Raw genomic sequence first — 57,671 nt, 5'->3', positions numbered from 1 at the left:
CGTAAGGCTGGCCGATGACGCGGCGCTGACGGCGCTGATCGGGGCCGATGGGGTTCGCGATCACCTGCAGCCACGATCGCACCGGCCGTGCGTTTTCATTGAAGGGATCGACAGCCGCGACGCATCGACGGCGAGCGAGGCGGGGGAGGAGCATCTGGTCACGCTGGAAGTACGCACGGGCGAAGGCGGAAGCCGGGTAGCGCAGGAGATTGCCGCGCGGGTGCGGGCACTGTTGGATGATGTGCCTCTTGTCCTGACCGGGTTTGTATTGGTCAGCATTTTCCATCGGCGCACAAGGATAGGCCGTGATGCCAAGGCCAAGGGGCATGTGGCGGAAATGGAGTTTCGGGTCGTGACGGAGTGAGGTTTCGCGTACGAGAAATGTGAGTTTGCCGGCGCCCCCTCGGGCGCCTTTTTCGTTTCTGAGAAGGACAAAGACATGGTGGCGCAGAAGGGGAAGGATCTTCTTTTGAAGATCGACAATGGCGGCTCTTACCTGACGGTGGCGGGGTTGCGCTCAAAGCGGCTGGCGTTCAATGCCGAGACGGTGGACGCCACGGATGCGGAATCAGTCGGACGGTGGCGGGAGTTGCTGGGCGGGGCGGGCGTGCAGCGCGCCTCGGTATCGGGCGCCGGCATCTTCAAGGACCAAAGCTCGGATGCGCTGGTGCGCGCGGCGTTCTTCAACGGCGCCATTTTGAACTGGCAGATCGTCATTCCGGATTTCGGCACGCTGACCGGGCCGTTCCAGGTGACGGCGCTGGAATATTCGGGCCAGTACAATGGCGAGATCCTGTTTGAAACGGCGCTGGAATCGGCCGGTGCCCTGACCTTTGCGGTGCTGTGATGAGCGGGCGAAGCGCCGGAATGGCGGGCCGGGCGAACCGGCATCGCGGCGAGGTGGAGGCCATGATCGGCGGCGAGCGACGCATCCTCTGCCTGACGCTCGGCAGCCTGGCCGAGCTGGAGACCGCTTTTGCGGCTGATAATCTGATCGAGCTTGCGGCGCGATTTTCGGCCGGGCGGCTGAAGGCTGATGACATGATCCGGATTTTAAGCGCCGGCCTTCGCGGCGGCGGCAATCTGGTGTCGGACGAGGATGTTGCTGTGATGAGCATCGACGGCGGCATTGCCGGCCTGGCGCGGCTGACCAGCGAACTGCTGGCAGCGACGTTTGGTGGCGCGGAGGACGGCGCAAACCCTTGACGGCCGCAGCAGGCCGAGTGGATGCCTTGCCGCCCCCGTTTCCGTGGGGGCCGGTAATGCATGCCGGGCTGTGCCTGCTGCGGCTTCCAGCACAGGATTTCTGGTCGATGACCCCAAGGGAGATGCAGGCCGCATTCGGCGGGCTGCGTCCTTACGGCGCGGTTCCGGATCGCTCCGGCATGGATGCGCTGATGGCGGCGTTTCCCGACTGAGACGGCGGGTATTTTTCCAAGGAGACAATGATGGACCACGACGAGATCGGGTTTTCCGCCGCAGCCGATGATGCGGATGCCTTGAAGGATGTGCTCGACGATCTGGAGCGGCGTTCGCGCTCGTTCGGCTCGGCGCTGACCGGGGCTTTGGCCTCGGCGACGCGGGGCGGCAAGGGACTGGAGGATATGCTGCGTGGCGCCGGATTGCGGCTGACGGAGATTGCGCTTTCGGCGGGGTTAAAGCCGCTGGAGGGGCTGCTCGGTTCGGCGATCTCCGGGCTTGCCGGGAGTTTTAGCGGGGCAACCGCCTTTGCCGATGGCGGCGTGCCGGGCAGGGTGACGCCATTCGCCGCCGGTGGGGTCGTGTCGGCGCCGACCTATTTTCCGATGGACGGACAGATGGGGCTGATGGGCGAGGCCGGATCGGAAGCGATCCTGCCGCTGAAGCGCGGTTCCGACGGATCGCTCGGCGTGGCGTCTTCCGGTGGCGGAGCGGCGATGAATGTCGTCTTCAATGTGACGGCAACCGATGTGCACAGTTTTCGCAAGTCGGAAGGGCAGATCGCGGCGATGCTGACGCGCACGGTGGGGCGGGGGCGAAGGGGGATTTGAAACTCCGAATAACCATTGCCCACAATCAGGGTGCTAAGGGAGAGTGGTTTGTCATCTGGATGTAGATCAACGAGCCGCAGGGAAGCGTATTGAGGTGATCAGAGGGGATGTCGATTCGAGATCCCGGCCGGAAATATTGAGTGAAATCTCGTCGACAATCCTTATCCGCGGCATTTTGTGGAATGGCTGGCTCAAGGTTTGTCCAGTAAAAAAAATTTAATGTTTGATAACCGACGCACGTTAAGATGCTGACAATGTTGCAGTAAGGGCAACAAAACGGTGCGAACCACCGTTGGCCGGGAACAACTGTAACGCAGTGCACGTTGACTAATGCGGTTCCGGTGCGTAGTTTATCGGAAAACAAGAAGAAGATTGTTGTATTTCATGGACTTATCCGTGGGGCGCGAAACAATCACAGGAGCCAGATCATGACCGATCTCAAAACCAAAGAATCTTTGCTAACCAATCTTCGGGTGGCAGCATCGCGCAAGCTCACTGCTGAGGAACTGTATAAGCAGCGGGTGTCTTTTATAATGGGTTCGCTTTCTGATTCCAGTACGCTCACGCGCGCTCAGGTCACGAAGGCATTAGCTGACCTTGAAGGCCGTAAGAGCGCTTAAGTGATCCTATTCGAGCTGACCAGAAGCGAAGAACATCCTGCGTATCAACGAATGGCGATTGCAAATGGCAATCGCCATTATGATTTTCTAAGGTCGATCGTGTTGGCGTCGCTCGAGGTCGGCCGTCCTTTTTTATCCCAACACATTATGAAGGCTCTGAATTTCCACGCGATCGCGTGCCTGCACACAAATGCCGGTGAGTATCGTCCCTGCCCAGTGCATGTCGGTACCTACCAGCCGCCAGAACATTATCAGGTCGTTCCGTTGATGGACGACTTCGTAAACTTTGTAAACCGAAGTTGGGACGACAAAGTCGATCCAGTCGTTCTTGCTAGCTATGTTTTGTGGCGGTTGAATTATATCCACCCGTTCATCAACGGGAACGGCCGAACCGCACGCGCGGCATGCTATTTTGTTCTATGTGTAGCAGCGGGGAATTGGCTTCCGGGTGAGACAATTCTGCCCGAACTTCTTCGACAAAATCGCCCCGAGCATGTTGATGCACTGAAAGTCGCCGACGCTTCCTTCGAAGAAAATGGCAATCCGGATCTAGGCCCGCTTCACCTCATTGTATCTCGTTTGCTTGACCAGCAACTGGCGAGCGCTCCCGACTATAATCTGGATCCGGACACCGGGAACCAGGGTGAAGCACAAGAGCCAACACCTCAAGCTGAAGTTTGAGACCTCTGCCTATCGTTGTGGAATTTGGGGCCGTCAAGTCGCCGTCTAAGCACTGGCGATGATATGGCCGGCGTGGGTTGCGACCGGTCTCCTCCATCCATTGCTGGGCAAAAGGCCGCTGATCCGTGAATGAGAACGAGCGCCCTCGCTCGCGCAGTGATTTGCAAAAAATTCCCATCGACCCGATCTAGATAACGGAAAAACATCATGCCAACAGGCTTCCATGAAGTCCGGTTTCCTCTGCGCTTGGCTTTAGGGACGAGTGGGGGGCCGGTCAGGCGGACGGATATTGTCAGTCTTTCGAACGGGCGGGAGAACCGCAACCGGCGTTGGCGCGATGCGCGCCGGCACTATGATGCGGGCTCGGGGATCAAGTCGATTGGCGATCTCTATGCGGTGCTGGAATTTTTCGAGGCGCGGGCGGGGCAGCTTTACGGGTTCCGGTTTCGCGATCCCGTCGATTTCAAATCCGGTGCGCCGGGTGGAGCGGTCAGCGCCAATGATCAGCTCATTGGAACGGGTGATGGCGCAACAGTCGTGTTCCAGTTGGCGAAGACCTATGGCGATGCGGGTGGCGTGAGCGTGCGCGAGATCGCCAAGCCGGTTTTGGGCAGTGTGGTGATTTCGGTTGGCGGGATCTTAGTAGCGCCCGCCGATTTTGCGCTCGATGCCGGGACCGGGCGGGTGACGTTTCCGCCTTCGAAAATTCCGGCGACCGGCGCGGCCGTGAAGGCAGGCTTCGAATTCGATGTACCGGTGCGTTTTGATACCGACCGGATCGATGTGGATCTTGGGCAGTTTCAAGCCGGCCGCATTCCGTCCATTCCTCTGGTGGAGATCAAGCCATGAGAACGCTTTCGCCTGCACTCGCTGAACACCTGGATGGTGACGCGACGACGATGTGCCATTGCTGGCGCGTGACGCGGCGCGATGGAGTGGTACTCGGCTTTACCGAGCATGATCACGATATGCGCTTCGACGGCACCGATTTCTGGGCGGCGAGCGGTTTCCAGGCGGCCGACAGCGAGGCGGCGAGCGGGCTTTCGGTCGAGGCGGGCGAGGTTTCAGGCGGGTTTTCCAGCGCCGCGGTCAGCGAGGCGGATGTGATTATTGGGCGTTATGACGGCGCCAGGGTCGAGGTGTTCCAGGTGAACTGGCAGGCGCCGGACCAGCGCATTTTGCTGCGGGTGCAGGAGATCGGCGATGTCGTGCGCACGGGCGGCGCCTTTCGCGCCGAGCTGCGGCGGCTGACGCACCGGCTGGATCAGGTACAGGGGCGGATTTACGGGCGGCGCTGCGATGCGGTGCTGGGCGATGGACGGTGCAAGGTGAGTTTGAGCAATCCGGCCTACCGGGGCAGTGGCACGATCGCGGCTGTTCTGGGGGAAACGCGGATACGGGTAAGCGGGCTCGATGCCGCGGTGGCGGGGTTTTACCGCTATGGCTTGTTCCGGTTCGTTGGTGGGGCCAATGCCGGGCATGCCTGCGATATCGACGATCATCGCAAGGACGCTGACGCGGTGACGCTGTCTCTGTGGCTGCCGCCGCCTTTGCCGCCGGCGGTGGGCGATGCGTTCACGGTGACGGCGGGCTGCGACAAGAGCTTTGGCACCTGTGGCGCGACATTTGCAAACCAGCTGAATTTCCAGGGGTTTCCGCATATGCCGGGGACGGATTTTGCCTTTGGTTATGCGGATGGCGATGCGGTGCATGATGGGCGGGCATTGTATGAGTGAGGGATGCGCCGAGCAGAGTTTTTCTAGCTCCGAGCCTGCCGTCCCCCTCATCCGGCCCTGCGGGCCACCTTCTCCCCGCTGGGGAGAAGAGGGAGATCGGGGCGTCGGCTTCGCAGAGCGGGTCGTTGCTGCAGGCCGAAGCTGGATCGGGACGCCGTACCGGCATCAGGCAAGCTTGAAGGGGGTCGGTTGCGATTGTCTCGGGCTGGTGCGGGGCGTCTGGCGCGAGATTTATGGTGTGGAGCCGGAATTGCCGCCGGCCTATCAGCCGGATTGGGCCGAGCGCAGCGGCGAGGACCGGTTGCGCCAGGCGGCGTTGCGGTATTTTGGGGCTGAGCTTTCGGCGGCGCAGATGTGGCCGGGGGATCTGCTGTTGTTTTGCTGGCGGCCGGATCTGCCGGCCAAACATGCCGGAATTCTCAGCAGCGAAGACCGGTTCATCCATGCCTATGAGCAGGCGGCGGTGATCGAGTCGGCGCTGGTGCCGTCCTGGCGGCGGCGGATTGCCGGTGTGTTTCGTTTTCCCGAGAAGGTCTGAGGATCATGGCAACCATTCTTCTGCAGGCGGCCGGTGCAGCGCTCGGCAGCGTGTTCGGGCCGGTTGGCGCGGTGCTTGGCCGCGCAGTTGGAGCGCTGGCCGGATCGGTCATCGATCGGTCGATCATCAACGGCATGACGACGGTCTCCGGCGCCAGGCTGGGCGATGCGCGCATTCCCGGCGCCGAGGACGGGACGGCGATCACGCGGGCCTATGGCACCGTGCGCATCGGCGGCACGCTGATCTGGGCGACGCGGTTCGAGGAGGAGGTGCGGGTCGAGCGGCGGGGCGGCAAGGCGAGCGGGCCGCGGGTCGAGACGTTTCGCTACTATGCCAATTTCGCCCTGGGGATCTGCGAGGGTGAGATTGCCTGCGTGCGCCGTGTCTGGGCGGATGGGCGGGAACTGGAGCTGACCGGGATCGAGATGCGGATGTATCGCGGCACCGGCGATCAATTGCCCGATCCGCTGATCGAGGCAAAGCAAGGCGCCGGGAAATCACCAGCCTATCGGGGGCTCGCCTATGCCGTGTTCGAGCGCTTGCCGCTGGATGGTTATGGCAACCGGATTCCGGTCATTCAGTTCGAGGTCTTGCGGCCGGTCGGTACGCTGGAAAAGCAGATCCGGGCCATCACCATCATTCCGGGTTCGAGCGAGCATGGCTATGATCCGGGCGTGGTGAAGGAAGAGACAGGGGCCGGTGCGAGCCGGTTGATCAACCGCAACATTTTCCACGCCGGTTCCGACTGGCATGCGTCGATCGACGAGTTGCAGGCATTGTGCCCGAACCTCGAGCGCGTGGCGCTGGTGGTATCGTGGTTCGGGACGGATTTAAGGGCAGGCCAGTGCCGGATCGTCCCTGGCGTCGAGACGCCGTTCCGGCAGGGGGAAAGCCGTCGCTGGTCGGTGTCGGGAATTTCGCGCGGAGGTGCGCGGCTGATCAGCAGGAATGGCGGCGGTCCTGCCTATGGCGGTACGCCTGATGACGCCAGCGTTATGGCGGCGATTGCTGATCTGAAAGCGCGTGGGCTGAAAGTCTATCTCTATCCCTTCGTGATGATGGACATTGCGGCCGGGAATGCGCTGCCCAACCCTTATGGCGGAACCGGGCAGCCCGCCTATCCCTGGCGGGGGCGGGTGACCGCACATCCTGCACCCGGGCTTGCTGGCAGTGCCGACAAGACGATGGCGGCGCGCACGCAGATCGGCGCATTTTGCGGGGCTGCCACGGCGGCGGATTTTTCCGTATCCGGCACGTCGGTGACATCTCTGGCTGCGGACGAGGGCTATCGCCGGCTGGTGCTGCATTACGCGCTGCTGGGCAAGGTGGCGGGTGGGATCGACGGGTTCATCATCGGATCCGAGTTGCGCGGGCTGACGCAATTGCGCGATGGGGCGGGCGCGTTTCCGTTTGTCGAGAGGCTGATCGGACTTGCGGCGGATGTCCGGGCCATTCTCGGGGCCGGCACCAAGCTGACCTACGCGGCGGACTGGAGCGAATATTTCGGCTACCATCCGCAGGATGGGTCGGGCGAGGTGCTCTACAATCTCGATCCGCTCTGGGCCTCGGCCGATATCGATGCCGTCGGGATCGACAATTACATGCCGCTGTCCGACTGGCGCGACGGCGACCTGTCGTTTGGCAATCCCGATGGTTTCCGTCTGGCGGAAGATGCCGAGGCGATGCGGGCGATGGTCGCGGCCGGCGAGGGCTATGACTGGTACTATGCCAGCGGCGACGACCGCCGCGACCGTATCCGCACGCCAATTTCCGACGGGCTGGCGGGAAAGCCATGGGTTTACCGCTACAAGGATATTGCGAGCTGGTGGGGGCAGACGCATCACAACCGGATCGGCGGGGTGGAACAGGCGCTGCCGACGGAGTGGGTGGCGGGTTCGAAACCCGTGTGGTTTACCGAACTCGGTTGCCCGGCGATCGACAAGGGGGCGAACCAGCCGAATGTCTTTACCGATCCGAAATCGTCGGAGACGGCGGTTCCGCATTTTTCGAGCGGCGCACGTCGCGATGCGATGCAGCGCCGGTTCCTGCAGGCGCAGCACCGGTTCTGGCAAGGCGCGGGTGCACCCTCATGCGTTGATCCGGATCATATGTTCGCCTGGACCTGGGATGCGCGGCCGATGCCGGCGTTTCCAGAGAATACAGCACTTTGGTCGGACGGCGCCAATTGTTTTGTCACGCGCCAATTTGTAGAAATTTCGGTAGGTATATAGGAAAATTGATTGCAATCAGAGGCATGGACCTAAAACCATAACCCTTCATCGTATCCTCGGGGGTATGGGGGCAGAAAGCCCCCATTCAGAAAAATCCGCGCGGCGGATTTTTCTCTCGCTAGCAGAGCGAGAAAAGGGGTGCCGACTTAAAGCGGCAAACGCCGCGCATCCTTTGTTGTAAACCTTAACCCTTCACGGTCATTGCATCCCTGCTGTACCGTAAAAAGATTATCCTCTGTATGCCTTATTAAGTCAATACAATCGCTCAATAAATAGCGCGAAGAAAACCCTAATAGCACAAGCCGTTCGAGCCAAGTTTCTATCGTTTTCTCTTTCTCGACAGACACATTTAGCATCCCAGCCGGCGCTACTTGCATTTTCCGCCGGTTAGGCAACTGACCTTGTGTTGCCTTGAGTCAGCCGGTTCTAGTCGGTACGCCGAGGCCGCCATGCCCTGCTGCTTTGTGGAAAGGCTCAAGCGTAAAACTAAGGATGGCGACTACGGTCGGATGGGGTGGTTCAGTCGATCCATCGCACTCCTACACCATAAAATCGCCTGGTGCGCGCATCACTCCACCCTAAAAACTCCACACGTTTTCGCTCGTAATAATCTTGCATGATCTTGGATGAGGCCGACCAGTCATTGCCCATCTCCAAGCCCTTCACCGCTGCGATTGATAGTCCGGTGTCGTTAGCCACCTCATTCTGTGTTTGATTTAACAAGGCACGGGCCGCCCGAAACGATATTCCGAGACGCTCAACGTGAAATTGATCGCTGTCATCACGTAAAAGGGTGGGTGAATGGGGTGCCAGCCATCGCGCGCCGGCACGAGACGTCTTGGTGCCAATTGACGCCTGCCCAAGGAATTCGATCCCCTGTGACGCGTAAAAGTCGACCAGCTGAAGATTGAGTTCGAACATCGATTCAGATGTCTCAGCATTTGAGATGTACCGACGAGTTACCCCAGCAAGCTCGGCGACTTGTTGCTGAGTGAATGCTGTGAGCGCGCGCGCGACCCTCAAGGTCTCAGGTGGAGCAGGTAACCTCATTCTGCTGAGAAGCCGGGCGGCGAAAAAATTGTCAACGTTTTCGATTTAGGGTCTTTTAATATCCAAAACTGAGTCTATAAGAAGCCTATTGGGATAAATAAACATCCAGAGCGATTCGAGCAATTCATGTGGAAAAGTGATTCGGGTGGTTGGAGCATTGACAGTCTGCTCCCAGGGCGACTGCGAGACCTTGCAGAAGACCTTGAGGATATTGATCGCTGCGTCGCGGCGATGTCTGCTGGGGTCTTGCTTGAAGACTGGTTTGTGACGAAGCGAGCGGTGCCCTGCTTGGTAGGCCGCCCGATTGGTCATCCTCTCATCTTGAATAGTCGCGCCGCTTGCACGAGCGAGCTCTATTACTTGGACTTAGATCGAGGCATCGCTCGAACCCTGTCTCGGTGGTATCGGCTGGAGCGGCCTGACGAGTTCAATCTTCAGCGGCAGTAAGCGGTTCGATGGGCCGGTGCTTTTCCGCGGCCAACTTTATTACTTGGTTCGATGAGTTCAGTAGAATGGGGGTTTCAATGCCGAAGACCCGGTCCGGCAAGCAATCGCGCGTGCCATGGCGTATGGTCAGAAAGGGTCAGGGCGAGACTCTGACGCTGCCGGCCTTCATGGCCTACTGCGCAGTCGCTAATGCTTTGCGATCCTGGAACAGGCTCGATGCGAAGGCCATTTTAACACTGGTAGCGAACGAAGACTTCTATTTCCCCATTTATGCGGAAGCTGCTCGCCACTTTGCTGCGCAAGTCTGGAAGACAGCGGTGTTCGAGTCTAATGTCTTCGAATGGAGCGATAAATCGTTCCGAAATGAAGCGGAAGCCCTGCGCGATGGGCGGGCGATATTCTTTGCGTCGACCGAATACGAAATTAAAGACGACGACCGTCTCCTCTGCGATGCAGTTTTGCCACTTAGCTCTCGAACACCAAGGCATGCCGAGGCCGCGCTCTGGCGGGCCGGCCTTCCTGCATCCCGCGAGAACGTCGAGCTGCTGCTAACCGAACCGTGGTCGCGTCTCTCCAAGGCCTTCCAAGATCGACGCGATCCTCTTCAGGCTTTTCAGCGGCTACGAAGTCTTCCGAAAGGAACGCCGACTGCCGAAGAGCTAGTTGAGCCTAAGCCCGTCGGCCCGACACTATCTGACATACATGGTTATGGGCCACTTTTGGATTGGGGCTATGACCTCGCCGAGGACCTAGCCGGCTACAAGGCTGGTCTCCTTCCTTGGAATGATATCGACGCCGGGGTCTTGATTTCGGGTCCGCCCGGAGTTGGAAAAACGATGTTTGCGAGTGCGCTGGCAAATACCTGCGACGTCCCAATCGTATTCGGTTCAATATCGAGATGGCAGGAGGCCGGTTCGCTCGATGATCACTTGAAAGCGATGCGAGCGTCGTTCACGGAAGCAAAGGCAAAAGCGCCCTCGATACTATTCATCGACGAAGTCGACGCGTTTGGCTCACGAGGCGGAACGGACCGGAACAATGGTTATTTCAGGGTTGTCATGGCAGCCTTCTTGGAACTGCTGGACGGCTTCGAGCGCCGAGTAGGTGTCGTCGTCGTAGGCGCTTGCAATTATCCTGAGAGACTTGACAGCGCGATAAGGAGGGCGGGGCGGCTCGACCGACACATTGAGGTGGGATTTCCCGACGCGGTAGCCCGTCAATCGATCCTGAAGTTCTACAGCGGAATCATGCTCGATGGTCTTGAAGCCGAGCAATTTGATCTAGCGACAGAGGGTTTGTCGGGAGCCGACATAGAGAAACTGGTCCGGGATGCGAAACGTTGCGCGCGGCGGCAATCGGAAGAAGTCAGCGGTCGACATGTTATCAGCCAGCTTCAGCTCATGTCGGCGTTGCCGGAGGAATATCTCCGCGCTCTGGCTGTTCACGAAGCAGGTCACGCAATTGTTGCCTTCGAGTTAGGCCACGGCAACGTTTCCGGCATCAAAATCTCGAACTTCCGCGTAGACGACGAATATCGCCCGCTCGGTTACGTTGAATATGAGCTCGAGGCGGTACAACGAAAGACGCGAACGCACTACGAGAGTGCTATCGCGGTCTGCCTCGGCGGTATTGCCGCAGAGATCGAAGTCTTCGGATCGTTTGCCGATGGTGCAGCGGGCGTAAGCGCCGCTGACCTCAACCGTGCGACAGATATGGCCACCGCATTGGAAGGTGCGTTGGGAATGGGGCAAACGCTGGTTGTGGGACGGCTTGACGAGGCCGAGCTCGCCGCTATGCGCAGATACCAACCCGAACTCCGTAGAGAGGTCCACAATATTCTGGAGACGGAACTGGGGAGAGCGACATCAATAATCCAAGCTCAGCGACGTGCGCTCGAGGAGCTCGTAGACCGCCTCGTGGAAACCAAGACGATGACGGGCGAGGAAGTTGTCGAAATTATCCGCCGATATCGGCGAACCACCGTCAGCCTTGCGAAAACGCAACCAAGGACTGGTACGTGATGGCGAAACTTCCAAGATCATCCAGACGCAAGTCAATTGGACCACTAATGCCCGGTTCCTTGGGGGCAGGACTAGACGAAATTGGTTTCGAGCCGCTCGGTCATCGGATCGTCGTTGGCAAAGCTGTTGTCGCAAAACCAGTTCCTCTCCCAAATTGGGTAGGCCCGGTCGTCGAGTTTTTAGCGCAATGCCTTCCAGACGCTTCGGATGGAGGCTGGGACCATCTATCCATCAGCGCCTACGAGGTGGCCGGTGAGGCTTTGATTGCTCTCGGCCACGCGGTTGAGGCAACTGGCGGAGTGAGGCCTGTCGCCCAACCAAAATTGCCGGCGATCCTGCCGCGCTGGGATGACATCGCGACGGCCGTCGTTTGGCTTTCCAGTCAATCGGGTGTTTTAGGCTACCGGCACTTCGCTGGGACGCGCAGCGGACCAACTCCGGCCGGCCTCCTACGGCCTAACATACGCGCCGCCTATGGAAGCGGTCCAGCTTACCTAGAACCATGGGCGTTTCCGGTTTTTCAGAGTCTGGGATTAATACTCGGCGGTCGGTGGACAGAACAGGCGGAAACCATTCTCTGGCGTGATTACGTGGATGAGTGGGGCATAGATTTCACCGAAAACCGCCGGTTCGTTGAGGCGTGCGAAGCAGCCTTGGCCGATGTCCCAAAGGATATAGCCGCGGAAATCAGGAAAATGGCGACCTTTTCGGACAAGACATCAAAGAGTGGCTTGAAATTCCCAGACCCCACGCGTCCATACCGAAGACGCGCGACGATGCCCTCCGGTCATTGCGGTTTTGGAGTTGTTTTGGTGTTGATCGCGTCTTTTCCAAGCGATGGCGGTTGGGCGAGGGGTGGCTTTCCGTCGAGGAATCCAAGCGCACCTTGTACTTCCACTTTGACCCGGTCACCCTCCACATGAGACGGGTGTTTGCGCGGCGGAATATGCCAGAGTTCCCATTTTTATCTAAATAGCGCATTGGCTAGGGTATGAAAATCTGGATCGTTTCTGACCTCCACCTCGAATTCGGTGAATCTTTTGACGTTGAGCCACCATCAGACGCGGATGTCATGGTCTGCGCAGGCGACGTACTGATAAAGGGTGTACTTCCAAGCATGGCGTGGCTGACCAAGAAAATGGCACCCAAGATTCCGGTCATCTTCGTTGCCGGAAACCACGAGTTTTATGGCGGTTCGGTTCAGGAAAACCTACGCGACGCCAAGATGGCTGGTTATCCCAATCTTCATTTTTTGGAGAATGATGTCGTGGAAATCGATGGCGTGCTTTTTGTAGGCGCGACGCTGTGGTCGGATTTCCGGATATTTGGACGCGATCCACAGGTCGCAATGTCCTATGCGCAAAGCGGAATGAACGACTTCAAAAAGATCAAGCTATCCAAGAACCCGTATTTCAAATTCAGACCTACGCATGCCTACAGAAAGCATGTCGAGACCAGGGATTTCATCGCTGACGAACTCCGCAAACGCAGTGGCCAGAAGACTGTCGTTATCACTCATCATGCGCCGTCTCCGCGTTCGATTGCTGCCGAGTTTCGGCACGACCCGCTCTCGGCATGCTATGCTTCTGATCTCGAAGACCTGATTCGCGAGACCGCTCCCGCGCTGTGGGTGCATGGCCACGTGCATCACCGCAACGACTACACGATCGGCGAAACGCGTATCCTGTCCAATCCGCGTGGGTATCCCGGAGAAAATATCGGTTTCGAGCCGGCGGTCGTTGTGGAAATTTAGGGTTCACACGAATCTGCCAAACTTGTCGCATAGCTACCTAACACCGGAAAATCGTAATCGTGTGGCAGCCTCAGCCGTCTATGTTGAGGGAGCAGTTGGCCGCACGCATGACCTGCCCGCTGCACTTGAGCAACAGAGCCGTGCATCACGGATGAATGAAGAAGGAGGCGACATGCGGGGCATTCATGATTGGGCTGAATGGAAGTCTGCTAACGCGCGCAGGATGAAACATCCAGCCGATTTCGAAGAGCGGTTCGTGGACCTAATTCTTGCCAAGGTTCCTGGGTTAAGTCCCGACGATGTCACTGCGCAGTACGAGTTCGTCGACGATACTGGACGAAAACGACGGATCGACTTCGCGATCGAGAACATGGCCAAGGGCTACCATCTGATGATCGAGCTGGATGGAGCATCGAAAGACACAGACACTTCGAGATGGAGGGATTTCCTTGAGCGCCAAAACTACATTGTCCTTCAGTACGGCAATATCCTTAGGTTCTCGAATAGGTGTATGTTCGAGCGTCCAACCAAGGTCATCAACACCATTTCGAACGGATTGAAGCGCGCGTACAACGACGTGTCCGAATACGATAACGAATTGGGCCGTGACATTACGACCGTCTATCTAGGGAGGCGATACATCGAGAGTGGCCTATGCTGCGCGAACTGCGGTAGTCTGTTAGGAGATTATTGGGGCAACCCCGATGGCAATGTCTCGTTCAGTTGTGCGCTGTGCGGATGTTAGACCGCGATATCCAGCGGCATTCTGGCCGGAAATTTGAGGGGTGTAAGCCGTCTGTATCCAAGACACTACCATTTGCGCCAGTGAAGGCCCCTCTGTGAGGCGCTTGCGGGTCGACTAATCCTGCGCCCAGATACGTGCCCTATGCCAGGCCAAGTTCACCCGGTGCTCCGGCGTCAGCATCAGCGGCATCTTCGCGGAAAGCCCGAGTTTTTTCGCTGCCACATCTGACAGGCGGGGGGAGGCGATGGCGTGGCCGTCGTCGGAGAAGCTGATTAGGCCAGTGTCGAAGGCGGCGTCCCAGAGGGAGGAGAGCAGCAGGCCGTTGTGGACGTCGAGGCGTTGGGCGTCGGAGGTGCAATGGGTCCAAGGGACGATGTGGGAGGCGCGCAGAAGTTCGAGGTCGGTGATGCCGCTCAGAGGGCAGGCACCGTTCCAGTAATCGATAAGGGCCTGGCGGAAGATCGGCTGGCCGATGCGGATTCGGATTTCGGCGCGGCCTTCGGTTGTGCCGAGCGTGTCGTCGATGCCCTGGCGCTCAAGCTCGGCCTGGAATAGTTCGAGCGGCAGGGTCGGCAGGCTGAGCGACAGGCGGTAAGCCTGGCTGACACCCGCATGCAGGGCCTCGAGGTCGGCAAAGGCGAAGGCGGCGATATGGCCCTTCGCGGGGGGCGCGGCAGGCTCGACGCCGCGCGTCGTCAATTCCCGGGCGGTCCCGGCATGCGAAACGGAGAGAAAGAAAGGCCCTTGCGAAGCCTGCGCCGAAAACGCGATCTCGCCGGGCGCGGAAGCCGAGCGGAAGAACAGCCAGCCGGCCGCCAGTTCCGGTCCGATGCGATAGCCCTGATCGAAGGCTGCATCCTTGAGATTGGATTCCGTCGTGGCGGGTAAATCCCTGAGGCGTTGGCTGGTGTCGATCATATTGTGGCCAACAGACTGTCATAGGCTTCCAAGACCAGACGCCGGGTGCGATATTCGCCGAATTCCTTGATTTCGTTCTTTTTGAGTCCGCGGAAAGTTTCTGAAGGATAGTCGTCGCCCATTACATCGCAGGGATCGAGAATATACCGCAGTTCCTCACGAGTTAAGCCGTAGGCGACCGCGTAAAATGCGTCGAGTTGAGCACGCAATTCAGCTCGACGGCCATCGAACCAATTGAACGGTGGCCCGTCGTGTCCGATATCCCTAGCGAAGCCAGTTAGCGAGCCTGTCGTATATGTTAATTCCACGATCCTTGGAATGAGAAAGGAAAGATTCTCTTCGGTGTAGAATGTCGGAGGCAGAACCGGAAACTGTGCGATGTAAAAGAAATTCAAATTCGTTCCACCAACTTTTTGGCGGACTATATAGTCAAAGACCATAGAAGACATGTTGGAAATGAGCGCCGAAAATAGTCTGGCTTCACCATTCTTTGGCAGAAATACGTGTAGACTGTTACCAGCACCGCCTACAGGCCAGATGCTGGGGATAAAAGTGCGTTCGTCCGTAGCCCTGGCAATTTTACGGCATCCAATCATCCAATTTTGGTGCCAAGACTGCCTTGCAAGGCGTTCCTCTAAGGTTTTTTTAGGAACCCAAAAACGTGGTTGAGATTCAAACGAAGTACTGCATTTTTCTGAGTGTGAAAGCTCCCTTCCGTCCGCATTCTGTGCGTCGCAAGTTATCCAACGGTGATCATAAAAGTTTACGAATTTTGCTTCCCAAAGTGGGACATAGGTATCTCCCTGCGGTTTTTGGCTGATCCAGTTATTCCCGACGAGAGAGTAGCCTTTTGATTCCAAATCTTTCGCGGAGCGAAAAATACCGGAATCATAGGTCATATCAAAAAGCTTACTCGCATAATCCATATCCCAAGGATTGCCAGCCGGTCCCTTGGCCTCTTCGATGAGCACCGGCACTCGGTCATAGATTTTCGCCGTGAGTTCGGCATCACGTTGCGAGCGGAACCCCGGTGCTGTCTTGGTGTTCGGATTAATCTTAGCGATCTGCTGCGGCGAGAGCCGGAACCGCCGCCTTTGATCCTCCATTTGGCTCGGATCAGTCAGGAAGAAGGAGAACTCAGCCGATTTCACGCTGCTACCAATGGTCAAGAGGCAGAATTTGAAACTGCGATGTACGTCCTCGAAAAGAGCTTCTCTGTTCTCGAAATCGATCAAACTTGCCAATCGCTCGGCTTCAACCAGATGACCGAAAAACGGCGCGGTGGTAGCGTCTGTGGCTATTCCGGTAGGGACGATGATGCCGGCCTGTCCGTTCTTTCGGGCCAGAGACAAGAAGTTTTCCGCAAACAGCGCGTACGTATTAACGTCACCTCGGCCGGTCAACGCGAAGCGGCCCCCATCCCCGCCGGGAACCCTGGCGAAGATCGATGAAGCCTCCGCAACCCGCTTTGCGGTTTCGAATTCATCGAACAGAGCGCGGCGCGGCGAACCGGGTTCTGCTGTCTCCAAGTCCTTGATTAGTTTGGTGCGTTCTGAGGCCTTCGCAGCGGTGGCGATATCAGCGTCGCGTGTCGCGAAGAACTCCTGTTCCTGCAGCTTGATGCGTTCCCATGGCGGATTGCCGATGACGATATCAAAACCGCCTGCCGCCATCACATCGGCAAATTCCAGCGGCCAATGAAAGGCATAAGCAAGCCCGGCAAGATCGATCGCCAGCGCCGTTAATTGCGGATTTCCCTGGTTGCCAGCCAGCGCGTTGCGCACATCCAACGTGGTCGGCACCAGATCGAGCGCCTTGGAGGTTTTCATCTCCGATTTGCGGATGTGTTTGGGGCGCAGGAAGGCCGCGATATAGAGATCGCAGCCGGTCTTTTTTGCCCACCAACTTTTGCCCTTGCGCAAGGATGCGAAGGCGTCGGCCTTGGCCCGCAACTGCGCCGGGCTGTCCTCCGCCATGTCATGCAGCTTCTTGGCGGCGGCGGCGAGATCGGCGGCATCAGCAGTGGCGAAAAGATCATGATTCTTGGTTTCGCGCTGCTGCTTATTGACCTTGCCGGCCAACTTGGCCGCTTCCTTGTCGTCGCCCGTCAGCGCTTTGTAGGCTCCGTCCGGAATGCCCTTTTCCAGCACCTTGAGATCGAACACGCCGAGTAGGCTGTCGCCACAGCGGATATTGGCATCGAGAAAGCCGAGCGGTTTGCCGGGATCGACTGTTTCGATCCACAGTGCCACCTTGGTCAGTTCCACCGCCATCGGATTGCGATCGACCCCATGGATGCAATTGCGCACCACGTCCCGCATGGCGGCATTGTAATCTGGGGCATCGGGGTCACGAAGCTGGGCGACTCGCGTGGCCATGCGGCGGGCTGCCCCGAGCAAGAAGTGGCCGGAGCCGCAGGCCGGATCGATGACGCTGAGATTGAGAATGGCCTCTGCGCCACCTTCGGCTTCGGCCCTCTCGAGCACCGGATTGAGCGTAGTGTCGAGCAGCGCCTGTACGAGACTGTCGGGCGTGTAATAGGAGCCGGAAACTTTTCGCGAATTGCCCTTGGTTTCCACCCCACCAGCAAAGGCGAATTTGCGGCCCTGGTCCTCGCGGATCGGCACCAGTTCGAGCAGGCTTTCGTAGACAGAACCAAGCTCCTCGGTCGCCATATCGCGCCAATTGATACGGACCCGCTGGCCATTGTCAATCAGGAAACTCAGGCGGAAGACGGCAGTGAGGAGCGCCTTGTTTGGTAGCGTCAGATCGTTGATGTCGGCAGTTAGATCGGAGGAAAACAGGCCGCCGAGGGCAGGCAGCGCGAGCTGGCGCTCGCCATTTTCCATCGCGGCAAAGGTGATCTTCATGCCTTCCCAGGCATCGTGGTGATGGTCGTGGGCAGCCCGCCGGCCGGCGCGTTCGCGCAGATAGTCGAAACCATAGGCTTCACTATAAAGCGCGCGGGCCTGCGGCGAGACGTTACGGCCATGCAAAAGGTCGCGATCCTCCGCCACCGCCATGAAGATCATACGGTAGACGATGCGAAGTAATTGCTCGAACCAGATATTCATCGCGAGCGAATTGCTATCCAACCGTGCCCTGAACTCAGGATTGGCGTCGAGAAATCCCTGGCCAAGCGCCATGAGCGCATCTTCGACATTGACGCGCAATCTATCGCGGGCGGCGGTGCCGGCCTGCTGCCCCGCTGCGCGCCAACGCTCAAGTGGGCAATCACTATCGGCGGCGCTCTCCGAACCAAACCGCGATGCGTGAATCATCAGCCAGAGTGCGGTGAAATCAGCGAACATCTCATCGCGGAAAATCGCGCCAAGATCGGCCTCGATAAAGGCCTGGCGGGTGATCGAGGCATTGTCCCGCATCAGCCGCAACCGGTCGCCGGCAAAGCACAGACCCCATCGCGCCTTGTCATTGGCATTCAGCCAGTCCTGCAACAGGACCACCGGTGAACGCCGGGCGATGGTACCACCATCATTGTCGCCCAGTTCCGGAAGCGATCTGGTGAAGGCATCGACATCGGCCAGCGGCGCTGCCACGACGATGGGTACGCGGCCACCGCGGCCTTCGAAGGTGATGCGATAGTCGTGGTCTTCGAGATGATGGCGATGGGGTCCGGTCAAGGCTCCAAAGCCAAAAGCGTCCTCCAGCATCGCCTTGACGAACAGAGAGGTCTGCACGCTGTTCGGCCGCTCGATGCGGGCATAACCTTGCCAATGCGCCTGGGCGATGCGGAAATAGCGGGTGATCTCGTCACGCAGATTGGTGCCCTTGGGGCAACCGTAATCCTGGGCGGCCTTGAAATCGGGCGTGGTTGCGGCGATCAGCGTAATCTGTGCCGGTGCAATCAGGCCGCCCTCAATGGTGATTGCGGACAGGCCGATATCGGCGCTCCGACGATTATGGCGCGACATTACGCATTCTCCGGCAATAGTATGTAGAGACCGATGACGTCGGCGGGCATGACGGCCTGAACCTCGACCGTGGCACCGCCGCGTGCCGCTTCCGTCAGCCGGAGATGGTCTTCCGACAAAACGGCAGCACGTGCCTCGGCAAAGGCGGCAATGGCATCGTGGTAATTCGTGTAGCGTTCCAGGGCGCGGGTGACCTGGCGGGTGATTGCCATGGTTTCGAGATTGCCGGAGGCTTCTTGTTCCAACAGCGCTAGCGCCTCTGCGCCAGTCATTGTCGCCCCAGCGCCGGTTCCGGTAAACGCGATCCCCGTGGCCTCTTCCGCCAGCATCAGCTTGTTGATCTTGCCGCTGGTGATGAGCTTAAAGCGCAGGCGCAGCACTAGCAGGGTGGTCATCTCTTTGACGGCGTTCGTGCGCCACGCGCCCGTTCGGCCCAGGGGATCGAAGGATGATGCGCGCGGATCGAGCGCGCCCTCGGTCATGCCCTCGGCAAGACCCGCGATTAGCGGGTGGGCGCGACCGACATACATGGTGTTTGGCGCGGGATCATCGTCAAAGGCCACCCGTCGCGTTCCCTTGATTCCGCGCAGTTCGAGCCGCTCCTTCAGCCGCTCGGGCAAGGCGTGGAAGTGAACGGTCGGAACCTTGCCGGTGCGATCGAGCGGGGCGTTGAGGCGCTTGAGCGCACGGTCGGCAAAGCGGGCGACCTCTTGCGGCCCGCCATTCAAGGCCCGCATTTTCGACCATTCCGGAATGACCTCTTCCGGCTTTAAGGCACCCTGGGCATATCGGGCACGGCTGGTCTTGGCGTTCTCCTCGGCATCGCGCCACTTGGCCTCAAAACGGGCGGACGACGCGCCAAAGTCAAACGCGAGCTGGGCGCGTTTTGTTGTCGAGCGCAACAACAACGCCTGCATCAGGGCTGAGGTGACGCCATCATTGTCTTCGGGCATCGGAACGGCAATTCCGGTGGCCTTCTGGATGGCCTCGGCTTTGCGGATGATGACCTGGAGAACCGCGCCGTCGATAGCGCTGTTTTCGCCGAACATGGTGATCGACATGACCTGCTTGGCGCGTTGGCCATAGCGATCCACCCTCCCTTCGCGCTGTTGGTGGCGGGTCGGGTTCCAGGACAGATCGTAATGGACGACCGCGCTGAACAGGGATTGCAGGTTGATGCCTTCGGACAGGCAGTCCGTGGCAACAAGGATGCGCTTGTCCTTTTCATCCATCCGATCGATGCGGGCGCGTCGCTCTTCTGGCGGCAGCACGCCAGTGATGACTTCGACATTGTGAGTAGGGAATGCTTTGCGTAGTTCCTCGCCTACAGCTTCGGCCGTGGCAATGAAGCGGCAGAAAACGACCGGCTTGGCATCGCTCTCAAGGATCGTCTTCATCACCTTCTTGAGATGGCCGATCTTGGGGTCGCGATCCCGCTTGCTGTCAAGGATTTCGGCAAGAGTGATCAGTTCCTTGAGTGCCCTGACTTCTTCATCCTCGCTGTTGGGCGTGCCGGGTTCTACATCGCTGTCATCTGCCAGGCCGTCGATCTCATCGAAAATCACAGGCGCAATGGCCTCAGCGTCGGACATACCTGACAGGCGATTGCGCAGCGCGCTTCTAGCCGCAGCTGGTGACGATCCCACGCAACGCATCAGTGCGAGGGTGCCCCAGAAGGCGAGGCGGCGTCGGCTCTGGTCTTCGCCTGCGCGGTTGGTGACAGCCAAGCAGTAATCCAGGACCTTTTCCTGGAAGTCGGCAAAATCACCGACCAGCATATAGGCCACATCGGTCTTCATGTGTTGGGCGAAAGCGCGCTTCTCGTTCCATCCACCATCCACAATGTCTGGGCGGCGGCGCTGAACATAATGCTGGACGAGGCGGCGGCGGAAGCGCTCCTGAGCATTTGCATCATGGGCAGGCGGACGATGGGCGAAATCCCTGTCGAGCAGGCTCAGCAGACGGTCAAACGCATCCTCATCGCCGCTATGCGGCGTCGCTGTCAGGAGCAGCATCTGCCTTGTTTCATCGCCCGCAAGGCGTTGAAGGAGCTCATAGCGCTGGTGCCGGCCTTTTTCGCCGCCGACGCAGGTATGCGCTTCGTCAACGATGATCATGTTGGGGCAGGCGCGCGCGAAGTCGTCACGGCGGCCGTCGGCCTTGATGTAGTCCAGACTGACCACCGTGAAGGGATACGCCTCGAACAGACTTTGGGACGCGGGAAGGCCACGTTCCAGGCTGCGCGCGCGCGCAGATGTCACGGCGACCGCGTCGATATCGAACTTTTCGGCAAGTTCGGAGACCCACTGATCCACCAGATGAGGCGGGCAAATAACAGAAAAGCGATCGATCGTACCTCGGTCGAGCATTTCACGGACAATGAGCCCGGCTTCGATCGTCTTGCCAATGCCGACGTCATCAGCAATCAGCATCCGGATGACGGACAGCTTCAGCGCCATCATCAGCGGCACCAACTGGTATGCGCGTGGCTCGACGCCCAGATGAGCAGCGCTGCGGAAGGGGCCGGCCCCGCGGCGTAATGACAGGCGCAGAGCGTCCGCCAACAACCGAGCCCCGTCCTGTGTGTCGATGCGATCCACCTCGGGCAATGCGAAGGTTGCCGGCTTTACAGGCGCGCGTTCCAATGCAAGGATCAGTCGCTGGGTGTCCTCTTCCGAACCGAGAAGCGGCCGGACATTGAGGATACCGTCGTCTGGTGAGGGTAGAACAACCCATTCCCGGCCACGAGCTTCGACAAGATCGCCTGGTGCGTAGCGGACATTCATGGTTTGCTCCCAAAGTATCTGGCGAGGTCGTCTGGCATCGTTGGCGGAGGGTTTGCCGGCAGTTCCACCAGATCGTAGCCGTGAGCATCGCAGACGGCCCGCAGTTCGGCACTCGCGCTGCCTTCGGTCGCCACCACCATATCCGATGGCCAGACCAGATTGCAGACAAAGCCGCCGATCTTGCGGGACTGAGGAGCGGGCAAGCCCCAAGCTTGAATAGAAGCCAACCAGGTGTCATTGGCGCTTGATAAAGGCTTCGCGTAAGCGTCTTCGACGCTGGATTGGGCTAGTTCACACAGGAAGGAGACGACTGCAGGGTCACGACGATCGATGAGTTCGTGATCCATTTGATTGAAATAAGAGAGCAGGCAACGATAACATCCCGCCACGCAGGCGTTATCCTTCGCCTTGGCGGTACCTGTCGCTTCGTCAAACTCGTAGTGCATGATATCCAAGGCTTCGCGGGCAACCTTAGCGACTTTTGATCTGTCGGCGACCAAACGATTCAATACGCCAGCACCTCCTTCAGTCGCTTCATAGAGAAGGATGACATTGCGATGTTCCCGCGACGGAAGTGGCTCCCCCAACAGCTCACCCTCTTCCAGTTCCGAGGAAACCTGGATGCCACGCGCAAGGGCGTGTTGAAGAGTTGCCATTTGTTCGTCATTGAAGGATGCGTGAGGCCTCAGCAAAAGAGCATTCTTGTAGTCTTCAACGATAGGAACAATACGCTGCGGCCGTGCGCTAGCGGCATCGCAAGTGACATCGCCATTGTCGTCGTCACTCTCATCCGCCACCCATCGGCCGTTTGAAGGATCGATCATGAAGCCAAGGATCGATTTTTCCTTACGGCGACGCAAACCCTTGTTGACGCGGGACAGCTTGGCACGGTTGCCGAAATCGAGGGTCACAATGAGCTCGCCATTGTTTCGAGCAACGGCTTGCCGAACATCGATGCTGCCGTTGTCCCCTGTCCACTCGAAAACAGTCTGGATGTCGAAGCCGCGGCGTTGTCTGTCTTCGTCATTGGCTGTGATGCGCAACGAGGGCGTGGTTTCGACGTTGTCGATCCGATAGACCTCGTTGATGCGCGTTGTTCCAGCAAGCGATGCCGAACAAGCGTGGCAGCGTTCGGTATTGGGATTTGTATGCGCCGCCCCGCACGCATCGCAGATCAGTAGGACTGATGTCGCAAGCTTTCCTTCTCCCATGACGCGCCCGGCTGCCGGCAGCTTTGCCTTCGTAACTCTGAACGCGCGACCTTCATGGTAGATAAGGCTGTTCGGCCCAAACTCTGCAATGGCCAGGAAGCGCGGTCTTTGCAGGACCGATACCCGTTTCGCTCCCGGTATGAAGGCGTAGAGGGGCAGGCGCGGAAAATTATAGCCGGGCAGGAAGCCTTCTGTGGCTAGATAGCGATAGGTATAGAAATCCGAACTTGAAGAGTTCGTTCCGCGCTCCAGAAGGTCGAGTTCTTCTGTGGCCCGATAATAGCGTCGTGCCGCTTCCTTCCGCTCGCCGGGGCGAAAGCTTGTTTTTTGCTGGATTTCGTTGCTTTCTTTTTGTTCAATTTGGGCACCGCTGTATAGGTCTCGCCAGCGCTTAAAACTCTGAATGAAGCGAGGGGCTGCTTCTCGGTCGATCTCCTCAATGAATGCATCGATGTCATTCAGCCACGGCGCTTCTGCGTGATCAATGACCTTGGCAGTAGTTTCGAGCAGGCGTTTTATGATCGGCTTTGCTAGGCATTTCGATCTGACCAGTGCGAACGCGTCTAAGATTTCTTGTTCAACCGGGAGCCCTTTGGCACCCATGTCCAAATTGCCCGGAATTGCAGGATTCAAAGGCACCAGGGCTGCGGCCAACCACTCGGCATGCATGTGGCTTCGAAGCAGGTCACGATTTCCGAGATCAAGCGCAGGGGGTTTTACTATCCCGGAGACTAATCCTACCCTGTTTTCGAAATAATATTGGTCATGCGGCGATTGTGCCGCGCAATAGGTGACAACAAGGGCCGCTTGGCCACTCCGACCGGCACGACCCGCCCGTTGCGCGTAGTTTGCCGGCGTAGGTGGGGCATTGCGCATGTAGACCGTATTGAGCGCGCTGATGTCGACGCCCAGCTCCATCGTAGGCGAACAAAACATAACCGGAAGAAAGCCCGCAGGCTCTCCCTCCAGCCGCATATCTTCCTTGTTCTGCTCGAGTCTCTGTTGGTCATTTTTGCCGTAGCGGAAGCGATCCTCCCGCCAGGCACGGACTTTTTGCTCAACTTGGGCCGTATGTTCGCGCGCTTCGAACGAGTAGGGCAACTCACCTGTCTGGCCAAGCAAGTCGCTGACGCGTTCGTACATCTGACGAAAATAGGGATTTGGCCTTTTGCCATCGGTCCTTTGGTCCGCCGGGAAAATTCGTAGGGCATTGGATGCTAGACGCCAGGCGGGTTTATCGTACCCGTGAGCCGATACGCGCCGTACCATTTGATGGGCCTCTGCGGCCTTCAGCATACACTCCACAACTTCTTGATACTCGCTGTTCGGTAGCAACTCGCCCCAAATGTCCTTGTTTCTTAGCGCTTTACCAAGCTGGGTCCGCCACCCACCTCGTATTATACCTATCTCATCCCGGGCCTGTGTCAGTTCCCTCTCAGGTGGCTCGAGCATGAAAATGGATGCCGATCGCAACTCGGCTTCTTCGTTCTGATCAATAAGCCACGGGTCTCGAAGTCGGCTCCGCGTGTCCTGAGCGACCTGGAGTATTTTTGTGCGATCGAGCGCTTCCGTGGCAATCGCAAGCCCTTTACGCATGTAATCAAACAGCGAAGCGTAAAGAGTTTTTCTTTCCGATGGAGACAGGCTGGCGAGCCGTGGATTACCGGAAAATTCTTCGTTGTCTGCTACCAGTTCATCGAGCCCGATGAACCGGACCTCAATCAAGCCACTTTCCTCCAGGTTCGGATTTGTAAACCGCCAGCCTTTTCGAAGGTCGGTCCACACCCTGTGCGCCAACAGCCCGGTCAATGTCTCCTCTGCCTCTTGGCGTTTTGGCAGCCCTTTCGATTTGGGGTCAGCCATCCATTCATGCAATCGATCTTGGATTTCGAGATCAAACCCAAGCGCTTTTCGGACTTCATCGCCGAATTTAGAATCTCTGAGGCCTTTTGCATCGTTGTCGCGGGTTGCCTTGAGAATCGCCCCACGCAAAAGCATGACGAAGATGAAATCGTTAAAATGGCCTGCCTGAAGAGCAGCATCTTGACGGTTGTCGGTAAACCCGAGAAGCTTCCTAGTGTGCTGGTCGAGCGATCCCTCGGCCTCCATCAACGCGAGCAATGTTGATACGATTAGAGTTGTTGCGGAACTTCGACCTTCGCCAGAAAGCCCAGCGAGCTTGTTGATATCGCGGGCTTGAGGTGACGGTTGGTGTTTGCAGTGTGGGCAGAATCTATATTTGCCGCGGAAGAACCATGCAGGAACGCCATCCTCGCCGAAAGAACCATCAGTTCGTACATGGTACAGGACGCCCTCATGCCTTTTTCGATGCGAGCTTTTGAGTTGGATGCGGTCACCTGGCTTGCTCTCCAACCAGTCTTCAGGGTAGTCGCCAACATCACCCGAAAAAGCGAAATCATCGTTGACCGCCGGGACTAAGAACCCGGTTATAGCGCCGTCGACAGTATCGTCATCGCTGACAGGTTCATCGATGGGGCGTGCGAGCATCCGCCGCCCCTCGTCGGTCTCCTCGATTTTCGCGCTATGGTGTTCCTGTCCGCACTCACGGCAGAAGTATAATGGGTAAAGACGGGCCTTTTCGTCATCTGGATGGAATATTTGTGCATCCATCACCACCCGCCGAGAGTTTGTCGGCTCAAGCGTTGCGAACGCTTTGCCTGCACCGGAAACGAACCGATGCAATTTAAATGCCAAAAACGCGCGATCGCTGGTGCCGCCACGTGCATCCTCGCGCGTCCCCATGATTTGCAGCATTGCGACAATGGCAGCTCCACATTGCTGGACACTCAAGGAGGTCAACTTCGCAAGCTTGCTAGAAGCCTCCGTCAAAGTAGTGGGCTTGCGTCTTCTTAATTTTTCGCCGTCGTCGAGGCCGATCTCAAGTTCAATCCAGCATGCAAGTGGATGCATGCTAAGTTCGGCATCTGTGAGGGTTGGAGGAAGTTCACCGTGGACGGACTTCCTCAGGTTTTCGCCGAGCGTCGCGGTTTTTATCGATGGGTGCGTTGCGCGTTCCAGCTGCTCGTCGATGATTGAGGTTGTCTTGACCGTTTGACCAAATAGCTTGCTGCCGACGTGGGCGACGGCCTTTGCCTTATCTTCGTCGTTCTCAGCACTCGACATCGTCGCAGATGTGCCGATGCAGAGCGGAGATTTTGTAGCGCATAGCCTGTCTTTAACTCGTCGGACGAGCATAGCGACATCCGCACCTTGGCGTCCGCGGTACGTGTGCAACTCGTCCAGTATCAAGAATTCAAGGCCGCGCGCGTTGTCGATCACTGCTCGATCTAGGTCGTCCTGACGCGTCATCAGCAACTCAAGCATCATAAAGTTGGTCAGGATTATATCTGGTTTGGACGAAGCAATTGACCGGCGTTCGGCATCGCTTTCTTGACCAGTATATCGGCGATATGTGGGCTTCAGGCTGTCATCTAAGCCAGCGTCCTGAATGAATTTGTCAAGCTCCTCAAGTTGGCTATTTGCCAGGGCATTCATGGGATAGATGATGATGGCCCGCGTGCGCGGTGCCTCACCGGCGCGCTTTGCTCGAATGATACGATCGATGACTGGGAGGAAGAAGCAGAGCGACTTTCCCGAACCCGTTCCTGTCGTGACGATGTAGCTTTCGTTTTCCTTTGCTTTAACGATCGACCGCTCCTGATGCCTATGGAGGTTCATGGGCACTCTTTGGGGGCCGGTCGCAAAGACCTTTGAGATATCTTGATCCAGAACTCCGGCGTTGCAGAGTTCTTGGATGGATTTGCCACGTTCAAAACGAGGGTTGATGGTAATCAAGGGTTCTGGCCAAAAACGTCCAGACCCATAAGCGCTGTCAATCTGCGCTTTCAATTCGCTGGCGCGTATTTCCGAGAAGGAACGAGCAAAAAGCGAGTAGCGCTGGATTAGTTGTGTATCGAGACTGAATATATCCATGGGAACTCGCAAATGACTGAATAATTTTCGGAAATGGCCGATTTAGATTCGTATCGAGGGGCAAATGCAATTGCAACCATAGACGAAATGCCATTCATTCCGCCTCTGAGGGACAATCCCGTCGTCTCCACCGAAATTTCTCTGTGACGTACCTCTTGCAACCCCGACAAGCCAAGCGCTGATTTGCCCGGGAAGGGGGCCAGAGTGAAAATCGAACGCACACTTGGAAATCAGCCAGAGGCTATGGTCCTTGAAATCAGCTCGATGCCGTAGGCTTCACAACGCCACCACCCAGAATGTCGCGCGGCGGTATACGATCATCACCAACACGATGCACATACGCGCATAGACTTCCCGACTTCGACAAGAAGTTGTATACGACCAGTCGAAGCAAGTTTTGGGAATCGGGGGAGCATTGTCAGAGCATTCATTTTCGCCACGCGACCTATTGGCATCGCACGCCTGGTCGTCGGTTTTCTTCACCACGTATTCTTTGAGCCTCTCTTTCCTGGAAGCCATTCCGCTGGCAGCCGTCAGCAAGAGCTATCGCAATTTCACCGTGGTCACCGATGTCGCGGGATATCGCTCGTCGCTGGCGGATGTGGGAGCGGTGGGCATCGGTCGGGATTACGACCTGGTCGCCGTGAAGTGCGCAACGGGGGTCTTTCATCCGAAAATCGGGCTGTTCGCTGACAAGGACGGCGAGGTTAGAGCCACCGTTGGCTCCGGAAACCTGACATTTGGCGGCTGGGGTTATAACAACGAGGTCCTGGAGGTTCTTCGGCCTGGGCGGGACTCCTCGTGTTTTTCAGGTCTCGCCGACTTGATCGAGGCAATTCAGCGGGAGGCTCGGCCTAACGGGTTTCTCGAATGCCTTCGATCACCTGACCTGCATAGTTACGTATCGCTGGCTCGAAAAGCTTCACTCGTAGCAGGTGCCGGGACAGGCCGTCTGTTGCACACTATGGCTGGTCCGCTGACTTCGCAGATTGCGACGCTCGTTGAGGAACTGGGTGGCGCTGAAGAGCTTACGGTCGTTTCTCCCTTCTTCTCGGCTCACAACGGGGTCGCGGTTCTCGCTGAAGCCATAGGATGCCAGAACGTCCGTGTCGCCGTTCCGCCGCGAGCGCCGTCGGTCTTCGACTTCGCGGCAGCATCGGCCGCCGGTTTGAAAGCCCGCCCCGTATCGTGCGACGAATTCAACGATAGTCGATCCCTGCACTCGAAGGTGTTCGACATCGACTGCCGTCGTGGCCGCCTGATCGTGAGCGGGAGCGCCAACGCGACGGTTCAGGCGCTAGGGAGGGCGAACGTCGAGGCTGTCGTCGCTCGCATCCATGACCGCGACCCGTTGTTCGGCTGGATTCCTGCCAGCGCGCAAAGATGTGAGACCACAGGGGAAGAAGCACCGCAGGAGGAAGAACGCGCCTCGCTTTCCGTGGACTACGACAGCGGCGTGATCCGGGGACGCTTCATGGGAGGCCAGGAATACTCCGGAACCTGGACCGTCGCGTTGGCATGGGGCGCACGCAGGGAGGCAGGGCCAGACGTAGTCGTCGATGATAACGGGAATTTCGCGTTCAGGCCGCCTCCGTCGTTCGACCCGATCAGGGTAGCCTCATCGGTTCAGGTCATCCTGTCTCGAGAGACAGCGGAGATTCGCGGATGGCTCATCCTTCGTGGCTTCATCGACGCGATGAACAAACGCGGTCCCATAGCAAGATCGCTTGGGCGGATGATCGCGGGTCTTGAAACCCTCCGCGACCTCACCGCGATCATAGATTACGTGTCGAAAGACCCACGCGCATTTATCGACGCGGCGGAGCGCACTGGCGGCGGCCGGTCTGACCGCGAACAGTCGGCTGGCCTGAATATCAGTCGCGCGTTCGGTAGCGGCGACGCATTGTTGCTGTCCGAGGGAGGCAACAGGGGATCGGGTGTCGTCAGTAGCGGTGACGAACTGATCGACGCTCTTGTTCGCATGCTCGCCACAACTCTTCCCACCGCCAACGATGACAGCGGAGATGATGCCGACGAGGACGATGTCTCTCCTTCGACCGAGCCTGAGAAGCGAGAGCGTGGGGCCGGCAAGGACGCGAACAACGGCGAGCGGCCGAAACGGGTGAAACCACATGTCATGGAGTTGGCCTTCAACCGCCTGTTCGAGGAGGTCACGCGGGTAGCGCCTGGTCCAGCTCGCGCTCCCGGTTTGTTCCTCATCTTCGACATGATCGCGAAAATCGCTCCACGCAGTTCTCTCGGTGAGGAACTGGTTCCTCGATTGCTAGTCAAATGGCTGCAGACGGCCGCAGGTTCGAGGCCTATCGATGTCGATCTTTCCGGGCTGGACGAATGCGTGGCCGTGACGGTTGCCAAACTCGCTATTGGCGATCCAACCAAGAGCCAGGATATGCACGCTTTCCTTCAGGCGTGGAACGGAGGAGAGGTCCCCGAAGAGTTCGCCGTGTTGGGCGAACCCGTCGCCGGACGGCTCAATGAGGAAGCTATCGCACCGGGGACAACTCAGGCCCAATGGACGGAAATCTGGTGGGCGATCCTCGGAACCAAGACCTCCTGGAACAGAATGAACGATCTCCGGAAGGCCTTGGCCACCAGGGGCGGGCCGTACGTTGCTCCGGCGGGCGCGACATCTGATGAGTCGGCTACGATCGCTAGGTATTCGGCAAGACAAGGGCGGGATAACCGTATCGTCTGGTCGGAAATAAAGTCCGGAGACAAGCCGGGTTGTCCGCGATGCGGCTTCCGCTTCCCAGGGGTCAAGGCAACAAAGTTCAGACGCAACAGGATCGCGACGTGTGAAAACTTCACATGCGGCCGTGTCGTCATAGATGTATCCCTTTAGGAGCGAGCGATGAAACTTGCCGATATAGACAGGATTTTCGACGGAGCGGCTGGCGTTCGGGTCGTTTCCGATCTGGTGGTCGACGAAAGCGGTGTCGATCCCATTGGCCTGAGGCAAATCAACCTCGACCTCATGGATAACGTCGCCCCCGGGATCAATAATGTTACCCAGCACGTGCGATACTATACCTTCGTAGCTTGGGCGGCGTGGAAGGCTTCCAGTCAAGCCGCAGCGGAGGGTGTCGATGATCCTAAGGTCATCAGTGACCTCATGGAGAGATACGAGGCCTACTATGCCTGGTCGCATCTTCTTGACGGCCGGCCGTTCCGGGGAGCCGTCGCGCTGAAACGGACCATCGCGCGAACGCCCGAAGGCCAGGCTTTTCATTTCGAGGGCGAGGTGTGGGAGAAATATAAGCGGACCCGTACCAACATTATGGCCCCGACCGAATACGGTCCCTCCATCAAGGCCCTGCGCTATCTTAGCCTCGAAGAGGGCGTGGTGACGGATCAGGTTATGCCGGCCGTCATGGATTTCGAGGCGCGCGTGCAGACGGTGTTGCCGCCGCATTTGCTCGCCGTCACGCCGCCTTCGGTCAGCGCTTCCGAGATGGCGGATTTCGCAACGGAGCTTTCCGTCGAAGACCCGTCGGACGTGGAGCGGGAGGTCTTTCGCATGATGTTTCACTCGATTGGCTCAGCCGAACTCGCATCACCTGCAATGCGTCGCCGCAAGGGGACCATCGATTATCTGATCGGGGTCCTAAAGGAGATGGGGCCGTCGACACAGGATGAAATTCGCAGGCGTTTCGTCGCGAACAGGCTGCCCGCGAGCCTCGAAGGTGAGTTTGAGGACATCACTCATTCAGCAATCATGCTGGCGTATCTTCAGGCTCGTCAGCTTCAGAGGCTCGCGACGGAGGCGATGCTGCTATGGACAGAGCGCCTTCTTTCAGAGGATAGCGAAGGCGGGCTATCGCGTCCCGTCCCTACTGAGGAGTTGGTCGGGCGAGCTGACGAGGCTGCCGTCAGCCTCGACGATGCCTATGCAAAAGCTGGAACGGTCGGCGACTATCTTAGGTCGATAGAGCTGTCGGGGCATGAACTGGGCTGGCCCTCAAGCGCGGCTAAAGCCGGGACAGCCGTGGTCGACTTGATGGATGCTCTACGAGAGGCGCAACGGAGAGACATCACCCGTGTTCCGGGCCTCGCGGCCCGTAGTCTGGCGGTCGTCAAAGCCGTCAACGATACCCTCTCGCAAATCGAAATTCCTCAGGCCTTGCGGAGGGTCATAGACGGGCGGCCGGACCGATTGCCATTGGACCTTATGTCGAAACGGCTGCAAGCGATCTCGGAAAGACCCCGCGCATCCATGTGGGCTGAAATCATTGAGGCTTGGGTAATAGGGCAACACGTTCATTGGTCGGCCGTACGAGGTGGAGACGGAAAGCAGCGGTTGCGGATCGGTCTCGAGGGAGCTGGCTGGATGAGGGTACGAAAGCGGGCGACCGGACATTTCGTCCCGACGCCGGATCGATTATTTACGATGTTGGCCCTTTCTGTGTCCTGTGGGCTCATTCATCGCATGGATGAAGGTCGGTTCGCCGCACAGGTCGTTTGATATGATGCTAGTGCAAGAACGAGCCTTGTATTCGAGGAAAACCGAACTCAGGCTCAGGCCGTGACCCAAGCCTCGGAAAACATTCGACATGCATCGAGCCGTTCCGGCATGAAGGCTTGGGTGCTTGATGGGGGAAGATTTGTACGTACCGCCATGGACGATACTTGCGGGCCTGGGGGCGCTTAACCGCCGCGAACTCTGCAACCTCATTGCTAGCTTTGAAGCGACGACCTTGCTCTCGATGTCCATGGGCCGGGTCAGCGATATCTTGTCGCGTTTCCAGAAGGATGGTCGGAGTACCGAGACGACTGCCTTTGCCCGCCGTTTGAAGGAAGCCGCGGATGCCTTGGCCGTGTCCGAGGCGTCGGAACGCGCACTGCGAATTCGCCTCTGGGTGAGAATGGCCGAGGCTCTCGACGTCGATGCATTGCTACCCCTGTCTACAAGAAGAGCCAATTCGGTGGGCGCGGGCGTGGCCTTCAAAGCGGCCGCCATCATGGCCATGCCTGTCGCAGACGATGCGGATGACATCCAGAAGACTGCTTTTCAGAAAGTTTTGCGGACTGTAAAGTCTATCAAGGGCCGTCAGCATCATGACTTCGCCTTCCTCGTCGCCGAGCAGGCGCAACTTGTTACCAAGGCGGTGGCCGAAGCGGCTGCTTCAGGGGAGATGTCCGAACAACTCCGGAGCGCTGTTGGCGAACGTATCCGTGATCTTATCCGAAGTCTGCCGCCGGAACTCCGCGACGACGCGATGCGCAATGCTTTGACGGCCGGAGACAGGACCGCATTGGCCGTCCTTGCGACTGGTACGACGGCCTTCTCCATTGGGGTCGGCGTTAACTTGGCAGGCTTCAGCGCATACATTCTAGCCGCCCAGGCCGCGGCCTTCATTCCGTTCATGAGTGGACCTGCGGTCGTGTCGACGCTTTTTATGTTGGCGAACCCTCTGTTCAGCATTCCGGTCATTGTTGGAATTGGTTATCTCGCAAACCGCCACGTGAACGGTGGGCAAGCCGCAAAGCTAGCGGCCATCGTGGCGGTCCAGCTGGCATTGCGAGGCCTGTCAGCCGAACGAGAAGGTTTGGCAGTCACCCTCAATGATTTCAGGGCCGCTACTGAAGCTGATTTCACGTCGCTCCAAGTGAACATCAAGGTTGATACATTGTCGCGTATCGCTAAGGTCACCGAAGCGATGGATGCGGGGTTACCGAATGCCCCTGGCGACCTCAAAGTCTCTACGCTTGTTTCCGACCGTTATGGTGCGCTGCTCGAAGGAGTACTATCGAGGAGCCGGGGAGATGCGGCGGAGGCCGCTGCTGTTGCTGGTCTGACGGCTGGAGACATCGTCTACAACGCCGTATCGATCGACCCCATGGTTGTCGCCGCAGCGGACTTCTCCCGATCCGAAGACATCGGGGACATCTTCCTGTTCGGGGCATTCGCCGACAAGGTGGGATCGATGACCGCTACCGCTGCCGCTGGAGCGGGGAATAACCTTCGCGGATATGTGTCCGAGCAGTTGGTGGCCGCCCGTCTCGCTGAGATGGGCTACCTCGTCAGTTTTCCCGAGACATCCAACAATGCGGGGTTCGACTTACTGGTGGACGGGTTGCCGTTCCAGGTGAAGTGCCTGCAGAGCCTCGACGGGTTGCGAGAGCACTTCGCGAAGTACCCAGATATGCCCGTATATGCGAACTCCGAATTAGCGGAGTCAGTAGTCAACAGCGGAGCGGCCTGGGCGAAGCTGGTGTTCTACGTAGATGGGTTCGATCGCGAGATTGCTGATCTGATCATGAGCACGTCTATGGAGGCGGGCGAGGCTCTCGACGACTTGAACGTGCCGTACTTCGCAATGGCTGTTTCCTCTGCGCGCAACCTCCATCGTGTTTGGCGGGGCCGGATGCCATTGTCCGACCTTCCGTTCTCCGTTGTGATGGATGCCAGTATCAAAGGTGGGCTTTCGGCAGTCGGCGCTCTATCGGGGAAGGCCCTTGGTCTCCTGGCATTCGGGCCTGCGGGCGCTCTTGTATTGGGTGGCGTTGGTGGCGTTAGCGCTTTGGCTGGGGCAGGGTGGTCGCGGGAGCAGGCAACCCGCCTCCTGTCTTCTGAATGGCTCGCCGATCTCGACGCATCTACCGAACGTTTCCGACAGGTGGTCATCACTGCGGTCAGGTCGAAGATCGGAATGCTCCAAGAGAAGCGCGAGCAAGTCCCCGACACATTTCCCGAAATTGGAAACTGGATTGACGCGCGGTTTGCGGATGACATCGTTTCCTTGGGAGAGGTTGCATACGATCTTGAAGCGGTGTGTCCAGCCCTCTCTCAGCCAACGCAGGCGCGCGCGTGCCTCGCCGCCATGGATGTGGCGAAGGTTCACCCGCTCGCTGTCGAGGTCGAGTTGACGGAGCTATTGAGCGTTCTAAGCTCAGAGCCCTTGAAAACGCGGTCGGCCGGGAAAAAGGCCGTACAAGCGTGGACGTCGATGAAAGCGAAGCTACCCTTCCGGGCATAGGTGATTACAGGTGGCAGATTGGAATTTTAGCGGGCTATCTAGTCAGGACCTGGAGGACTTTCAGAAGGCCATAAACGACGGCGACGATTTGCGCTGGCGCTTTGGAGAGCGATCTCTCGATTTCATTTTGCGAAATTACGCGAAACTAGCAGAGGTGGGCCAGCTCGAAGCGTCATGGCTGTCCAGCTATCTTCACACTTCCCACTTTGAGCAGATAGGCTTTGAGAAACTCAAGGCGATCTTCGAAGCTTGCGACCGGATCAAACTACAGGCGCTTTCTGTACCAGTCCGAAAGGGTATCTCAACGGAACGGATTTCACTGTTTCGTGGGTGCGCCGGCCCGGTTCACACTCGCGGGATGTCCTGGACCACGTCTCTCGATAAGCCGATCTATTGCGCCGCATGGCATGCTGAATGGCATTTAAAGCAAGGGACCCCAAACGATGTCGCGGTCTACGCCACCACGGTTCACACCAGCGAGGTTTATTGCAGACTGGATCGTAACGAAGATGAGTTCTTGGTCATCCCCGCCAAGGTGTGGCGCATTGATGTCCCATCGTCGGAGTTCAGCCTTGGTCGAGAACGGCACTGAGTTTAAGCCGTCGAGGTGAGACACGCACCGCACGATCGACCCCGACTCGCCGCCATCGTTAACGGCCACAAGCAGAGCCGAATCCTGGGACTCTTACCGAGGAATTTCTGGTGAAGTAACGCATGCCAAAAACCGCAGTCGGCCCGAAGCTGACGTTGCTGGCTGTCCTGCAGCACGCATGTTATCGCTTCTGAATGAGAAAATATGGCCGCACATTTCATTTGCCAATCTCGCGTGGCGCGACCGCCGATGACAAGGTCATGTCCTCGCTTGATGGGCTGAAGGTGGCTGACCTCGTCGTTACCGAGAAGATGGACGGCGAGAACACAACCATTCATTCCGGCGGCTCGGATGCGCGAAGTCCTGACAGCCGCTATCATCCTTCCCGCGATTGGATAAAAGCGTTTGCCGCCGGGATTTCACCGCCGAACCCAAAGCCGCCGCCGCGGTCAAGTTCCACGTTTTGAGGAGTTCGATATCGCTGGTCTCGTCTTTCGGCGTACGCAAAGTTGACCATGAAAGTCTGACGGGCATCAGCGGGGACCTGTTCAGTCTTAATCGTAGTCTTTTGGCTCAAAGACACCGAGTATCACGAAGTGCTTGGCGCTGAAGATCACTCTTCGACCTTGCGCCCGATAATGTTGCGAAGGGTCTGCACCGCCCGTCCGTACCCGGTGTTCGAAAGACGGAATCTTCGAGTAGGCTTTCCTTCAGATGACGAAATCTCGTAGTAGACGTAGTAGTTCTGGTTGAAGTACCGGCTGACGTTGTCTTTGTGCTTCCTCGAAGTCGGATTGACGATCTGATTGATAATCTTGGCTATTTCTGAGGTTGTAAAATACTCACGCGTCTCGTCGTTGCTCCACCTGCTCAACAACGCCACAAGAATCGCATCCTCAAGCTTGATGCGCGAGAACGTACGAACCCTACCCAGCATTTCTTCAACCGACGAAGACGCTCTCGGGAGCTTGACGACTTCCGCGTCTATTATCGCGAGCAATTCCAGCACGGTCGACATGTTGTTCCACCGTACAGTTCGCAAATCATTCCTGATGTCATCGAGACCCATGCGCCTTTGCTGCTCGTCGCGGGACTGAAAACGTGAGAAATCCTGCACGTCGCCTGGCCTGCTCCGCGCCTTCATTCGCTCGAATCGTTCTTGCTGAGAGGCCTCAATGAACACGACACGGAACCGCTTACCCATCTCCTCCATCCGCGCCAAAGTCCAGTCAACCTCGGCTAGCGACCTGTAACCGGAGATAACGACTCGAGCGCCGATATCCGATTTGAGATATGCTGCGATACCCTCGGCAGCGATCTCGGGTTTCTCCCGAAGGGCCCGCTCCGCGAAGTCTCCTATCGGAAGCGCTCCTTGTGTTCGAACACCATGCCTCAACCGGAAGCTATGCTGCATAAAGTCGCTCGCTTCGACGTGGAGATAATCATATTCGTTTGCTAAGTGCTGGCTCGCCGTCGTCTTCCCTGCGCATGTGAAACCGCAGATTATGTAATTGACTTGATCTGGGAACGAGAAGGACTCTTGGCGGCGCTCGTCGACCAATAGTCCCTTTTCTTTGAAAAACGCGAAAAGCTTGTCAAAAGACTTCTTTCTGAAATCGAATTTCTCGGCTTCGGCGATCGGGAGATTTCCAAGAGCATTCTCGGCACCACTTGGGCGGAACCACTTGTTGAAGGTTTTGTTGTCGAGCCAGGGGTAAACGACATTCGTCTCGAACTTCTGTTCGTGATCAACGATAAAGCCGGACTCCTCTCCCGTGAAAACCAAATAGTCGGTTTCTATTCCCCAGCGCCCCTTGTAGTCCTGTGGGATGTGAAGCACGATATCCGAGCGGACCACCGCTCTTCTGTCTCCACCGGCAACCGCTATCGACGCCTGCAATGCCTGGAACGTAGCGTCCTTCATCCAATACTTGACATCAAGGCCCGGTACGTCAGAGCTTGTACTGCTCAGGGCCTCGATCCGCACGGACGTGTCTTCCAGGATGAAGAAGTGCTGACCCGAAAGGATATGTGCCTTTTTGCTTTGGATAACAGCGCTCTCGTAACTCTGCCGAAGAAGCTCGTCTCGCGAATCCAGCCGCGGCTCATTGTAGCTCGCGTGGTATGTCCTCTCGCGAAACCCATTGATTTTGACGGGTAGTTTTTCCGCCAGATAGCGGGCATGTGCGAGCTTGGTCGCATTCGACGTAAAGAAGGTGATAGTCAGCATTGGTGTTCTACTACCTTCCGACCGAAATTGTTCGGCGTGGTCAATAACACCTCGCAATCCAGTTCCGCCTGCAAATCGTTGATTTCCTGCAAGCGCTCATCGGGCGCGAAAAAGTAGAGGGCGGGGCCAAGGCTGGACATGCCGACGCAATCGGCACCCAGTCGCCTCAGTGAAGATCGGGCACGCTCAAGTGCGCTTCCGTATTGTTCGGCCTCAAGACGTTTCCACTTCGCGCCCTGCATGTCATTGATTGCTGATGTAAACGCCTCGTAGTCCTGCTCCAGGACCGAAGTGAGTACCCCAAATACCGAAGCGTAAGCAGCTTCATAGGAGCTATAAGCGTCGATGGGAGCCGAGCGCGCGAAGAATTCGATTTCTTCCGCCTGCGACTTAGGCTTGCAGGCGCGTGGAATGCAGATTCCGAGAGGCCACCTTGGAAGGACCGTCTGTGTAAGTAATAGTGGAAGGGACATCGCATCGACTTTAGAGGACGGATGGAAGCCCGCTGCCTTCTCGCTTGCGATACCCAGATCGAAGACAAAACCGCCCGAAAAATAGGTTGAGATACCAACTCCCGAGGTACCACCCCGCCCAGAGGCGACCACGACGTCGGCGCTGGTGTAAGTCAGCCCTTCTGATAGGAACGCCCCCTCCAGACATGCAAGGCGTATTGCTGTCCCCGAGCCCATCCCGAAATGCGTCGGCATGTCGCCTTCAAGGGTAATCGCGACATTAGACCGAAAAGAAAGCCGTCCGGAGACGAGTCTGAGCCTCGCCAGAACCGCCTGTCGTTCTGGCTCGCCCATAGGGACCTTACGATTGTCGATCAGGGAGAAATCGTCCGATGGTTCAAAGCTGAGCACGGCGGAAGGCGCAGCAATCGAGAATCCCAGTCCTCCGTTTCGACGTGGGCCTCCTTCATGCATTGATATCAGTCCAATATGGACCCGAGGATAGACTTCAATCCTGAGGGGCACTATTTCCCCACAGATTCTCAAAATACTCGCGGTGCTTGCGTGCAAATGGCTTCGAACCGTCAACATGCACTGCAGGGGCATGCTTGCTGTTGTCGCTGTCAAATATCGGTCCACCGATGAAGTCGCCGTCCACAACGAGAAAACTGAGACGTGCCCAACCGGAAAACCTTCTCAGCTCGAATCGCGGGCCAAATTCCTGTTTCAAGTTGGCTATCTTTTCGGCTTTTGCTGCGAAGCGGCTACGCGCCTCGCCTTTCATGTACTCGTCGTTGGGAATAAGTATCTTGAGCTTCAATCTCCTGTTGGAGCGCATCGCGTCCAACAGGGTGGCGCTGTCCGAAAGCGGATCGAGGAAGTCATCAATAAACCGGGTACACGATGCTCCGGTGACCGAAACAAAATCGGTCGCGTCCGCCAGTAATGGCCGATAGTATGACTGCTCGTGACGGTTATCCAGCAGCGCTTTCACGCCGATCGATTTGTAACGCTCCAGTTCCCTAAACATGTAAACCTGCGGAATCAGAGCCAGACCGTAGAGTACGAGCCCCGTAAAAAGTCCGCTGACAATGCCTGAAAGCCAAGGGCTTTGAACATGGTAGAGCGCGTATCCGGACGCTACGGCAAGGACAATCACCACCCCGAACACGATGAGCCAGACTGGGACGTTCCACGATTCTTTTTCGAAAGTCTTCAAGACGGCACTCCGATGAAAAGCAGCTCTCTCTTCTTCGCCAACCCGAGGGCATGGTGATGTTCAGTCGAATGAACAGAGACTTTTGCGAATTTCAATTCGAAAAAGGCCTGAATTGTCGCATCGTCCGGGTAGGCCCCCTTCACGTACGAAAGCACGACGATTGACCGCCTATGCGTATCGATGACGTCAAATAGGTTTTCCTTGAACGTTTTCCGGCTCGACCAGGCCGAAAAATGAGGAGGCTCGATGAACTTTCGAACCTTGGAATCTTTTAGTATTCCCCCTTCCCAGTCGTCGTATTGGGCTAGTCCCTCAAGAAAATGATACCGGAGCCAGTAATTGTCCCGATTTGCTCGCTCGCTGGTCGATACATAGGGCGGGTCGAGGTAGACGAGATCGTAACCGGGCGCGACTGCGCAAATGTCACCGCGTGGCAAGACCGTCGCGGAACGAAGTCGATCTGGACGATACGATGAGAGCTCGTCGTATGTCTGGAGAATGTGGTCCGGGAAAGACTTCTCCCACGTAGTGAAATTTCCGAACGAGCGCTTGACGTCTTTATTTGTCCTAATGGACAGATTGGCTCGATGGAATAGATTGAATGGCCGCTTTTTCAGGCAGGCCTGGTAAAGCAGGTTTTTCAGAGTTGTCCTTTCCGACATCGAGACATCGGATGAACGCAAGGTCTCCATGAAGCCGTCGATCCATCGATTTTCATCGTCGAGGAAGAAGATCGCTGGAAAATTTCGGCTGACTGTGCCTTCAAGCGGTGCAACCTTCTCGAGAAACTCTTCAACTCGTTCTCTGATGATGAGCTTTTCGTTGGTCAGGGTCGATCTGGCGATGTCCACGTTGAATTGGAAGGCATCACTGTAGGTCACATCCTTCCGCATGGCCCTAAACAGCTGGGATACGCTTCCCGAACCACCAAACGCGTCCAGAACGGTCTCGAATTCGAGCGACTTCACACAATCATAAACCCAGTAGAGTAGCTTGCGTTTGCTTCCATAGTATCTCGTTGCCGGAAACATCTTGATGATTTCGGCAACGGGCTTGATCGCGTAGATCAAATTGTCCCGCTGCAGCTGGCTATCATTGAATTCTTGAAGTTGAGCCCTAGCAATCATCCGGGCACGCTACCAAAAATTCCGGCACCATTGGTCTCCGGATACAGCATAACCACAGGTTTATTTCAAAATCCTACCTTCGCCTTGCATGACTGGGCACATTGGCGGGCAAGATGGGAACCGAGCAGTCGGCTCCGAATGATCTCGCCGCAATACGCGCAGACGAAGAACAGCGACTAGCGCTCTGGTCAATTTACGAACACCTACACGCCGTCTGCGGTGGTTTTGTTCTCCAAGATGGAAAGCAATCGTCCCGACGTTAGCAAAAATCGACCTTGGCCCAGACGCTGCGATGCGTTATCCGACGATCGAACTCGATCCTCGAACTCTCGCAATAGTAGGGCCAGCATGACCACGTTCTCGATCGACCTCGCGGCAGACCGAATAGTGGACGCTCGGACCCGCTCATACTTCGACGAGGTAAGTCGATCGTATGCGAACGGGTGCTACCGAAGCAGCCTCGTGATGCTTTGGACGGTGGTCATCTGCGACTTGGTCTACAAACTGCAGACTCTTCGAGACATGTACGGTGATAAAGGCGCTGGAGCCCTTTTGGACGAGGTCGAGAAAAAGCAAACAGCGAGCCCCAACAATCCCGATTGGGAAAACTATCTTCTCGACGAGGTAGCCAAGCGAACTAAGATGCTCGAAGCATCTGATCACGTCCGGCTTCAGCATCTTCAGAAGCTGCGCCACCTCTCCGCCCATCCTGTGTTAACGGCCGGCGACTTGCTTTTCCAACCCTCAAAAGACGACGTAAGGGCACAAATTCGGATGGCACTTGAAGCATTGCTTCTTAGGCCTCCTCTTTTTTCGAAAAAAATAATCGGGGCATTGATAAACGACATAAGCGTCAATCGCGCGTATTTGATCAGCCGGGACAGGTTGAAATCGTATGTGGAGGCACGGTACCTACCGAATATGCCGACGGCAATCGAACGGGAGCTGTTCAGAACGCTGTGGAAGTTCTGTTTCAAACTCAACAATGCGGACGCTCAAACGAATCGTCAGGTCAATCTGGACATGCTGGCCATCCTGTACGTTCGAAACAGCGGTGAGGTCAGGAAGACGATAGACGACGATCGTGCTTTTTTTAGCAACGTGGGTCCAGACGTGCAGCCTCTTGACTCGTTGATCGGGTTTCTGAACGAGCATGCCGCGTTGCATGCCTCTCTTAACGCAGACGCCCATGTAATGATCGATGCTCGGATCGAGGCGGACATTAACAATCGCGCCAAGGCGAGCTTCAAATCGCCAACTTTCGCCGACCACCTCACCGAATTGGAAGCCCAAGAGTCTAGGGTTCTTGCAAAATTGGAGGAAGTCGTTTGGAAAGACCTTCTGCAAATGGCCAAGTCTGAAGGCTGCCTCCTATTTGTGCAGCGTATCGGTATTAAGGTCTATGTAAACAGTCCGGGCTTCGATGCAGCCGACAGGCGGTTTGCCTGTTTCATTGAGCCTCTCCTCCAGGATTTCGTGGCGGACAACCTCGAAGACTTGCTGGGAGGCATTGAAACGAATTCGCAGACCTATGGGCGTGGTCGAGCGAGTTACGATCATCCCAAGGTCAAAGAGGTCGCGGACACTCACGGAGTGAGCACGGCGAGATACGTCAACTTCTCGCGTTCGCTTTGATCAACCACCGAGCCCGAGCGGCCCGCCTCTTCTGTTCGTCGATGTTGAGCGGATCGTTCCTAACTCGAACGCCCCACTGCCAGAATCGCCCTTTGCCGGAAACGCGGTAAAGGACGGGAAATCTTTATTCTACCGCCCCGCCCGGTTGGCTCATCACGACCACGGGGCAGCCGGGCGCGTTCTCATCCTTCTTACATTTGTCCGCCATCTCCTTGCCACCTTGGCTGTAATTCGCCGTGGCAATATTTTTGAAAGTTACCGTGACCGTATTCCCACGACTGCCCTCGTTGACGAGCTGGTTCGACACGCTCAATCCCCCCGCACCGCTCGGACCCACTGGTAGCCCAGTTGCCGTTGCACTTCCGCCGGCCGTATTCGTTGCTTTGGCTGCAATCTGAAATTCGACCTTAACCTCATCAACGATCATGCCGACCTTTTTGCGATCAGCCGTCTGCTGCTGGACGCTCTTTAAGCTGTCGGCGACTTCGATTATCGCCCGCTCCAGAGTGATGTCACTGGGCTTCGCGACCTGCCCCGGTGAAGTGCATGCCGTCAGTGATATGCACGTTGCTTGTATCAAAACCATCGTCGTGTAGCGCATCGATAACCCCCATTGATACAACGGATTTTGGCAGGGCCGCACGCCGCAGCGCGTCGGACCGATTTAGAAGTTCAGTCCTGCATGGAAGGCTGGATTTAGCACGCAAATCATATCGTCTTGACCTTCGCAATCAGACGATCAACTTCATATCGCATGCAACGTCGAAAATGAACTTTGGCGCACTGGCACCAATTGTGACGCCCAGGAAGCCGTAGTAGAGCATGAAGTTGGTCACGCTCTCCAACTGATCCTCGGCGATGCCACCGCCCACCAAAATCCGTCTGAGGTGATCCGCGCCGAACGTCTCTCCCTCGATGATGAGGTCGTTTATTGCAGCCAGGCAGTCCCCCAACCACGATCCGTTTCCCAAAATTTCAAGGCCCCAGCAACCAATCGCTCATGGCATTCTGATCCATTGCAACTGCCCGATACAATGCCTTGGACCACCCGTTGATTGGTTCTCCAACCAAAGAACTCTGAATTTTGTGATCGAGCGTTCTTCTGATGGTTTCCTCATTATGCCCCGCCAAGTCCTCCTTCAGAGCGGTTAGACTATTCTGCGCGCGCGTGGCATATCGCTCCTGGAGCCCCAGTCTAGTGAAATGGCGTGTCAACTGCGCTTTCTCATCATCTGGTACATCTGCGTTGTCGTCTATCGAATACTTCGCAACCACGGCTCGAGGCGCGTACCGTAGAGTGACTGTGATGACCGAATTAAGAGAAGTCGGTTCGTACGCAGGGTGTATGAAGAGTCTGTTTTCATCAGGAACTGATTTAAAGTACTTCGACTTCTTTCGGTTGCACGTTGTGCAGATGTAGACCAGGTTTCGACCATGCAACGCGAACTCGGGGAACTCCTCTTTTGGGAGGTAGTGGTCGAGATCGGGATTTGTGTCCAACGTGCAATATGGGCACAAATCGGCGTGTCGGCGTGGTAGCGAGTTCGTCATCTCCGCAAGAAGGCGGTTCATGGCGACGGTGCGGTTTTCGAAGGCGTCGATCAACGCATCCTTCGCGGCCTTCGCAAGACCTATAGGCACGCGAGCATGAACGTTTGGGGAAGCTTCGTCATAGGCTTCGCAAGCAGGAACTATCGTTGCCGAAAGTGGAGTTAGCGTTTGTCGCCTACTAGGTGTAGTCGCGGCAACAAGTCGGTCGTACGACGGCACTCGCTCCGTCGCGTAATGTCCAGTTTTCCGCACTTAGTTCGCCTCGTCTTCTTGCTCGATCTCGCGGGCGAACAGATGAGATTGCGCTGGAATGCCTAGTGGATATGGGAAAAGGCCGGCAACGCCCTGCGCGGAATTGTGGACGTCGAACAAATCGTCGAGTACGTGCTTGAAGTCGCGCTCAGCGCCCGACAAATCCAGAACCTTGCGGGTAAGCTCCCCAAGGTCTTCTCCAAAACTTTCGAAAGAAAGAGGATTGACGGCCGGTCTGTTGAGGTTGTCGCGGGTAACTACCCTTACATACCGACTTGGTATTTGCTGCAGCAGAATGGGAGAATGCGTCGCTATAATTGCGTAGGAATCATATTCCTCAAGAACCCGGGTAAGCGCATCGACTACACTGCTGAGCAGGCCGGGATGCAGGTTCGTCTCCGGCTCGTCAATGAGAAGAAGCGATCCCTGTTCTATGAAGCCCACAATATTGCTAAAGATCGCCGCGACAAGGCGCTGCCCAGCACTCAACTGCTTGACCGCCTGTTTCCGAGTTTGATCATCCTCCGAAGTCAAGGCCGCCGCCTGTTGCTCGTCGAACAATGTCGCGAGGACCGATTCAAGGCGTTCCATTCGATCCGATGCGGCCACTGGCTCTAACGCCTCGGCCAGCATTTTGTCGACTTCGTTGGCATTTATCGTGCCATCGCGCGTTCGCAGCCCACAGTACTTATAGGACGCCCGCGATCGGTACGCGACACCGCGCGGTCGTCGTGTCCTTGTCTCCTTGGGAAGAGGAAACTCATCGAATACATTATAAGAGATGGTGATTACGCGACTGAGCTTGAGATCAGCTGATATCTCCGCCTTAGGCATAGACTTGATCGTTTCCTCATCAAAGACTTCGTCCGCCATGCTTTCGAAAGCAACGCTCGAGAGCAACTGTGTCTTTCCGGTCCCGTTGCGGCCAACAAGAAGCATCGTACGATTTGGAAGGCCGTCCTGACCGGTGAAGTCGAAGGTAACTTCGTGCCGACCCGCAGCTCCCGGGAGCTGCATACTAAAGTCGAAGTTTGGCGGATCGACCTCCACGAATGGAGCTCCGACGTAATAGCCGCCCCGATCCAAGGCATGCCGGGACGATACTTCGCGCATGAAGCTTTTTTCCCAGAGCTCTTGGTTGGTGATAAGAAAGCGGCGCTCGGGGTAGTAAACAATGTCGCCGACCGCCGTCAGATACGCCAGCTGTAATTCAGGAGTAAGGTCCTCAATGCGGCGGTAATAAGCGATTGACTCGCCGAGAGACGCAACGTTGTTGGGTAAACTTTCGAAGAAAGCAGGAGTACTCGCTCGAAACCCGTCGTTGTCCTGCGCAATCTTTACCGGACCTAACTCCACCGCTTCATCGGCGCTGATATGCAAAGTTACGACGAACCGACACCGCCATCCGAAGTCGTTCCAGTTATCTTGGTAGAGACCTGCGAACGGAAAGTTTATTCCGGCCGATACCGGAGGCTTGGCGGCTTTATGTACGACGAATTGCATCTAAGACTCATTTTAAACGTTTCTGGCGGGCAGAATAGCAGCGGCTAACTCAGATCAATAGCCACGCGAGTCGTTCTCCACTGTGACTGTATGTTCGCACAAATACAGCCCTCACGAGAAGATACAACTGCCGCCAAAACAACTTTGAAGACATTTCCCGATAGTATCCTACCCACGATACGAGCAGGATCGCACAAGCGCAGCTCTTGTCATCTCAATTTGAAGAGGACAAGCATGAAGCACTCTGTGCTTGCCCGTTGATAGAGTTCGCCCGAAGACGAGGCTCTGTGGAATATCTCCCCAGCCAATGTTATCGCTTATCTGACAAAGGTTGCGTGGCGGTTGAATCTGGTGTCGAACCGGCAGTTGTGAATGGCGACGAAGGTTTAGAAAACGAGTCGGAGGGGTGAGAGTGGCCTTCAATAGGATCATTAAGAGTCAAGGCTGGCCCGACGCGTCTCAAGGCGAAATAGACTTCCCGGCTGATCGCGCGCCTGAAAACGCGTCCGATCCAGGGTTGGCCCTTCTGCCCACTCTGTTCATGGCTGAGGGCCGCGAGCCAGATGATCTAGCTCGAGTTGGTTCGATGCAGGTGGTTGGAAGATCACACAGTGCCGTGCGAATACGGTATCAATACGACCCCTCGGTGCCCATCATTACTCAAAACCGACTTGAAAGCGTAGCGACGGAGATCGGGCTCTCAGGCCACGGCACTGGCAGGAATCGCTTCGATTGGACACACACTCGCTGGAGCGTACAGGACGGCGACCTATATCGTACGATACTTCGTCTGTTGCTTAATGCCCCTTCGAGCAATGCACCTACCGTCTTCGACGTTTCGACCCCCCCACGCATCGACCCGCTACAGGCCTCAGCCATGATGCCATTCAGCGGCGGCTTTGCCGCCGTTTACGAAGCTATCGTAGGGGCCGTCGGAGCCGTTGGCATGAGATGTAATCGAGCCGACAACATTTGGGAGCACCACACCATTATCCAGGACGTGGTGGCACTGATAGACCGATCGCGGGTCGTGATTTGCGATCTCTCTGGTCGGAACCCTAATGTTTTCTATGAAGCAGGAATATCCCATACCCTTGGACGCGAAGTCATTCTAGTAACTCAGCATCCAGACGACGTGCCCTTCGACTTGCGGCATATTCGGTACATTACATACCTCAACAACGCCGAGGGCCTGGCGCAACTCCAGCGTCAATTGACAGATCGGATGCAGACTATCCTTCGGAACTAGCTTTGGTCAGACATGGAGCGGGAGAGAATTTCAGGCATAGTCGCCAAAAAGGATGACAGCTAAGGGCCGATTTCGTTGAAAAACTCGACGGATTATCCGCTCGCACGCCCTCTTCGGTCTTTTGGGCGGTGCACTATGCTGCGATCTGCCCACGCCTTAGCGGCCGGGTATCGGTCGATGCCGCCCTCAAGCGGCGATGGCACCGCGATGGCGCATCTGAGGCCTGAGTTTGGCCAGCCTCCTCAGGTTCTGTGCAGTTGCGGCAAGCAGGAATTCGTCTCTCGCACCACACGGCCCTCGAAGCCTTAAACGTGCCATCCGCAGAATGCGCTTGAGGTGAGCGAGAGCATTTCGACCTTCTTTCGACATGCCGTGACGGCTCATATTCCGGTGTCTTGGCAATCGCTCGGGCGACATCGCGTGCATCCTCGTTGAGATCGCGCGGTACTTTGCGCATAGGCATGTTCGGGCAGCATCGAGGCTTCAGTTCACACCGATCATAGTCCTTTTTGCTGGCCCGATAAAGCCGGGTAGCCGTGTGTTTAGAGACGGGGCAGCACGACGTCGTCCTTAACTCGCCCATTAAGGGTGCCCCTAGCCGAGATATGGAATGCCTCACGTTGGTTCAGTTCAGAAACCATGCAGTTCTCGATGATGATCAGGGTGATGGCTCGCCCCTGACGATGGGCCGATTCGAGTTCTCGATGTATTCGCCGGAAGCCATCTGGATTGCTGGGCCGATACGCTCGTCCAGTCGCGATCTTGAAGACATTTCGCTCATATTCTCGCATCGGCCGATACTTATGGGTGTAGCGCCCGATATAGCTTCCCACGCCCTCAATTTCCCATTCATAGATTCCGGGCAGAGACAGCGTTGCCCCATCATTCTCGATAAGGGTGTACCAATTTTTGGGGATGTCATCAGCGAGTTTAGACAAAAACGGCTCCAGAGTTTGATTATTGATAACCTAGAACGTCGGGTTTCCGGGTGCAACTCGTTGGCGGCTGATCTATTGCGGCTTGGCTTCATCTGCTGAACCCTCTGCCGAACTCACCCGCGCCTCGCATCTGTCCGCGCCGTCCGCACACATGCGGTCGCAGTTTCCAACAATCCCTCTGCGCACTCGTGCGACGGGCGAGGATGCTTTGAAGCGTCGGACGACTTCCTTACGGTCGAGTTCGCCGTAGAGACGGCATGCTCGGCATTCGACGACAATCAGCGTGCCTTTGAGAGAGCGTAATGTCGGCTTCGGGTTCATGGTCTCTTGGCTTCTCAAAAAAGACTTAATACAGCCTGTCACTTAGCGAGACGACTTAGTGTCCTGATTCATCTAGCATTTCCGTCAGACGATTCCCGGTGGCCGCGCGTCGACACGATTCCTGGCGTCTTGACTCTGACCTTGAATGGGAACAGAAGAAGAACGTAAACCGTTTGGAGGATATGAATCCTTTCCAACGCAATGAAAACGCATGTCCGGCCCTCAGGCATCATAGACGAGCTTCGGGAGCAGATCGCCAAGCTGGAAGGCATGTCCGCCAGAAAGGCGGAATGTCTCCCGTTCGGTATTGCCGAGATCGACGCCAAGCTCCCTGGCGGCGGCTTAGCTTTTGGGGGCCTGCATGAGTTCGCCGGCGGTGGCTCGGGAACCGTGGACGGAGCAGCGGCCGCGCTGATGGTCGCGGGTATTGCCGCGCGGACCAAGGGGAAAATCCTCTGGTGTCTATCGCGACCGGACCTGTTCGCTCCGTCAATCTCACAGGCAGGGTTGCATCCCGATCGCGTGATCTTTGTCGAGGCCGACCGTGAGGAAGATGTGCTGGCCCACTTCGAGGAAGGGCTGGCCTTCGGCGGATTGGGTGCTGTTGTCGGCGAAATAGTTCGGCTGCCTATGATCACGTCGAGACGTTTGCAATTGGCGGCCGAGAAGTCCGGAACGATGGGGCTCGCTCTCCGGCGATGGCGGCGGCAGACGGAAGCCAACGATTATGGCCAGCCAACCGCATCGGTGACCAGATGGAGGATTAGCGTGTTGCCGTCGGAGGAACTCCCGGTGGCGGGAGTGGGGAGGCCGCGCTGGCTAGTGGAACTGATGCGTGTGATGCTCGAGGCTGGGGTTAAGCGCGCAGGCAAGACCATCGCCGATCTGGACAAAATGGTTCCATTTGGGCGTATTGGAAGGCCAGAGGAAGTTGCGGCGCTCGTGGCCTTTCTTGCGTCGAGCGAAGCCGAGTTCATGTGCGGTTCGCTCGTGGAAATCACCGGGGCGCAGCCTGTCGCATAAGGAATGCCGATGACCATCAACCCGAGGAAACTGACGTTAGGCTTCGTCGGAACGGGCACCATCACCGAAGCCGTCGTCACGGGGCTCTGCAAGACGAAGTTCCGTGACACAATGATGGTATTGTCGCCGCGTAGTGAGGAGATCGCCGCGCGGCTCGCCGCGGCTCATGGGAACGTGTCAGTCGCTGCCGGAAATCAGGATGTCGTCGATCGATCTGACCTCGTCTTTATCGCCGTGCGGCCGCAGATTGCCGAGGAAGTCGTGAGCGATCTTCGCTTCCGCCCCGTCCACCATGTAATCAGCTTCGTCGCGGCGACGCCGTTGGATAGGCTACGGCAATGGATCGGTGTGGATGTGCGGCTGAGCCAGGCCATCCCGCTTCCGTTTGTTACCGACCTATTGGGGGCGACGGCCATCCATCCGCCTGACGAGGTCTCGAGCGCCATCTTCTCCGTCCTGGGCACTGCTGTGCAAGTCGAGAGCAAACACAAGTACGATTTGCTCGCTGCGGTCAGCGCTCTCATGGGGACGTATTTTGGGATTCTTGAGATGACGTCGGATTGGCTAGAGAGCCAAGGTATTCCGAAAACCGCTGGCGACGTTTATCTCCGCCAGTTGTTTTCTGGTCTCGATCATGCTGCGCGATCCAGGCCGGACGCCAGTTTTGCCGACCTAGTTGACGAGCACTCGACTAAGGGCGGGTTAAACGAACAACTGCTCAAAGACTTCATGGGCTCCGGCGGAAAGGGCGCGTTGGAGGATGCCCTAGCGCGCGTTCTAGTTCGCATCAATTCTACGGTTGGCGATAATCCCTGACGTCTGCTTTTGGCGCGCTCACCTGACATCCCTTTCCGGCGCAGGGCCTCCGCCTTGAGGGGCATGCCTTTGCCTATGTCAACCACGGCAAAGGCAGATTGGACGACACGCTAAGGAACAAAATGAAATGCCTCTCTATCCCTAAGATCGGCAGAACGAATTTACTCGCCAAATACGCGAATCACATGTCTTATTGCGCCGAGAAGTGAGGGGCGCATGGACAAGAATTTTACATTCCGTTTTTACAATGTCAGCCGATCGAACAATCAGATACCGTCTATGGTATCAATGCTGAAACAAGCCGTTAAAGAGCCTAACAAACAGAAGCGGGAAGTCCAATTAGCGCAAGACTACGTGATCCGACTGGAAAACCTCCACAATGACGGCGCGGACGCTGTGGTAGGGGAGTTTGTCAGATGCCAAGGCACAAACCTTCCTGGTGAGCTCGACGGGGCAACCAGAAAGTCACTCACTGCGAAGAAGCTTGCTCACAGCATTGTATTTCGACTTAATCACGTGAAGGGAATACTTGGCGTGCAACACGATCCTCGCGTTGTTTCGGTCGGTCGCATCCTGGATTATCTATCTTTCTACAACGTAGCTGCTCAATATCGGCTAGACCCGCGCATAAACCCTGATGCATGGAAAAAATTCAACGGCGGTGACACCCGTAAGCTGTCGGTCAGGATCGCAAATCCCGACAGCATGGACGACCTCGGCGGTGACGGAAAAGCGGCATCTCAGGGCATCAAGGCGATGGCAGATGCCTACGATGCACCGTCGATACTCATTGAACTTTCAATGGGTCATCGAAAAGGCTTCTTATCATCTAAAGTGTCCGCATTGGCCGAGTTGTTGGCCACCTCCGTCGGAGCGAAAGCCAGAGTTGACAAGCTGACGGCCGTAACGGTCGTGAACGATGTTTCCGAGGAAATCGACTTGATTGAAGATCGTCAGGTCCTGAAGGACACCCTTTCAATCGATGACCGTGACCCGGATAAAAACTACAAGATTAAAGCTCAATTCCTTTCAACAAGAATGAAGAAGCTTATGGGATGATAGGCATTGTGGAGAAATTCGGACCTATCTCGCTGGCGGCTTTGTCCTGCCTCCTACTGTACTATTTCCGTTCGGAGCTTGTTCAGCTTTCGGTCTCGGAAGACATCAACGTATCTAATATATACTCGTCGGTTTTCGACTGGTCCTCAATTCAGACAGGTTTCCTGTTTGCCATTTTCGGTTTCGTCGCAGGCAAAACGGATGGTTTCATACACCGTATCAAGGACACCCCAGAGATGGGGCTCTTTTTTAGATACACGAAACGCGCTCTTTTTCTCGGCTTCGCTATCACCTTCGCATCCATACCCATGACCGTCACTTCGTTCGACATAGCAAAAGGGGCGAGCTGGAAGTTCCATGTTTTCGCAGCTTGGAGTTTTCTTTCTGTCTGGGGCTTTTTCTCTTTTTTGAGAGTGGCCTACATTTTTGGTGACGTTATCAAGGTGAAAGACGACACGCGAGTTGTAGGCTGACGGCTTACTTGGTTCCTGTCAGAGTACGCAGTTCGAGGTCCGTGACCACGAGGGCGAGCTCCTCGCCTTGGTGTTAAACAGCCGGCCGGCCGATTAGCGAGGTGCGGAATAGCTTTGAGAGTTCTGCCCTTGTCTTGTAGGCAAATATCGACGTTGCCTACAATAGGAACGACGGCTTGAATATGTTGTAGGCAACTGCGGAATTTGCCTGGAACGGATTATGATGAGGTACATCGAAGAGCTTCCGATCTCGGTTCAAACGCCTTACGCGGACCTGGTGCAACGCGCTTGGTCAGGGAACTTGTCTGCGCTCACATCCGGTGGAGGATCGACGTATTCCCGCGAAGTCAAAGGGCGACTTTACTGGTACTGGCAACCTCCGACCGACAAGGACGGCAAACGGCCGTTGGCGCGATATATTGGTCCTGACAACGAGCAGACCCGCGCGCATCTGGAGCAGTTGAATGGTCGCGCGGCGAGTTTACGTGAAAGGCACCATATTGTCCGGGCATGTCGCTCAGCGCGTCTTCCGGTGTCAGACGCAATGTCAGGCGATGTCATGGCGGCGATGGCGGAAGCAGGGGTATTCCGGCTAAGGGCTGCCGTTGTCGGCTCAGTTGCGTTCCAGTCTTACCTGGGATGCTGGGTTGTCATGTCCCTGCATCACTCAGTCGAACAGGCGATTTGGACATCGGGCAATTTCGCTCGATCGCGTTGGCCGTCGAGGACCGCATAGATGGCGATTTGGAATCTGTCCTGAAAAAGGTCGACAAGCGGTTCGAAGGCATCTCGAACCCCATCGACGGACGACAGACCTTGCGATATGCACTCCGCGTGGGTGGTGACGAACGGTTTTCCGTTGATGTCCTGAGACCAATGCGGGGACCCGACACCAGCATGGTCGGCTCGCTACCGGCGCTACGAAGCGATGCGCAATTCCTTCGTTATCTCGATTTCCGCTTTATCAGGAGGTCAACAGCGTCGCGTTGCACGGCGCTGGGATTCCTATCAACGTGCCCGATCCCACAAGGTTTGCGCTCCATAAGCTCATTGTGTCCCAGTTGCGGCGGCAAGATGATCCCCGAAGCGTTGCGAAATCACGCAAAGACCTGAACCAGGCCGAAGCGCTAATCCAGGTCCTAGCACGTCGGCGTCCGGACGATGTGAAAGACCTGTGGCAAGAGCTGTGCGAGCGAGGTGCTTCCTGGCGGGAAAAGGCAATGGCCAGCGTAGTACAAATGCCTCGCGAAATTGCGGTCGCACTTGGAGAAACGGAAGGGGGGGCTGAAAACTCCGGAATTATGTAGCAAACACCACAATCGAGATGAACGGCAATTCCGCAGCTGAAGGTCAGCCGTTGATCAATGGCCACGATTTGCGGACTAGGCAGGTCTGTCGAAGGCGCGAACCTCAGAAATTGATCGAGTGCTAAATGGGCGAAGGCCAGCACAAACCCAGCGAGTTGAACCCAGTTCCAATCGGATGGTCTGCTCGCCAAAGCCAAGAAACAAGAAAACACCAAAGGATGATAGGTACACCCCAGGCAACAATTCCGGGTTCCGACCCTGACCTACGCAATTGCGGGAAACGTAGTCGTGCACTTTGTGGCATTTGCTACATAAGTCCGGATTACTTAAAGGACTGCTCCACGACGAAACAGCAAAGATACCTCACCGCAAAACGCTCCAGAGTAGTGCTACTGAACCTCCAATAATTAAAGACATCGAATGATCACATTCGATAAATAAATAAAGACTTCAATGGGTTATTTGACATATTTCCAAAAGTTTGCTTCCCTTGTCGCGGAAAGAAGCATTCATTCGGGCTTGATGAATGCACGTCACGCTTGGTGAGATCGGGGCGTCTATTGGAAGAAAAGACAATGGAAATACACTCGAAATTCGTCGGGGGTCAGTTGCTTCACGTTACAGGTGATGAGTTTGAAAGGATCGACGGTCGGGGGGATGAAGGCCTCTCGAACATCCTGAACGCCGTGAAACACGCGAACCCAAATCCGATAATTGGCCTTTACCGGGATATCGAAACAAGGCTCATTGGCAATTACGAAATTCGAGCCGAACTCACGCAGGAGGCGCTTGTCGAACTTCGGATACGCGTGCACGAAAATGACTGTTTTCCAGACGGCTTCGATACCGGGACCAACGGTAAGCGATCCCCACCTGGCATCGGTGGTGTGGCCACAACCCGCGATGAGCAGATACGAAAGATTCGACGAGCGCTATCGTTTTTTGACATGTTGGGTCCGTTCGACGCGCTTCTAGCGGCCTGGGATTCGGGTGCAGAAAGTCTTTGCTTCACTGAATTTAGAGCGATGCTTCCCAACTTCCTGGTGGAACTTTTACGAAAAATGGCGGGGTCGCATCCAGCAGTAAGGTCGGACGGCGTCCGCGCCATTTCAGATGAGCGTGAGCTTGTAAGGATTGTGGTGCAGGGGCAGCTGAGCGATCAGGAACCAAAGGCGACTGGTGGGGCGGAAGGTGAGCCAGATGAATATCTTTGCGCCGGTCTCAAGGTTCTTCACGAATATGAGAATATGGACAACCTTGTCCGATATGGCAAAGTTGACGATACTCCGAATGAAAGCGAAGAAATCGCGTTTGTGTGCGGGAGGGTACACTTCGTTGATGACCTCGATCAATTCCTCACTGAATTGATCGAGGTGCGGCGGCTCGGCGGCAACGCAGCCAGTGTTGTGCTGGCGCGGTAGCTCGGGTCCATTTGAATATCGACGAGAGGTTCATCTCCACTGGGCTCTGAAGGGCGTTCGCCCGGCCTGCGGTCATTTGATGACGCGGAGACGCCTTCGCTCGTGGCGAGGAGGCCGGGCAGGTGGCGGATTGATATCTGGATCGGCTACTGCCATCGTCACGACGTCACGAAAAGTCGCGTTTGGACCTGCATTAGTTAAAGCAGAAACGACGCAGCATACGAGTTCAAAGTCGGCTTCAGAAAGCGACCTGCGGTTTCGGCGTAGAAGTTCCATGGCTCTGCGGTAACCATCGACACTCCGCAGGTTCGCTTCCGAATGCGCCTCTAATTGACCAAGATCGACGTAGAATCGTATTGCGGTGCTGGCGTTTGCGTGACCCAGTCTATCCGCCAGCCGGTCCCCGACGTTAGAGGTTGTGTGAGAGGTCAGTACGTAGTCGGATTTTTGAAGCTCCTCGTCCCAAACCTGCAGGGCATCTTTTGTCGCTCCGTAGTGCCTGAGCAAATGACCACTTATTTTGAGGTCCTCATCTTTTGCCGCTCGCTTGATAAGATTCTTGATCGAACGCGTACTGAGCCCGTCTCGTGTCCCGAACGAAAGAAAAACCTTCTCCGATTCTGAATATTCGGGGACGGTGTTCAGCCAGTTCAATACTTGGACAGACCGCACGTCCCAGAATACGTACTGCAGCACGTCACGAAACAGAGGGATTGGAAAGGGGGCCTTGCGAGACTTGTTACCCTTGCCGTCAACGGTTACATAAATATTTGAGCGGCCACGATTTTCCAAGTCGTCGATTTTATCTAGTAGGTAGTTTTGCGACGGGTGGTCTAGCTGACGGACATCGGTGCAGTGAGACATTCCTATTCTGTCTAGCGGCAGTAGGCCAGTGACCAGTAGTGCGTCATTGAAGTCCGAAACCTCTAGGCCACTCACTTCCATAGCGCGCAACATAGCTTCGCTTTCACAGCGTGCGATGATCCAGTCCCGCAGAGATACAAGCCGCATAATGCTGTCTTGGTTGGGAGGCCTCCCGAATTTGCGCCCTGGCGCGTCCTTCTTGTTCCGCATCGAACCGAGTAGTGTCTCAACATCCTTGTCGGTTGGGGCAGGCTTTTTCTTGCGCGTTGCCGGAACAGCCCTTCGTCTCGACCAGCAGGCTTCTGGAGGCCGCTTCTTTCGCACGCGAAGACTGGCGAAAATTGGGTAGTTTCGATTGTCCTTCTCGGTGAAGGGACAATTCGTGAAGTGATGCATCCGTTCTCCGCCACTTTGAAACTGTATAGCAAACCGAGCATAGTAATACAGGTTGAAAACACAATTCAGCTTGTATGAGATTCGGGTTGCTCCGACCCGGTTTCTTTGGCTGACCTTCCATTTACTCATCAATCGGTCTGTTGGGCTGTCCCACGAAATCTTCAAATTATGAAGATATACTAGCCATTCGCGGATGGCGTATATTTCCGTAATTAGGCTGCTTACCGTTATCCTTGTGTTGGAAGCGCGGTATGCAAACACGCGAATGACCGGTTCGCAGAGCGTGCCGTCGGGCCAGTAAAGGATTGGTAAGCCGGGCAAAGCCTCGTGATCCCACAAGAAGTCTGATCCCGCCCATTCGATCAACATATCCGAAGTGGTAATCATCTCAGGGCTTCCGCTGTTTCGCGGCTAGTAATCGTTCTAGCCTATCAATCCGCTCCAAGAAGTCTCGGTTTTGACGTCGCAGCGAAGATATGATGTTTTTAAGCTGAACGATATCTTGCGAAGGTTCTCCCACTTCAAGAGGAGGCTCATCGTTCGAAAACATGTTGTTCAAACTAGTCAGCGCGGCTATGTAGCGGCACATCAATTGCTTGTTATCGCCGTCGATTCTGTCAACCGAGGGTAATGACCACTTCCACATACCTTTGGAAGCGTCCTCGAACACGCGAAGCTTTGGTCTACTCTTCATTGGGATATTGGAGGGGTCAAAAGATAACCGCCCGGCGGCCATATCTTCGAGGTAGGTGATTTTGCGCGTTAGAGACGTAACTGCACGCAGGCCTTTCTCCTTCGGTCTGAGATGGTTGAACTCGTATTCGGTTAACGCGCGGTCCCATCTGCCCAATGGGTTCATGCGACGCTCCTCGCCGCGGCGGCGCGAGCCTTGAATTCCGCAAGTTTCGCGCTTGCGAACTCTTTGGATACCGGTGACGAAGCCCCCATGACTGCTCTTTCCAGCTTTGCTTCCCTAGCATCCAGAATTTGTTCGTCGTCAGTGAAGCAGGAGCAGTGTTCGCACCTGAGACAAACGTAGGTATTGGTAAACGCAAAATCGCGACTCAGAGAAGATGGAAGTTGAGGGACCTCCTTTGCAGCTTCATGCGCTAACCTCAACAATTCGCACTCCGCGAGTTTAACTTGATCAGGGTTGTTTGGATCGCAGAGACAATGGACGCCAGCGCCCGGCACCGCCTCCATGAAAAGTCTATATGCTGCCTCTTTCGCTACTTGGGCGAAGGCTTTGCGGGATTCGTCAGGGCTGTTTGATCGCTGTCCATGTCTGATTTGAACCTGGACGGTCTCATTAAGCTTGGCTACAAATGCGCGGAGGCTCCGACCGCCTTTGCCGAATGGACGTTCGTTACCGTCCCACATCGCTATAAGCCGAGAAGCAATCGCGTTGCTCTGGTGATCTCGGGCGGCATCCGCACGATCCTCCAACTCAATCAGCTGCCGCTTGGCTAGCTCAACAAATTCTCTGTCGTCATCGGTGAGCTGGAAAAGTTGTTGTCGAGCACGGAGTTCCTCCCTCAACTCGGACATCATACCAGGTAGGACGTGGTTGATGTAAATCCTGGTCATCTCAGGATCATCGTGGCGATAGAACCGGCTTAAAGCTTCGTACGATTTGAGGACAAAACCGTTGTAGTAAATTATCCCGAAACCGCGCCGCAATTGATGGGAGGAGATGTCCCAACTCGTACAGCCGGTTGGGGGGGCGAGCTTATTGAAATTCACGAAGTCGTCTAAGCGCAGTCCGTAACGGGTGCATAAAGTCTCTTTTTCTTTCCCTGCGGGCGCAATGATCTCAAAGAGCCAATGTTCGCCTGATTTTGACCGTGCGTTTCTACTCAACTCCTCCATGATCGCGACGGGATGTTTTATGAGACTCGGAACTGGCACGTCGTCGTAATGCCGAAGCGTTTTTTCAATGTATATAGATAGGAATAACGCATTGCCGGAACCACTCAAGCATCCTGCTATAAGGTTTGTTATTTCTCCAATACGGCGGGCTGCAAATCCTCCAATCAAGATTATACACGCAGAGATAAGATGCTTGATCGCAAGGGAGATAATGATCCTCCCATGCAAGGGCGTCTTGGCTCGCCAGGATAGGTTTATAAGAGGCGCTCCCTCAGGCCGAATCGCGTCCAGTTGTTTCTCAAGATCGGATTTCAGTTTTTTTCGTGTCTTGGAACTACGCAGGCCCAACTCAGTCGAGAGCATCCTGAAGGCGGTCAATATGTATGTCGAGTAATCCAACACCCATTTGGACGCGAGGTCCAACAAACGTATGAAGTCCTCCGGAAGTAACGTCGCAGTACGCCCACCGTCTCTCGCGATATCGAATGCGCACGCCGACCTAGACATTTGCTTGAATGGATGGACCAGGACGGGGTTGAACCAAGCTTCGCCGGTCTGAGTGCCTTCGTAGGCCCATTCCAGCGGGTGCAAAAGGTGAAGCGCTGTTGTCACCGATACGCCTGTCTCGGTTCGCTGTCTCGCAGCGATGATATCAGACGATTTGATGAAACCGTTGGACAGCAGATGCACGCGCTCGGCGAGATGTATGCGGAAGTCATAGGAACGTGTGAGAACGGCGTTGGTTACGCCGAAATGCTCGCTCAATTTGTCCCAATCAAATTTGCCGCGGGCCGTAACAAGCGAGATTGAGCCATTGTCAACTTCTTCCACTAAGCGATCGAGCCAATCCTCGTATGGGACGAGTTCAATCAGGTCACCGCGTGCAATATCCTTTCGGTACTGCCGGAGCGTTTCTTCGTCGTGATCGCGGTTGTTCTCGATTCCCCGAGACATGCGGTTCCGAGTGTACCAGTCGAAATACTCGCACGACTTCACCACCCCGTTCGGTGCGTTACCTCTCTTCAGCAGAGCCAAACAGAAGAGTTTCTTGGCTAGTCGATCGTGGAGTAGGTTGCTCAGACGAACGCCGCCGTGGGCGACGACGGTGTCGAAGTCTACAATGCCCCCGTTGCCGACCAGCTTCCGGCGCGATCGGGGGTTTTCGATTAGCCATTGTGAATGAAGCAAGTTGCGTTTTTCGTCTCGGCTCCATTCAGATGCGCTGTTTGGCCGGGTCGCCACGATTGCCGGCGGAATGAACTCGCTTTGCAGCGTCCGTTCGTAGTCATTTGTTGTCAAACTGACACGGAGATTCATTGGGAAGACCTCAATCTAGCATTGGAGGCAGGGTGATTTCGCCTGAGCGAAGTCGCCTCGAAATCTGTCTTGCTACGCGGAAGTATTCTGCCATCCCTGTATGAGCCAAGATTTTGCGGCCAAAAAACTTCACGGCTGCGAGCTGGCCTAAGCCTTGGATGAGCCACCTCCGACGTTCATGTCGATGATATTCCATTCTTAGCGACAGATGACTGAGATACAGCTCACCTAATGTGTATTCATCGGCGGTGAATTTTACCTCGAACGAGTACCGTCTAGTTAGGGGATGTAATGGCCCCATAAAAATCCGGACACGATCTCCCACTTAACAAGTGTGCGAGGTAATGTGCCCATTATGACTAGTCACAATCCGAAGATAGAAGTCCTGCCCGGTCCTGAGCGCCGC

40 protein-coding genes and 4 pseudogenes (1 of these 44 running past the window's edge) are annotated in these 57,671 nt (G+C 56.3%); 26 read left to right on the top strand and 18 right to left on the bottom strand.

The window, feature by feature from the left end; translation table 11 throughout:
* The 11 genes and pseudogenes from ACP7BS_RS04740 to ACP7BS_RS04690 form a co-directional block, all read left to right on the top strand.
* Nucleotides 1–364: the 3' portion of a DUF3168 domain-containing protein gene (locus tag ACP7BS_RS04740; protein ID WP_426236570.1), read on the top strand. It extends 35 nt beyond the left edge of the window; 364 of the gene's 399 nt are visible here — the last part of the coding sequence; the start codon falls outside the window, past its left edge; the stop codon is at nt 362–364.
* Nucleotides 365–439: 75 nt separating this feature from the next.
* The gene (locus ACP7BS_RS04735; RefSeq protein WP_426236569.1) at nt 440–847 is read left to right on the top strand and encodes a phage major tail protein, TP901-1 family; all 408 of its coding nucleotides are present in this window, start codon (nt 440–442) and stop codon (nt 845–847) included.
* Nucleotides 847–1,206 (top strand): gene transfer agent family protein, encoded by a 360-nt coding sequence (locus tag ACP7BS_RS04730; RefSeq protein WP_426236567.1) that lies wholly within the window; start codon nt 847–849, stop codon nt 1,204–1,206. The genes ACP7BS_RS04735 and ACP7BS_RS04730 overlap by 1 nt, the downstream gene beginning before the upstream one ends.
* A 17-nt stretch (nt 1,207–1,223) precedes the next feature.
* Complete coding sequence (locus tag ACP7BS_RS04725) at nt 1,224–1,418, top strand: rcc01693 family protein (RefSeq protein ID WP_426237436.1); 195 nt, start codon at nt 1,224–1,226, stop codon at nt 1,416–1,418.
* A gap of 30 nt (nt 1,419–1,448) precedes the next feature.
* Nucleotides 1,449–2,030, top strand: a complete 582-nt coding sequence (locus ACP7BS_RS04720; RefSeq protein WP_426236565.1) for a phage tail tape measure protein — start codon at nt 1,449–1,451, stop codon at nt 2,028–2,030.
* Between the two features lie 428 nt (nt 2,031–2,458).
* Entirely contained in the window at nt 2,459–2,650 is a 192-nt protein-coding gene (locus ACP7BS_RS04715; RefSeq protein ID WP_426236563.1) for a hypothetical protein, read from the top strand.
* The gene (locus ACP7BS_RS04710; protein ID WP_426236561.1) at nt 2,651–3,331 is read left to right on the top strand and encodes a Fic family protein; all 681 of its coding nucleotides are present in this window, start codon (nt 2,651–2,653) and stop codon (nt 3,329–3,331) included.
* Nucleotides 3,332–3,538: 207 nt separating this feature from the next.
* Nucleotides 3,539–4,180 carry a phage distal tail protein, Rcc01695 family gene (locus tag ACP7BS_RS04705; protein WP_426236559.1) on the top strand — a complete coding sequence of 214 codons (642 nt, stop codon included), beginning with the start codon at nt 3,539–3,541 and terminating at the stop codon, nt 4,178–4,180.
* Complete coding sequence (locus ACP7BS_RS04700; protein WP_426236557.1) at nt 4,177–5,067, top strand: DUF2163 domain-containing protein; 891 nt, start codon at nt 4,177–4,179, stop codon at nt 5,065–5,067. The genes ACP7BS_RS04705 and ACP7BS_RS04700 overlap by 4 nt, the downstream gene beginning before the upstream one ends.
* 49 nt (nt 5,068–5,116) lie before the next feature.
* Nucleotides 5,117–5,605 (top strand): NlpC/P60 family protein, encoded by a 489-nt coding sequence (locus tag ACP7BS_RS04695; protein WP_426237434.1) that lies wholly within the window; start codon nt 5,117–5,119, stop codon nt 5,603–5,605.
* Between the two features lie 5 nt (nt 5,606–5,610).
* Nucleotides 5,611–7,791, top strand: a pseudogene (locus ACP7BS_RS04690) (baseplate multidomain protein megatron); the annotation flags it as partial.
* 564 nt (nt 7,792–8,355) lie between these two features.
* Here the strand turns inward: ACP7BS_RS04690 and ACP7BS_RS04685 are convergent.
* Complete coding sequence (locus ACP7BS_RS04685) at nt 8,356–8,757, bottom strand: hypothetical protein (RefSeq protein ID WP_426236555.1); 402 nt, start codon at nt 8,755–8,757, stop codon at nt 8,356–8,358.
* 653 nt (nt 8,758–9,410) lie between these two features.
* On the opposite strand from ACP7BS_RS04685, the gene ACP7BS_RS04680 reads away from it, so the two are divergent.
* From ACP7BS_RS04680 to ACP7BS_RS04670, 3 genes are all read left to right on the top strand, one after another.
* A complete protein-coding gene (locus ACP7BS_RS04680) occupies nt 9,411–11,354 on the top strand; it encodes an AAA family ATPase (RefSeq protein ID WP_426236553.1) in 1,944 nt (647 codons plus the stop codon).
* A 991-nt stretch (nt 11,355–12,345) separates the two neighbouring features.
* Nucleotides 12,346–13,107, top strand: a complete 762-nt coding sequence (locus ACP7BS_RS04675; protein WP_426236551.1) for a metallophosphoesterase — start codon at nt 12,346–12,348, stop codon at nt 13,105–13,107.
* A gap of 61 nt (nt 13,108–13,168) precedes the next feature.
* On the top strand, nt 13,169–13,852 hold the full coding sequence (locus ACP7BS_RS04670) for a hypothetical protein (RefSeq protein ID WP_426236549.1): 684 nt from the start codon (nt 13,169–13,171) through the stop codon (nt 13,850–13,852).
* Between the two features lie 114 nt (nt 13,853–13,966).
* Here ACP7BS_RS04670 and ACP7BS_RS04665 read toward each other — a convergent pair whose 3' ends face one another.
* Genes ACP7BS_RS04665 through ACP7BS_RS04650 form a run of 4 tightly spaced genes read right to left on the bottom strand, consistent with a single transcriptional unit; the run spans nt 13,967 to nt 26,653 of the window.
* A complete protein-coding gene (locus ACP7BS_RS04665; protein ID WP_426236547.1) occupies nt 13,967–14,770 on the bottom strand; it encodes an HNH endonuclease in 804 nt (267 codons plus the stop codon).
* Nucleotides 14,767–18,702 carry an Eco57I restriction-modification methylase domain-containing protein gene (locus ACP7BS_RS04660; RefSeq protein ID WP_426236545.1) on the bottom strand — a complete coding sequence of 1,312 codons (3,936 nt, stop codon included), beginning with the start codon at nt 18,700–18,702 and terminating at the stop codon, nt 14,767–14,769. Before ACP7BS_RS04660 ends, ACP7BS_RS04665 begins: the two co-directional genes overlap by 4 nt.
* Nucleotides 18,702–21,488: a DEAD/DEAH box helicase gene (locus ACP7BS_RS04655; protein WP_426236543.1), complete on the bottom strand. Its 2,787-nt coding sequence runs from the start codon at nt 21,486–21,488 to the stop codon at nt 18,702–18,704. Before ACP7BS_RS04655 ends, ACP7BS_RS04660 begins: the two co-directional genes overlap by 1 nt.
* The gene (locus tag ACP7BS_RS04650; RefSeq protein WP_426236541.1) at nt 21,485–26,653 is read right to left on the bottom strand and encodes a DEAD/DEAH box helicase; all 5,169 of its coding nucleotides are present in this window, start codon (nt 26,651–26,653) and stop codon (nt 21,485–21,487) included. The genes ACP7BS_RS04655 and ACP7BS_RS04650 overlap by 4 nt, the downstream gene beginning before the upstream one ends.
* 448 nt (nt 26,654–27,101) lie before the next feature.
* Here ACP7BS_RS04650 and ACP7BS_RS04645 point away from each other — a divergent pair, with 448 nt between their 5' ends.
* From ACP7BS_RS04645 to ACP7BS_RS04625, 5 genes and pseudogenes are all read left to right on the top strand, one after another.
* Nucleotides 27,102–29,516: a hypothetical protein gene (locus ACP7BS_RS04645; protein ID WP_426236539.1), complete on the top strand. Its 2,415-nt coding sequence runs from the start codon at nt 27,102–27,104 to the stop codon at nt 29,514–29,516.
* 9 nt (nt 29,517–29,525) lie between these two features.
* The gene (locus tag ACP7BS_RS04640; RefSeq protein WP_426236537.1) at nt 29,526–31,136 is read left to right on the top strand and encodes a hypothetical protein; all 1,611 of its coding nucleotides are present in this window, start codon (nt 29,526–29,528) and stop codon (nt 31,134–31,136) included.
* Nucleotides 31,137–31,263: 127 nt separating this feature from the next.
* Entirely contained in the window at nt 31,264–33,651 is a 2,388-nt protein-coding gene (locus ACP7BS_RS04635; protein ID WP_426237432.1) for a hypothetical protein, read from the top strand.
* Between the two features lie 10 nt (nt 33,652–33,661).
* Entirely contained in the window at nt 33,662–34,243 is a 582-nt protein-coding gene (locus ACP7BS_RS04630; protein ID WP_426236535.1) for a hypothetical protein, read from the top strand.
* Nucleotides 34,244–34,437: 194 nt separating this feature from the next.
* A pseudogene (locus ACP7BS_RS04625) lies at nt 34,438–34,668 on the top strand (RNA ligase family protein); the annotation flags it as partial.
* 188 nt (nt 34,669–34,856) lie between these two features.
* Here ACP7BS_RS04625 and ACP7BS_RS04620 read toward each other — a convergent pair.
* From ACP7BS_RS04620 to ACP7BS_RS04605, 4 genes are read right to left on the bottom strand one after another with little or no spacing between them, the layout of a single operon-like run.
* Nucleotides 34,857–36,473 (bottom strand): non-canonical purine NTP pyrophosphatase, encoded by a 1,617-nt coding sequence (locus ACP7BS_RS04620; RefSeq protein ID WP_426236533.1) that lies wholly within the window; start codon nt 36,471–36,473, stop codon nt 34,857–34,859.
* Nucleotides 36,467–37,399 carry a beta-ribofuranosylaminobenzene 5'-phosphate synthase family protein gene (locus ACP7BS_RS04615; protein ID WP_426236531.1) on the bottom strand — a complete coding sequence of 311 codons (933 nt, stop codon included), beginning with the start codon at nt 37,397–37,399 and terminating at the stop codon, nt 36,467–36,469. Before ACP7BS_RS04615 ends, ACP7BS_RS04620 begins: the two co-directional genes overlap by 7 nt.
* A 34-nt stretch (nt 37,400–37,433) precedes the next feature.
* Nucleotides 37,434–38,144 carry a hypothetical protein gene (locus ACP7BS_RS04610; RefSeq protein ID WP_426236529.1) on the bottom strand — a complete coding sequence of 237 codons (711 nt, stop codon included), beginning with the start codon at nt 38,142–38,144 and terminating at the stop codon, nt 37,434–37,436.
* Nucleotides 38,141–39,214, bottom strand: coding sequence for a DNA adenine methylase (locus ACP7BS_RS04605; RefSeq protein ID WP_426236527.1), 1,074 nt, complete (start codon nt 39,212–39,214; stop codon nt 38,141–38,143). Before ACP7BS_RS04605 ends, ACP7BS_RS04610 begins: the two co-directional genes overlap by 4 nt.
* A 405-nt stretch (nt 39,215–39,619) precedes the next feature.
* Between ACP7BS_RS04605 and ACP7BS_RS04600 the strand changes: the two genes are divergently transcribed.
* On the top strand, nt 39,620–40,906 hold the full coding sequence (locus ACP7BS_RS04600) for a hypothetical protein (protein ID WP_426236525.1): 1,287 nt from the start codon (nt 39,620–39,622) through the stop codon (nt 40,904–40,906).
* A 124-nt stretch (nt 40,907–41,030) separates the two neighbouring features.
* On the opposite strand, the gene ACP7BS_RS04595 is transcribed toward ACP7BS_RS04600, so the two are convergent.
* The 6 genes and pseudogenes from ACP7BS_RS04595 to ACP7BS_RS04570 form a co-directional block, all read right to left on the bottom strand.
* Entirely contained in the window at nt 41,031–41,507 is a 477-nt protein-coding gene (locus tag ACP7BS_RS04595; RefSeq protein ID WP_426236524.1) for a hypothetical protein, read from the bottom strand.
* Nucleotides 41,508–41,637: 130 nt separating this feature from the next.
* The gene (locus ACP7BS_RS04590) at nt 41,638–41,859 is read right to left on the bottom strand and encodes a hypothetical protein (protein ID WP_426236522.1); all 222 of its coding nucleotides are present in this window, start codon (nt 41,857–41,859) and stop codon (nt 41,638–41,640) included.
* A gap of 22 nt (nt 41,860–41,881) precedes the next feature.
* Nucleotides 41,882–42,511, bottom strand: coding sequence for a hypothetical protein (locus tag ACP7BS_RS04585; RefSeq protein WP_426236520.1), 630 nt, complete (start codon nt 42,509–42,511; stop codon nt 41,882–41,884).
* A gap of 198 nt (nt 42,512–42,709) precedes the next feature.
* On the bottom strand, nt 42,710–44,212 hold the full coding sequence (locus ACP7BS_RS04580) for an AAA family ATPase (RefSeq protein WP_426236518.1): 1,503 nt from the start codon (nt 44,210–44,212) through the stop codon (nt 42,710–42,712).
* A 1,435-nt stretch (nt 44,213–45,647) separates the two neighbouring features.
* Nucleotides 45,648–45,984: pseudogene (locus ACP7BS_RS04575) on the bottom strand (transposase); the annotation flags it as partial.
* A gap of 19 nt (nt 45,985–46,003) precedes the next feature.
* Nucleotides 46,004–46,399, bottom strand: a complete 396-nt coding sequence (locus ACP7BS_RS04570) for a hypothetical protein (RefSeq protein WP_426236516.1) — start codon at nt 46,397–46,399, stop codon at nt 46,004–46,006.
* 522 nt (nt 46,400–46,921) lie between these two features.
* On the opposite strand from ACP7BS_RS04570, the gene ACP7BS_RS04565 reads away from it, so the two are divergent.
* The 6 genes and pseudogenes from ACP7BS_RS04565 (at nt 46,922) to ACP7BS_RS04540 (ending at nt 52,819) form a co-directional block, all read left to right on the top strand.
* Nucleotides 46,922–47,743, top strand: a complete 822-nt coding sequence (locus ACP7BS_RS04565; protein ID WP_426236514.1) for an SDR family oxidoreductase — start codon at nt 46,922–46,924, stop codon at nt 47,741–47,743.
* A gap of 9 nt (nt 47,744–47,752) precedes the next feature.
* Nucleotides 47,753–48,559: a pyrroline-5-carboxylate reductase gene (locus ACP7BS_RS04560; protein ID WP_426236513.1), complete on the top strand. Its 807-nt coding sequence runs from the start codon at nt 47,753–47,755 to the stop codon at nt 48,557–48,559.
* 216 nt (nt 48,560–48,775) lie between these two features.
* The gene (locus tag ACP7BS_RS04555) at nt 48,776–49,618 is read left to right on the top strand and encodes a hypothetical protein (RefSeq protein WP_426236511.1); all 843 of its coding nucleotides are present in this window, start codon (nt 48,776–48,778) and stop codon (nt 49,616–49,618) included.
* Nucleotides 49,615–50,091 (top strand): hypothetical protein, encoded by a 477-nt coding sequence (locus tag ACP7BS_RS04550; RefSeq protein ID WP_426236509.1) that lies wholly within the window; start codon nt 49,615–49,617, stop codon nt 50,089–50,091. Before ACP7BS_RS04555 ends, ACP7BS_RS04550 begins: the two co-directional genes overlap by 4 nt.
* Before the next feature lie 510 nt (nt 50,092–50,601).
* Nucleotides 50,602–51,398, top strand: a pseudogene (locus ACP7BS_RS04545) (GSU2403 family nucleotidyltransferase fold protein).
* 575 nt (nt 51,399–51,973) lie between these two features.
* Nucleotides 51,974–52,819 carry a hypothetical protein gene (locus tag ACP7BS_RS04540; protein ID WP_426236507.1) on the top strand — a complete coding sequence of 282 codons (846 nt, stop codon included), beginning with the start codon at nt 51,974–51,976 and terminating at the stop codon, nt 52,817–52,819.
* A gap of 72 nt (nt 52,820–52,891) precedes the next feature.
* On the opposite strand, the gene ACP7BS_RS04535 is transcribed toward ACP7BS_RS04540, so the two are convergent.
* Genes ACP7BS_RS04535 through ACP7BS_RS04525 form a run of 3 tightly spaced genes read right to left on the bottom strand, consistent with a single transcriptional unit; the run spans nt 52,892 to nt 57,265 of the window.
* Nucleotides 52,892–54,466 (bottom strand): hypothetical protein, encoded by a 1,575-nt coding sequence (locus ACP7BS_RS04535; RefSeq protein WP_426236505.1) that lies wholly within the window; start codon nt 54,464–54,466, stop codon nt 52,892–52,894.
* 1 nt (nt 54,467) lies between these two features.
* Nucleotides 54,468–54,938 (bottom strand): hypothetical protein, encoded by a 471-nt coding sequence (locus ACP7BS_RS04530; RefSeq protein WP_426236503.1) that lies wholly within the window; start codon nt 54,936–54,938, stop codon nt 54,468–54,470.
* Nucleotides 54,935–57,265, bottom strand: a complete 2,331-nt coding sequence (locus ACP7BS_RS04525) for a hypothetical protein (protein ID WP_426236501.1) — start codon at nt 57,263–57,265, stop codon at nt 54,935–54,937. Before ACP7BS_RS04525 ends, ACP7BS_RS04530 begins: the two co-directional genes overlap by 4 nt.
* Between the last annotated feature and the right edge of the window lie 406 nt (nt 57,266–57,671).

Source organism: Pararhizobium sp. DWP1-1-3 (assembly GCF_049896125.1).
GTDB lineage: Bacteria > Pseudomonadota > Alphaproteobacteria > Rhizobiales > Rhizobiaceae > Pararhizobium.
The sequence above is the reverse complement of the archived record's forward strand: the minus strand, read 5'-3'. Positions and strand labels throughout refer to the sequence as shown.

Excerpts from the sequence above, each read along its gene's own strand:
- ACP7BS_RS04735 (WP_426236569.1), top strand. The coding sequence starts at position 440 with ATGGTGGCGCAGAAGGGGAAGGATCTTCTTTTGAAGATCGACAATGGC.
- ACP7BS_RS04730 (WP_426236567.1), top strand. The coding sequence starts at position 847 with ATGAGCGGGCGAAGCGCCGGAATGGCGGGCCGGGCGAACCGGCATCGC.
- ACP7BS_RS04720 (WP_426236565.1), top strand. The coding sequence starts at position 1,449 with ATGGACCACGACGAGATCGGGTTTTCCGCCGCAGCCGATGATGCGGAT.
- ACP7BS_RS04715 (WP_426236563.1), top strand. The coding sequence starts at position 2,459 with ATGACCGATCTCAAAACCAAAGAATCTTTGCTAACCAATCTTCGGGTG.
- ACP7BS_RS04705 (WP_426236559.1), top strand. The coding sequence starts at position 3,539 with ATGCCAACAGGCTTCCATGAAGTCCGGTTTCCTCTGCGCTTGGCTTTA.
- ACP7BS_RS04700 (WP_426236557.1), top strand. The coding sequence starts at position 4,177 with ATGAGAACGCTTTCGCCTGCACTCGCTGAACACCTGGATGGTGACGCG.
- ACP7BS_RS04685 (WP_426236555.1), bottom strand. The coding sequence starts at position 8,757 with ATGTTCGAACTCAATCTTCAGCTGGTCGACTTTTACGCGTCACAGGGG.
- ACP7BS_RS04680 (WP_426236553.1), top strand. The coding sequence starts at position 9,411 with ATGCCGAAGACCCGGTCCGGCAAGCAATCGCGCGTGCCATGGCGTATG.
- ACP7BS_RS04675 (WP_426236551.1), top strand. The coding sequence starts at position 12,346 with ATGAAAATCTGGATCGTTTCTGACCTCCACCTCGAATTCGGTGAATCT.
- ACP7BS_RS04665 (WP_426236547.1), bottom strand. The coding sequence starts at position 14,770 with ATGATCGACACCAGCCAACGCCTCAGGGATTTACCCGCCACGACGGAA.
- ACP7BS_RS04660 (WP_426236545.1), bottom strand. The coding sequence starts at position 18,702 with ATGTCGCGCCATAATCGTCGGAGCGCCGATATCGGCCTGTCCGCAATC.
- ACP7BS_RS04655 (WP_426236543.1), bottom strand. The coding sequence starts at position 21,488 with ATGAATGTCCGCTACGCACCAGGCGATCTTGTCGAAGCTCGTGGCCGG.
- ACP7BS_RS04650 (WP_426236541.1), bottom strand. The coding sequence starts at position 26,653 with ATGGATATATTCAGTCTCGATACACAACTAATCCAGCGCTACTCGCTT.
- ACP7BS_RS04640 (WP_426236537.1), top strand. The coding sequence starts at position 29,526 with ATGAAACTTGCCGATATAGACAGGATTTTCGACGGAGCGGCTGGCGTT.
- ACP7BS_RS04635 (WP_426237432.1), top strand. The coding sequence starts at position 31,264 with ATGGGGGAAGATTTGTACGTACCGCCATGGACGATACTTGCGGGCCTG.
- ACP7BS_RS04620 (WP_426236533.1), bottom strand. The coding sequence starts at position 36,473 with ATGCTGACTATCACCTTCTTTACGTCGAATGCGACCAAGCTCGCACAT.
- ACP7BS_RS04615 (WP_426236531.1), bottom strand. The coding sequence starts at position 37,399 with ATGCATGAAGGAGGCCCACGTCGAAACGGAGGACTGGGATTCTCGATT.
- ACP7BS_RS04600 (WP_426236525.1), top strand. The coding sequence starts at position 39,620 with ATGACCACGTTCTCGATCGACCTCGCGGCAGACCGAATAGTGGACGCT.
- ACP7BS_RS04595 (WP_426236524.1), bottom strand. The coding sequence starts at position 41,507 with ATGCGCTACACGACGATGGTTTTGATACAAGCAACGTGCATATCACTG.
- ACP7BS_RS04580 (WP_426236518.1), bottom strand. The coding sequence starts at position 44,212 with ATGCAATTCGTCGTACATAAAGCCGCCAAGCCTCCGGTATCGGCCGGA.
- ACP7BS_RS04565 (WP_426236514.1), top strand. The coding sequence starts at position 46,922 with ATGAAAACGCATGTCCGGCCCTCAGGCATCATAGACGAGCTTCGGGAG.
- ACP7BS_RS04560 (WP_426236513.1), top strand. The coding sequence starts at position 47,753 with ATGACCATCAACCCGAGGAAACTGACGTTAGGCTTCGTCGGAACGGGC.
- ACP7BS_RS04555 (WP_426236511.1), top strand. The coding sequence starts at position 48,776 with ATGGACAAGAATTTTACATTCCGTTTTTACAATGTCAGCCGATCGAAC.
- ACP7BS_RS04550 (WP_426236509.1), top strand. The coding sequence starts at position 49,615 with ATGATAGGCATTGTGGAGAAATTCGGACCTATCTCGCTGGCGGCTTTG.
- ACP7BS_RS04540 (WP_426236507.1), top strand. The coding sequence starts at position 51,974 with ATGGAAATACACTCGAAATTCGTCGGGGGTCAGTTGCTTCACGTTACA.
- ACP7BS_RS04535 (WP_426236505.1), bottom strand. The coding sequence starts at position 54,466 with ATGATTACCACTTCGGATATGTTGATCGAATGGGCGGGATCAGACTTC.
- ACP7BS_RS04530 (WP_426236503.1), bottom strand. The coding sequence starts at position 54,938 with ATGAACCCATTGGGCAGATGGGACCGCGCGTTAACCGAATACGAGTTC.
- ACP7BS_RS04525 (WP_426236501.1), bottom strand. The coding sequence starts at position 57,265 with ATGAATCTCCGTGTCAGTTTGACAACAAATGACTACGAACGGACGCTG.